The following is a 57,671-nucleotide window of genomic DNA, read 5'->3' as shown; positions in this document are numbered from 1 at the left end:
GACCGCTGCGGCGCGCGGGGTGTCGACCGCAACCGGTGCAGCAACCGGTGCAACGGCCGGCGCCTGCGGCTGCGCGCGCTCGATGGGGCCGCCCTGCTGGGCCGGCAGCCAGTGGCGCGTGCGCTCGAACGGATAGCCCGGCAACGGCAGCCGCTTGCGGCGCTCGCCCGCGTACGCGTCGCGGCGCGTCAGTCGCGCGCCCTTCGCCCACAGCCGGCCGTAGCCGGCGAGCAGGGTCGCCATCGTGCGCGGCGCGCGCTCCGTGAAGCTGGCCAGCACCGCGTCGGCCGGCGCGCAGCGATGCGCGCGCACCAGCGCCGCCAGCACGTCGCGCGGGCCGATCTCGACCCACAGCGCGTCGCCCAGCGCCGCCAGCGTCCGCACGCCCGCCGAAAAACGCACGGTGCCGAGCACGTGCGCGGCCCAGTACGCGGGATCGGTGGCGCGCTGCGCATCCAGCAGCGTGCCGTCGAGGTTGGAGATCATCGGGATGCGCGGCGCGCGCAGCGTCATCGTCGCGGCATGCGCGTGCACGCGCGCGGCCGCGTCGGACATCATCGGCGAATGGAACGCATGCGACGACGCGAGCGGCGCATGCGCGACCCCCGCGTCGTGCAGGTGCGCCGCGAACGCGTCAACCGCGTCCACCGGGCCGGACACCACGCACTGCAGCGGCCCGTTGACCGCCGCGATGGCGAGCGTCGGCGGCAGCTGCGCGGCCAGTTCGTCCTCCGCGATCGATACCGACAGCATCGCGCCGGCCGGCTGCGCCTGCATCGCCGCCGCGCGTGCCGCCACGAGGCCGACCGCGTCGTCGAGCGAGAACACGCCCGCGCAGCACGCGGCGACCAGTTCGCCGAGGCTGTGGCCGATCAGGTAGTCCGGCGTCACCCCCAGCGCAGCCCACGCCTGATACAGCGCGTACTCGTACGCGAACAGCAGCGGCTGGACCAGCGCCGTGTCGGTGGTGCTCGCGTCGCCCAGCAGGTACGGTTCGAGCGCCAGCCCGGCCGCCCCCGCGAACCGCCCGCACACTTCGTCGAGCGCGGCGCGGAACACCGGGTGCTCGCGATGCAGGTCGCGCGCCATCCCGGCGGCCTGCGCGCCCTGCCCGGTGAACAGGAAAATCACCGGGCGCGCGTGCGGTGCGTCGCCGGTGGCCGGCCACTCGCCCGCGGCCAGCGCGTCGAGCGCCGTGTCGCGCGACTCGGCAATCACGAACGCACGGCACGCGTGATCCTGTCGGGCGGCCTGCAGCGTATGCGCGACGTCGGCCAGCGCCCATTCCGGGTGGCGGCGCCACGCGGCGGCGAGGCGGTCCGCCGCGCGCCGCAGCCCGTCCGGCGTGGCGGCGGACAGCCGCAGGCAATGCGCGGCGGCGGCCGTCGGCGCATCCGCCTCGGGCGGCGCGGCTTCCAGGATCACGTGCGCATTGGTCCCGCCGATGCCGAACGAGCTGACGGCCGCGCGGCGCGGCGTGCCGCCGTCCGGCCAGTCGGCCGCTTCCGCCGTGAGGCGGAAGGCCGCGTCGTCGAGTTCGAGCAGCGGGTTGGGCGTGTCGAAGTGCAGCGTGCCCGGCACCGTGCCGCGTTCGAGCGCGAGCGCCGCCTTGATCACGCCCGCGAGCCCCGCCGCGCTGTCCAGGTGCCCGACGCTCGTCTTGACCGCGCCGAGCAGGCGCGGGGCGCGGGCCGGGTGCTGGCCGTAGGTCGCCTTCAGCGCGGCCATTTCGATCGGATCGCCGAGCAGCGTGCCGGTGCCGTGCGTCTCGACATAGCCGACCGACGCGGCGTCCACGCCCGCGTCCGCCAGCGCGGCGCGGATCACCCGTGCCTGGCCCGCGGGGCTCGGCGCGGTGTAGCCGGCCTTGTCGTGGCCGTCGTTGTTGATCGCGGAGCCCTTGACGATCGCATACACGTGATCGCCGTCGCGGCGCGCACGATCGAGCCGCTTCAGCACCACCGCACCCGCGCCGCTGCCCTCGACGGTGCCGCTCGCGGCCGCGTCGAACGCGCGGCAATAGCCGTCCGCGGAAAAGATCCCGCCGGTGCGGTGCAGGTAGCCCGGCACGCCGTCGACGCCGATCGACGCCGCGCCCGCGAGCGCGAGTTCGCAGTCGCCCTGCGCGACCGCGCGCGCGGCCATGTGCAGCGCGACCAGCGACGTCGAGCATGCGGTGTTCAGCGTGACCGCGGGGCCGGTGAGGTTCAGCCGGTAGGCGATCTGCGTCGCGGGCTGGTTCAGCACGTTGATCTGGTACAAGCCGAGCGCGTCGACCGCGTCGCGGTTGCCGAGCACGTGGTTCGCGAGGTACTGGCTCGCGCCCACGCCGACGTAGACGCCCACGTCGCGCGCGAGCCCGGGCCCGGCATAACCGGCGTCCTCGAGCGCGCGGTAGCTTTCCTCCATCAGCTTGCGCTGCTGCGGATCCATGATCTCGGCTTCGCGCGGCGTATAGCCGAAGAACGCGGCGTCGAAACAGTCCGGATCACGAATCAACCCGCGCGCGGCGACGAAGCGCGGATTGGCGAGCAGGTCGTCCGGCACGCCGAGCGCGCGCAGCCGCGCGTCGTCGAGCCGGGTGATGCCGTCCTCGCCCGCGAGCAGCACGCGCCAGAACTGCTCGACGTCGTCCGCGCCCGACACGGCCGCGCTCATCCCGATGATCGCGACGTCGCGGCTGTCGACGGGCGATGCGCTCGCGGCGGCGGCCGCGCCGTCGGCATCCGCATCGGCCGACGACGCGCCGGACGCGGACAGCCAGCCGGCCAGCGTGCGAATCGTCGTGTAGCGGAACAGGTGATCGATGTCGACATCGCGGCCGAATTCGCGACGCAGCCGCGCCTGGCACTGGATCAACGCGAGCGAGTGGCCGCCGGCGTCGAAGAAGTTGGTGTCCGGATCGATCTCGGCGAGGCCGAGCACGTCGCGCCAGATCGCCGCGACCGCGCCCTCGGCATCGCCGGGCGTGCGGGGTGCGGGGCCGGCGGAATCGGTGGCGCCCGCCGCGTCGAGCGGCCAGTTGGCCAGCCGGAGACGATCGATCTTGCCGCTGCCGGTCATCGGCATCGCGTCGAGCACGACGATCCGGTCGGGCACCATGTACGGCGGCAGCGCCTGTTGCGCATGCGCCTTCAGCGCGCCGTCCGGCAGCGCGCCCGCCGCCTGCACGAACGCGCAGAGCACGGCGCCCGCGCTCCCCGAACGCGCGAGCACCGCGACCTTGGCGACCCCCGGATGGCGGCCCAGTACCGATTCGACTTCGCCCGTCTCGATGCGGAAGCCGCGCACCTTGACCTGCTGATCGTCGCGGCCCACGAATTCGAGGTCGCCGTGCCGATCGAAGCGGGCCAGGTCGCCGGTGCGATACAGCACGCGATCCGCATCGCCGGTCGCGTACGGATTCGGCACGAAGCGCTCCGCGCTCAGCTCGGGCCGGTTCAGGTAGCCCGACGCCAGCGCGCGCCCGGACAGGTAAAGCTCGCCGGTCACGCCGATCGGCAGCCGTGCGAGATCGGGCGCGAGGATATGCGTGCCGACGTCGCCCACCGCGCGGCCGATCAACACGGGGCCGCTCGCGCAGCGCCATACGGTTGCGTAGATGCTGGCCTCGGTCGGGCCGTAGGCGTTGAACAGCGGCGCATGCGGCAGCACGCGCGCCGCCAGCTCGACGGTCGCCGGCAGCAGCGGCTCGCCGGCGGCGAACACCGCGCGCAGCGGGCTCGCCGCGCCGGCGTCGAGCGACTGCAGGAACAGGTGCAGCATCGACGGCACGAAATTGACCACCGTCACGCGATGCTGCTCGATCGCGCGCTGCAGGTAGCGCGGATCGTACTGGCCGTCCGGCCGCGCGATCACGATCGCCGCGCCCTTCATCAACGGCCACAGCATTTCGGTGAGCGAAACGTCGAACGATTGCGCGGTCTTCCACAGCACGCGGTCGCCCGCGGCCAGCGGATACGTGCGGGCGAGCGCGTCGAACAGCGCGAGGATGCCCTCCTGGCGGCACAGCACGCCCTTCGGCGTCCCGGTCGAGCCGGACGTATAAAGGATGTAGGCCGGGTCGCCGGGGCTGACGCGCGGCGCGGCGGCCAACGCGGCCGGGCCCGCTTCCGCCAGCGCCGCCTGCTCGACGAAGCGCACGCCGCACGCGCGCAGGCAGGCGGGCGCGGCGGCATCGCCGACGATCGCCACCGGACGCGCGTCATCCACCATGAAGCGATGGCGCGCTTCCGGCAACGCGGGATCGAGCGGCAGATACACGGCGCCGATCCGGAACAGCGCGAGCACGGTCCGCAGCGTCGCCGCCGTGCGGCCCGCGCACACCGCCACGACGTCGCCCTGCCGCACGCCCAGCGCGACGAGCGCGGCGGCGTGCCGGTCGCACTGTTCGAGCAGCGCCGCATAGGTCGTTTCGCCCGCGTCGTCGATCAGCGCGACGGCGTCCGGCGCGGCGGCCGCGCACGCGGCGAGGCGCTCGCCGACGCTCGCGCCGGCCGGCCGCCCCGGCTTCGGCGCCGCCCAGTCGTCGAGCCGCGCGAGCATGGCAGGCAGCAGCCACGCCGCCGCGGGTGCGCCGGCAAGCCGCCGCAGCGCTTCGTGCTGCGCGTGCGCGATGTCTTCCGCGTCGGCGCGCCGCAGGCTGTCGGCCCGGTAGCCGACGATGCAACGCAGCCGCTGGTCGCTCGCGGAGACGGAAAAATCGACCTGCACCGGAAAGCTGTTGACCGCATGGCCGTCGCGGCCCGCGAGCATCCGCACGTCCGCGTCGTCCAGCTCGCGCAGCACGTGGAAGCTCGTGAAATTGAACAGCACCTCACCCAGCTCGATCCCGCCGTTGTCCTGCCGGATCTGCTGCGACGGATAGAAGCGGTGCCGGAAAATGCCCGACTCGATCTCGAACACCTGCCGCACCTGCGCGACGGGCGATGCCGCGCCGTCGAGCGCCGCGCGCACCGGCACCGAATTCAGGAACAGCCCGACCGCACGCGCCGCATGCTCGGTCTCGGGCCGCACGTGCGTCACCATCGACGTCAGCACGTCGCGCCGCCCGCTCAACGCCTGCAGCGCGCGCAGGTGGGCAGCGAGCAGCACGCTCTTGAGCGGCACGTTCGCGTCGCGCGCGAGCGCGCGCAGCGCCGCCTCCAGCTCGGCGGAGACCCCGACCTCCAGGTAATCCACCCGTTCGTCCGCCGCGTCGCCTGGCAGCGGCGCGCGGCGCAGCGACAGCGCCTGCGCGCCGTCGAGCTGGCCGCGCCAGAAATCGCGCTGGGCCGGATCGGCGAGCGCGGCCTGTTCCAGTTCGATGAAATCCCGGTAACCGGCCTGCACCGGCTCGTCGTCCCGCGGGTTCCGCGCGCCCGTCAGGCCCGCCGTGTAGAGCCGGATGAATTCGGCGGTCAGCGCGGCCTCGCTCCAGCCGTCGAGCATCGCGTGATGGAAGCTCCACACCAGCTTGAAGCGCTGCGCCGCCAGCTTGAACACGAAGCAGCGAAACAGCGGCGCGGCGGCGATGTCGAACGCGGCGAACCGCTCGCCGTCCATGAACGCGGCGATCCGGGCGGCCTGCGCCGCCGCGTCGAGCGCGGTCAGGTCGGTGACCGTCAGCGGAATGCGCGCCGTGTCGAACACGAGCTGCAGCGGCACGCTGAACCCCTCCATCCGCAGCGCGGTGCGCAACGCCGGATGGCGGGCCGACAGCCGGTCGAGCGCATGGGTAAGGCACGCTTCGTCGTACGCATACGCGACCTCGTAGCCGATCACGTCGTGGTACACGCTCGAGCGCTCGTGGCGCAGGCCGTGATAGAGCATCCCCAGTTGCAGGCGGCTGAGCGGATACGCGTCGACGACGCCGGCCGGCAGCCGCGCGCGGTCCGCTTCGCTCGTCAGCGGCGCCCGGGCGACCGCGGCCTCGGCCGGCGCAACTGCAACGGCGCCTGCCCCCGCGCCGCGCTGCCGCTCGATGTGCTCGCCCAGCGTCCGCACGCTCTGGTGGACGAACAGGTCCTGGATCTCGAATTCGAGCCCGTGGCGCTGCGCCTGCGCCTTCAGCCGGATCGCCAGCAGCGAATCGCCGCCGAGATCGAAGAAGCCGTCGTCGAGGCCGAACCCGCTGCGGCCGAGCACGTCTTCCCACAGCGTGCGCAGCACGCGCTGCGTGTCCGTCAGCGTCTCGGGCGCCGCGTCGGCGGGCGCTTCGGCCGGCGTGAGCCGCGCGAGCGCGGCCCGGTCCACCTTGCCGTTCGCCGTCAGCGGAATGTGCGGCACCGCGTGGAAGCGCGCCGGCACCAGATGATCCGGCAGCGACGCCCGCAACTGCGCGCGCAGGCCGGCTTCGTCCGGCACGTCCGCGCCCGTGCCCGGGCTTGCGGTCCAGTACGCGACGAGCTGCTTGTCGCCCTGCGGCGTCGCATCGACCGTCACGACGGCGGCTTGCACGCCGCGGCACGCGGCCAGCGCCGCCTCGATTTCCGCCGGCTCGATCCGGTAGCCGCGCAGCTTCACCTGCCGGTCGCGCCGGCCGAGGTAATGCAGCGCGCCGTCATGCGCCCAGTAGCCGACGTCGCCGCTGCGGTACATGCGGGCGCCCGGCTCGCCGCCATGCGGATCGGGCACGAACGCGGCCGCGGTCAGGTCCGGCCGGTTCGCGTAGCCGTGCGCGACGCCGGGCCCCGCGATGTAGAGGTCACCCGCCGCGCCGGCCGGCAGCGGATTCAGGTCGTCGTCGAGCACGTACACCGACGTGCCCTGGATCGGCATGCCGATCGGCACCGTGCGCCCGGCCGCCAGCGCGCCGCGCACCGGGTACGCGGTGGCGAAGGTCGTGGTCTCGGTCGGCCCGTAGCCGTTGACCACCTGGCCGCGTTCCAGCAGCGCGCGGGCGCGCGCCACGTGCGGCAGCGACAACACGTCGCCGCCGCAGACGAGGTAGCGCAGCTGCCGCAGCGCGTCCGGCGCGTGATCGACCATCGCCGCGAACAGGCCGCTCGTCAGCCACAGAATCGTCACGCCCGCGTCGACCAGCAACGGCCCGAGCTGGTCGAGCGACGCGTCGCGCCCGACCGGCACGACGAGCGACGCGCCGTTCAGGAGCGCGGTCCAGATCTCGAACGTCGACGCGTCGAATGCCGTCGGCGCGAACTGGAGGAACACGTCGTCCGGCGTCACGTCGAGATAGGCCGGCCGGTAGGCGAGCCGCAGGATCGCCTGTTGCGGCACGATGACGCCCTTCGGACGATCGGTGGTGCCCGACGTGTACATCAGGTACGCCGGCATCTGCGCCGGCAGCCCGCTCGCGACGAACGCGCCGTCGCGCGCGGCGATCTCGTCGTCGTGGTCCTCGAGGACGATCAGGTTCAGATAGCCGTCGCGCAGTGCATCGGTGCGCGCCACCACGTTCTCGCGCGTGACGATCACGCTCGCCTGGCTGTCGTCGATCAGGAATCGCAGCCGGTCCGCCGGATAGCGGCTGTCGAGCGGCACATACGCGCAGCCCGCGTTGAGCACCGCCAGCATCGCGACGATCAGCTCCGCGCCCGGCTCGAGGCACAGGCCGACGGTCGAGCCCGGCGACACGCCGAGATCGCGCAAGTGATCCGCCAGCCGGTTCGCGCGGACGTTCAGTGCGTGGTAGTCGAGCATCGCGTCGCCGTGGCGGATCGCCGTGCGGCCCGGATGCTGCCGCGCGAGCGCGTCGATCACCGCGCCGATCGAGTCGGGCAGCGGCTGGCCGAGCGGCCGGCTCTGCCAGCCGCGCAGCGCGTCGAGCGTGGCCGCGTCGCCGCGCGCGAGCGTGCCGAACGGCGCGTCCGGCTGCGCGGTCAGTGCGTCGAGGTACTGCGCGTAGGTGCGCGACAGCCGCTCGATATCGGCGGCCTCGAACAGATCGGTGCGGAACACCGTGCAGCAGCGCACGCCGTCGGACGTCAGCTCGGCGAACAGCGTCAGGTCGAACTGCGCGTAGCGGTACAGGTCGTCGCGCACCGTCATCGCCGGCATCCCGGCCGGCGTCGCCGGCTCGGCGGCGCCGAGCACCGCGCCTTTCGTGTCCTGCAGCACGAAGTTGACCTGGAACAGCGGGCTGCGCGCGGCATCGCGCGCGACGCCGACCTGCTCGACCACCTGGTCGAACGACACCGCCTGATGCCGCAGCGCGTCGGCGACGGTGTCGCGCTCGCGCTCGACCAGCGCGGCGAACGTGCCGCAGCCTTGCCGCGCGGTGCGCAACGCGAGCAGGTTCGCGAAGAAGCCGACGATGCGCTCGCTGCCCGGATGCACGCGGTTCGACGCGGTCGTGCCGATGCAGAAGTCGTCCTGGCCGGCGTAGTCGCCGAGCAGGCACCGCCATGCGGCCAGCATCACGGTGAACAGCGTGCCGCCCTGCCGGCGCGCCAGCGCCTCGGCCCGCGCGCGCACGGCGGCGGGAATCGTGAAGAACACCAGTTCGCCGTCGTGCGCGCGCCGCGGCGGGCGCGGCAGCGCGAACGGCAATTCGAGCGTCGTCGCGCCGGCCAGCCGGCCCTGCCAGTAGGCGAGGCTCGGCGCGCTGTCCGCGGCGCCGCGCGCCTGCTGCCACAGCGCATAGTCCGCATAGTGCGGCTCGTCGTCGGCCGGCGGCTCGAGCTCGCGGCCCGCCAGCCGCGCCGCGTAGGCCCGCCACCAGTCGGCCAGCATCAGTTCCAGCGACCACCCGTCGACGATCAGGTGATGGGCGGTCAGCACGAGAATCTGCCGGGCGTCGCCGACACGATGCAGCGACACGCGCAGCAGCGGCCCGTGCGCCAGGTCGAACGGCTGCGCGATTTCGGCGGTGATCGCGCGGGCGATGTCCGCGTCGGTCGCGCCCGCCGCGTGACGATGGACGGGCAGCGCCGGATCGAGCTCGGGGTGCACACGCTGGTACAAGCCGCCGGCGCGCGCGTCGAACGTCGTGCGCAGCGCCTCGTGCCGCGCGACCACGTCGCACAGCGCCGCCCGCAACGCCGCTTCGTCGAGCGTGCCCGCGATCTCCAGCACGTGCGGCACGTGGAAATGGCCAGCGCCGCCGCTGATCGCCATCTGCACCCACATCCGCACCTGTTCCGCCGACGCGGGCAGGTCCGCCGGCCGCGCCTGGCGGGTAATCGCGTCGCGGCTGCCCGCGCCACGCTGCCTGCCGAACGCTTCGAGCAATTGGCGACGCTTGTTTTCGGTGGAATCGTTATGCGACATCAAACCAGCTCTCCCGACGATGAAAACAGTGTGAGTAGTTCGTCCATGTCGTCCGGCGCGAGGCGATCGAGCAGCGCGTCGAGGCGGTCCTCCCGCTGGGCCTTCTGGCCGAGCGCGACCAGCACCTGGGCGCTGAACCGGTCGAGCTGCGGTGCGCCGAACAGCAGCGGCGGCGACAGCAGCAGCCCGTAGCGCCCATTGAGACGCGCGATCAGCTGGATCGCCTGCACGGAGCTGCCGCCGAGCATGAAGAAGTGATCGTCCGGCCCGATGTCGGCGACGTCGAGCACGGCCGACCACTCGGCGGCGACCTCGGCCTGGAACGGTGTCTTCGCACGCACCTCGGCGCCGCGCGCGCGCGTCTCGAGCGCCGCGTCGGCGAGCTGGGCCAGGCGCTTGCGGTCGATCTTGCCGGCCGGCAGCAGCGCGATGCGCTCCACCACGTCGATGCGCGCCGGACGCATCGATTCGGGCAGCCGCGCGGCCAGCTCCGTGTGCAGCGCGTCCACCGGCCAGCTGTCCCACGCCGCGGCCGGCTCGACGAACGCATGCAGCAGCCGCACGCGCCCGTGCACCCGCACCGGCACCACCGCGCACTGCGCGATGCCCGGCAGCGCCAGCAGGCACGCCTCGATCTCGCGCAGTTCGATCCGGTTGCCGTTGAGCTTGACCTGCTCGTCGCGCCGGCCGAGGTAATGCAGTTCACCGTGCTCGCCGAACATCGCGATGTCGCCGGTGCGGTACATGCGCGCGCCCGCACGGCCCGCGTACGGATCGGGCACGAAGCTCGCCGCGGTGAGATCCGGGCGGCCGACATACCCTTGCGCGAGCCCCGCGCCGCCGATGTACAGCTCGCCCGCGCGGCCGGGCGCGCAGGGCTCGAGGCCCGCGTCCAGCACGTACAGCGACACGTTGTCGATCGGCCGGCCGATCGGCACGCCGGCGCGCGCGTGGGCCTCGCCCGGCGCGCAATGCCACACGCTCACGTCGATCGCCGCCTCGGTCGGCCCGTACAGGTTGGCGAGCCGCACGCCCGGCAACAGCCGGTGGAAGCGCTCGGCCTGCTCGGCGAGCAGCGCCTCGCCGCTGCAGACGACCAGCGCGAGATCCGGGAAGCGCTGCCCGGGCACCGCGTCCAGGAACGCGTTCAGCATCGAGGGCACGAAGTGCGCGACCGCGATGCGCGCGTGGCGCAGCAGCGCCGCCAGCCCGGCCGGGTCCTTGTGCAGCTCCGGCGGCGCGATCACCAGCGCATGCCCGCTCTGCAGCGTCCACAGGAATTCCCAGACCGACACGTCGAAAAAGTACGGCGTCTTCTGCAGCACGCGCACCGGCGCGGCGTCGGCGAGCAGCGAGCCGTGCCAGTCGAGCCGGTTGACCAGCGCGCGATGCGTGTTGGCGACGCCCTTCGGCGCGCCGGTGGAGCCGGACGTGTAGATCACGTAAGCGATCCCGTCCGGGTGCAGGCGCCGCGCCGGCAGCGGCTCGGCGGCGAGCCACGCCGCCCGGTCGTCCAGCGCCTGCCGCGCGGCCGGCCCGGCGGGCAGGCGCGCCAGCAGGTGCCGCTGCGTGAGCAGCAGCGCGAGCCCGGCATCGTCGACGATGCGCCGCAGCCGCTCCGGCGGCGCGGCGGGATCGAGCGGCACGTAGGCCGCGCCCGCGCGCAGCACCGCGACGATCGCCAGCACCATTTCCGTCGAGCGCTCGCAGCACAGCCCGACGAGGGCCCCCGGCGTCACGCCGCGCGCCGCGAGAAAACCCGCAAGCCGGGCCGACAGCGCATCCAGTTCGCGATAGGTCAGCTGCTCCGCGCCGAACTGGACGGCCGGCGCATCCGGCGTCGCGGCGCACTGCGCGGCGAAGCGGGCCGGCCAGTCCGTCGCGTCGAGCGGGCGCGCGGGCCCGTGCCAGTAGCGCGCGAGCCGCGCGCGCTGCTCCGGCGCCAGCAGGTCGACCGCGAGCGCGGGCTGCGCATCGTCGTCCAGGTACGCGCGCAGCAGCCGGCCGAAGGACGCGGCGAACTCGCCGATCCGCGCCGCCGGCACGCGGCCCGTGTCGTATTCGAGATTCACGTGCAGGCCGTCGGGCGTCAGCTGATACGCGAAGTTCAGGTCGAACGGCCGCTCGGCGGCGACCGCCGGCAGCAATTCCGCTTGCACGCCGTGGAAGGTGAGCGGGGCGTCCTGCACGAAGAACGCTTCCGTCACGCCGACGTTGAAGACGGGCGCATCGGCCAGCGAGCGCGTGCGCCGCAGCGCCGTGACGAGGTCGGTCAGCGACAGCTGCTGATGGCACTTGGCCTCCGCACGCTGGGCGGTGGTGCGCGCGACGATGTCGATGAACGTGTCGCCCTGCCGCAGCGAAAAGATCATCGGCAGGTTGTTCACGAAGCATCCGCTGGCATCGCGAAAACCCGGCGAGCGCATGTTGACGGGATAGGTCACGACCAGCTCGCGCACGTCCTGCCAGCGGGCCAGCGCGATCGCGAACAGGCTCGACAGCACGAGAAACGGTGTCGAGCGGCTCGCGCGGGCACGCGCGCGCAGCCGGCGCGTGATGTCCGCGTCGAAGCGCAGCCGGTGGATGCGCCCCTCGCCCGGAGCGGCCGATGCCGCTGCCGATGCCGCTGCCGCCGCCTCGAACTCGAACCCGAGCGGCGCGTGCGCCAGCGCACCGAGCCAATAGGCGAGGTCGTCGTCGTAGCGCGGCGACGCGCGGTACGCGGCTTCGAACGCGAGCTGCTCGCCGAAACCGCGCAACGTGCGGGCGGGCGCCGGGCCCACGCCGAGCGCGTGGTTGTACAGCGCCGTCAGCCGCTGGTTGATGTACACCGCCGAAAACGCATCGGAGATGATGTGCGGAAAGCTGAGCACGAGCCGGTGCACGTCGGCCTCCTCGCGCAACAGCGCGAAGCGAAACAGCGGCGCGTCGTCGAGCGCGAACACGTGCGCCGCGCGCGCGGCGATCCATGCGTCGGCCTCGGCGGCGTCCAGCGCCGGCGCCGCCCGCGCGTCGCGGTAGTCGAGCGCGACCGTCATGCGGTCGTGCACGTCCCGCACCACGCCGGCATCGCCCATCCGGAACGTGCTGCGGCATCCTTCGTCATGCTCGTGGACGAACGCATCCAGTGCACGCCGCAGCGCGTCGCGATCCAGCGGACCCGACAGGCGGTAGACGAGCGCGGTCGTGTAGGCCGACGAGTGCGGATTGAGCTGCCACTCGAGCCAGAAGCGGTACTGATAGGCTGAAAGCGAAGTGGTACGCATGGTAGCCCCTGTCTGGATGCATGAAGGACGTGAAGGACATGGAGGACGGCGCGGCGGGTCGCGCCCGGCGCGCCGCGCCTCAACGGACCGCGTGGTCCGCGACGTCCGGTGCCGCGAAGTGTTCGGCGATGCAGTGGCGCAGCCGCGGCCCGAACACGGCGGCGATGTCGTCGGCCGAGTACGGCTCGATGGCGTCGTCGATGCCGAGCGTGCGATCCACTTCCTGCTGGAGCCGCGTGAAGATCCGCTGCGCGGCGCGCTCGTCGTGCAGGTACGTATTGAGCGCATCCGCCGTCGCCCGCGCCGCCGCCGCGTCGAGCCCGTGCGCCGCGAACGCGTCGGCCGACCATGCGCCAGCGTCGCGCGGCGCATCGCGCATCGCGTCGATCTCCGCCAGCAGCGCCGGCCCGTGCGCGCCGAGCGTGGCCACGCACATCCGGTCCGCCGCGGCGACGAGCTGGTTCAGCCCGGCCGTCATCTGGCGCAGCACCGTCCCCGCCGGCCATTGCCGCGCACGCGCGATCTCGGCCTCGTCGCCCTGCAGCAGCATCGTCAGATCCTCGCGGGCGATTTCGTGCGCGAGCGGGCTCGTGTGTTCGGTGGACCAGTCCTCGAAGCGCGCCAGCGCGTCGCGGAACGCGTGCGTGCGCGCGTGCCCGGGCACCGCGTCGAGCGCGACGATCAGCGCGCGCAACTGCTGCGCCGCACGCACCGCGAACAGGTATTTTTCGGCTTCGAGCTTCAGGAACGCCGCCGCGTAGCGGTAGAAGCCGGGCTCGGCCGCGCTCGCTTCGGCGCCCGCCAGCGGCGCCGGCTCGATCATCGCGCGATAGGCCTGCTCGACCATCGTCTGCGGCCCCGCGCATACCGAGTTGCGGCCGACGAGCAGGCCCGCCGCCTCGGCGACCAGGTAATACGCGTCGCTGGCGAGGCACGGCGCGGCCGGATCGCCGCCCGACGCCATCCGCTTGATCAGCGAGATATGCACGATCCGGTGCATGCCGAGCGAGATCCGGTAGATGATCGACGGCACGACGGGAATGGCATCCGGGTCGGCCGGCTGCTCGCGCCGGCGGATCAGGTACGCGGGCAGCAGCTGGCACAGCTTGCTGATGAACCACAGGTCGAGCATCGACACCGCGCCGTCGTGGCCGCGCAGGCGGCAATACCCGTCGCGCAGCGTCGAGATGGTCGGCAGCACCAGATGCCAGTGGTTCGCGAACTGCCGCAGCGACGAGATGTTCATCGGCAGCGCGTGATGAAACCGGCTGCCCTCGTACTCGCAGCGCGCGGCTTCGATCTCGATGCCGTCGCGCGCGTCGGCCGGCGCGATCTCCTCGCCGAGCGGGCGAAAGAAGCTGTCGCGATACGCGACCATCGAGCCCAGCATCGAGCGCCAGTAGAACTCCGGTTTGTCGAGCGCGCGCGGCCCGTGATAGCCGGTCGCGTACAGCGCATCGATGACGGTGAAATCAAACTCGTTCTGCATCATGGCTTCCTGGAGAGACACGGCCGCCGGCGCGGCGGCCCGATAGAACGAACGGCGTGGCGCCGGCGCGTCAGCGCGGCATCGACATCGGCTTGCCGGCCGTGCCAGCCGCGCGGCCCCACCGGCGCGCGAGCGCCTGCCACAGGCTCGCGAGCTCGACCCGGCAGAAGGTCCGCACGGCGCGGGGCGACCACCACCAGTAATTCACGTTGATCGAATCGCTCAGCGATTCCACGTAGTGCCACCAGCCGGGCGGCAGGTACAGCACCTCGCCCGCCTCCAGCACGAAGTCGTGGCGCGGCGCCGACTGCACGCGCGGAAACCGCACCGGGTCCGGATCGCTCATGTCCACCGGGCTGAAGATCACCGGCAGGTCGCGGCGCTGCCGGTAATACACGTTGGCGGACTGCCCCGGCGCGAACAGCACCCAGCGCTTGCGGCCGTACACCTGCACGTTCAGGTTCTCGTGCCGGTCGAAATGCATCGGCGACGAGATCCCGGCGGGGCCGAGCCAGAAGCCCGGCCGCAACACCAGCCTGCGCCGCAGCCAGTGCGGCATCCAGCCGGGAAAGCCGTGCTGCTCGTGCAGCGGCGCGATGTCGTCCTTCAACGCCGGCGCCGTCGAATAGATCGCCGCGTAGGTGATGTACGCCGTGCGGGCGCTGCCCTGCGCCTGCATCGCCCGGATCGTTGCGCCGAGGCGTGCGGTCTCGTAGCGGCGCGCGCCCAGGTACAGGTCCGGCTGCGTCGGCGTCGGCGACAGCTGCGAGGTCTCCACCGTGATCTCGTGCTCGCCGTAGCGCTCGACGAAGAAATCCGGCGTCCAGCGCGTGCGCGCGGGCCAGGCTTCGATGAAGCCTTCCAGCACGGCCGGATGCTTCAGTCCGGCCAGAACGTCGCGCATGCTGCGGCTGCCGTCGTAGCGAATCCGCGGCATCGGCACAATCTTGCTGCCAGTCATCGTGGGGCTCCTGTCGACGGGAAGAAAATCAGGACACCTGCCAGTCGCCGTGGTGACGCAGCACGTCTCCGGGCAGCCAGCGAATCACGCGGGTGGCGCCGCCGAGTGCGCCGATGCGCGCGTCGATCTGGTCGAGCGTGTCGGCTTCCGCGGGCTCGCCGTTGATCCAGCCGATGTCGCCGATCTCGGTGGCGATGCCGCAGAACCCGTTCGCATACGGCGCGAACGCGCGCGCGCCGGCGCGTGCGCAGAGCTCGCCGATGCCGTCCGGGCCGAGCGTGATGGACGGGCCGTCGCCCGCCTCCGCGATGCGCGGCAGGCGTTGCAGCTCGGTCATCGGCAGCACCATCCAGAACGTGAACAGGCCCTGCCAGAACGGCGCCTTGCGCAGTTCGCGGCAGCAGCTCAGGACCAGGTCGGGCCGGCCGCGACGGGCGACCGACTGGTCGATCACGTCCATCACCGAGCCCTTCGCATCCTCGCCGCTGTCGACGAGCAGGATCACCGAGAACTGCGGCGTCGTGACCCGGTAGCAATTGCCCCAGTTGCGCACGTCGTGCGGCGGCACGGCCGCGCCGATGGTCGGCTGCTCGCCGTAGAACGGCAGGATGTCGATCTCGATGTCGCCGATCCGCACCGTCTCGCCCCAGCCGGGCGCGAGCACCGTCTGCCCGACGTCACGCAGCGACTGCTGCATGTCGTCCTGCGCCAGCAGCGATGCGACCGGGATGCGCGGCACGATGACGGGCACCGATCCGTCGCCGCCGTGCCGCAGGATCGTCGGGACATGCCAGTGGTCGAGATGGCCATGCGTGACGAGCATGCCGTCGATCCGCTGGCCCAGGTTGGACGGCGCGCGATCGAGATCGGGCAGGCCGACGTTGCCGCCGATCGCGAGGCTGATCGGGTCGGTCAACAGGCGGGTGGTGTCGGAGGCGATCAGCAGCGACGCGTGTTCGAGCCGCTGGATGCCCGGGCCGTCGAACGCCGGCCATGCCAGCGCCGCGTCGCCCGCGGGCCGTTCGCAGCCGAGCAGGCGGGGATCCGCGTACAGCGCGGACAGCGGCTGCCAGTGGTTGCGCTGCAGCGCGTCGCGCAGCGCGTTCGCGAGTTGCGGCACGTCGCCGGCGGCAGTGTCGAGCACGATCGGCTCGCCGTGCCGCGGCGCGAGCGCGAGCGTCCAGCGGTCGCGCTGCTGATGCAGATCGTAGAGCAGCGCGCGGCTCGCGATACAGCCGCCGGCCGCCACCGAATCCGGATCGAACAGCTCCTCCAGGAACGGATAGCGCGCAATCGCATCGCGCAACAGCGCGGCGCAGGCGGCCGGCTCGAATTTCGCTGCCATGAATTGCTGCATGAGCGCGTCCTGCTGCTCGATCAGTCGGCCCAGGTCATGCGCGCGCGAAGCCAGAATGCCTGTATTGAGGAAGACCCCCAGGCGATCATCGACAGACATGGTGTGTTTACCCTCGGATTCTCTCGGCGAAACGCTGCATGCGCCCGCGCGCCCCGTCATCGGGCCGCGAGAGGCCGCATCGTTCCTTTATCTTTTATTGCGCCGTGCGTGGCGCGACGCGTCGACCGTCAGGCCGACAGCGCGACCCGGACGCTCAATGGCCGCATGTCGGTCCAGTTGGCGTTGATCCATTCGAGACAGGCGTCCCGGGTTCCCGACGGGCCCGCCGCCCGCCAGCCGTCCGGCACGAGCTTGTCGTCCGGCCAGATCGCGTATTGTTCCTCGTGATTGACGACCACCTTGAAAATGGCGTCGTGGTTCGGCATTTCGGCTTCCATGTCTCTCTCGTTTCAATAATCGATCAAGCGTGTCACACGCATAACATGATTCGATATTTCCATAAAAACAGCACGCCCAGCCATGCCGGGTAACGATGCAAGCACTTTGAAATCGAAGCGAGCAGACTTTACCATAAGCCATCCAAAAACAATTACATTTCTATTGAATAAAAACAAAGTAAATCATAAGCGGCGCCGGCCAATAATCACGATCATTGTTTATAAATATGTGAATTGATGACAAACAACCTGTCCTTTCGATTAAATCGATAATCGGCTTAATTGTTTGAATATTTTGTATGGTTCGTTTTTAAAGCGGAGTCCCGACGCATGGCCTTGCTACCCAGTACCCTCACCATCCCGCGCGAGCGCCCGACGGCTCGGCACCGGCTGCTGGTGTTCCATCACGCGTGCGGCGCGGCGGCCAATTACTACCGGTGGGCGGCGTCCTTCCCGGACGATATCGAGGTCTGGCTGATCGAGCTGCCCGGTCGCGGCAAAAGCCTGGGCACGCGCGCGATCGATACGTTGTCCGAACTGATCGACTTCCTGCGGGCGCTCCGGCCGCTGCTGCCGCGCGACTACGCGGTGTTCGGCCACAGCATGGGGGCGCTGATCGCGTACTGTTTCGCGCGCGACATGGCGCAACTGGGGCATCCGCCCGTCTGGCTCGGTGCGTCCGGCACCGATGCGCCGTTCTACCCGCATCGCCACGCGCCGCTTGATGGCGCGCCGGTGCACCGGCGCAACGACGCGGACATCGTCGACTATGTCGTGTCGCTCGGCGGCACGCCGCGCGAAGTGGCCGAGCACGACGCGCTCCGGGCGATGCTGCTGAAGCTGGCCAAGGCGGATTTCCGCGTGATCGAGGCATGCTTCCCGCTGCCGTCCGCAACGGCGCTGCCCTGCCCCGTCACGGTCTTCTCGGGCCGCGACGACACGTTGCTGAGCCCCGCCGGGCAGCGCGACTGGTTGCGCGCATCACGGCACACGGTCACCTTCCGCGCGTTCGACGGCGGGCACTTCTATCTATTGGAAAACCCGGCCGCCGTTCAGCACGCGATCGGCGAGGCATTGGCCGATGCGGTGCGATGCGACACCGCCGAGGCGTCGGCCGGCCCGTGCCGCTGACGTCGACGCGCGCGGTGATGCCGGCAGTCGCGCGGGCGCCAGGGCGCCCGGGCGGCCAGCCGCCGCGACGCATGCGTCACGCGGCGCCGTCGCGCCCCTTCGGGAACACGCCATGGCTCATCGCGTCGAGCTGCCGACCGATCTCCGCGCGCAATTCGGCGGAGATCTCGAGGCTGTCGAGCAGTTTCGAAATCCACAGCCCGTCGGCGGCGAGCCGGCAGATCATCAGCGTCGCGGCCTGCTCGAGCGGCACGGGGTCCGGCCGCGTCCATTCCCGCATCGGCACCGACCAGCGCGCGCGCGTGTCCTGGTCGGTAATCATCGACGCGACCAGCACGCGCAGCACATCGGTGCTCGCGACCGAATGCGACTCGTCGAGCACCGCGTGCATGTAGGCCCGCGCCACCGCGCCGGCGCCTTCGGCATCCGCCGCCACCCGCGCGGCCATCTGCGCGGCGAACCGCTCGGTCGCCTGGCCGAACAGCGCATCCAGCAGCCCCTGCTTGTTCGCGAAGTGATACTGCAGCGCGCCTTTCGTCACGCCGGCACGCTCGGCCACCGCATCGAGCGTCAACGCGGCCACGCCGTGATGTGTCGCGATTTCCGATGCAGCCGCCAGCAGCTGCGCACGCACCTGATCCGGCGCTTTTTTACGACGCACGCCGGCGGTGGGGACGGCCGGCGCCGCTGCGGCTTCAGGCGCCCGCGCACCGGCCGTTCCAGCCGGTTCGACGGGCGCGGACGCATCGTGCGGCGCGGGTTCGAGGTGTTTTTTCATGGTGCGGATGGTAGCACCCGGCGTCTCGATATAAACATTCCGGCCGGATGGTATGATCCGCCGCATGACTACACCGACCTCCTCCCCCTGGTCCGCGCTCGACACCGCCATCGCCCGTGGACGCGACGCCCTGGTGCGTCTCCAGCAGCCTGACGGCAGCTGGTGTTTCGAACTCGAATCCGACGCGACGATCACCGCGGAATACATCCTGATGATGCATTTCATGGACAAGATCGACGACATCCGCCAGGAGAAGATGGCGCGCTACCTGCGCGCGAACCAGCGGCTCGACACGCATGGCGGCTGGGCGCTGTACGTCGACGGCGATCCGGACGTGTCGTGCAGCGTGAAGGCGTACTTCGCGCTGAAGGCGGCCGGCGACAGCGAACATGCGCCGCACATGGTCCGCGCGCGCGACGCGATCCTGAAGCTCGGCGGCGCGGCCCGCGCGAACGTGTTCACGCGCATCCTGCTCGCGACGTTCGGCCAGGTGCCGTGGCGCGCGACGCCGTTCATGCCGATCGAATTCGTGCTGTTCCCGAAGTGGGTGCCGATCTCGATGTACAAGGTCGCGTACTGGGCGCGCACGACGATGGTGCCGCTGCTGGTGCTGTGCTCGCTGAAGGCGCGCGCGCGCAATCCGCGCAACGTCTCGATCCGCGAGCTGTTCGTCACGCCGCCGGACGAGGAACGCCGGTACTTCCCGCCCGCGCGCGGCATGCGCCGGCTGTTCCTCGCGCTCGACCGCACGGTGCGCCATGTCGAACCGCTGATGCCGAAGGGCCTGCGGCAGCGCGCGATCCGCCACGCCGAGGCGTGGTGCGCGGAGCGCATGAACGGCGAGGACGGGCTCGGCGGCATTTTCCCGCCGATCGTGTATGCCAACCAGATGATGCAGGTGCTCGGCTACCCGGACGACCATCCGCTGCGGCGCGATTGCGACAACGCGCTGGAGAAGCTGCTGGTCACGCGGCCGGACGGCAGCATGTATTGCCAGCCGTGCCTGTCGCCGGTGTGGGATACCGCGTGGAGCACGATGGCGCTCGAGCAGGCACGCGGCGTGGCGGCGGCGGAAGACGGCGAGCCGGGCGACGCACGGCGCGCGCTCGACGAACGCATCGCACGCGCGTACGACTGGCTGGCCGAACGCCAGGTGAACGACCTGCGCGGCGACTGGATCGAGAACGCGCCGGCCGAGGTCCAGCCGGGCGGATGGGCGTTCCAGTACGCGAACCCGTACTACCCCGACATCGACGATACGGCGGTCGTCACCGCGATGCTCGACCGCCGCGGCCGCACGCATGCGAACGCGGACGGCACGAACCCGTATGCGCCGCGCGTCGCACGCGCGCTCGACTGGATGCGCGGGCTGCAGTCGCGCAACGGCGGCTTCGCGGCATTCGACGCCGACTGCGACCGCCTGTACCTGAACGCGATCCCGTTCGCCGACCACGGCGCGCTGCTCGATCCGCCGACCGAGGACGTGTCGGGCCGCGTGCTGCTGTGCTTCGGCGTGACGAAACGGGCGGACGAACGCGCGTCGGTCGCGCGCTGCATCGACTACGTGAAGCGCACGCAGCAGCCCGACGGCAGCTGGTGGGGCCGCTGGGGCACGAACTACATCTACGGGACGTGGAGCGTGCTGGCCGGCCTCGCGCTCGCCGGCGAGGACAAGTCGCAGCCGTATATCGCACGCGCGATCGAATGGCTGCGCTCGCGACAGCATGCGGACGGCGGCTGGGGCGAGACGAACGACAGCTACATCGACCCGAAGCTGGGCGGCACCAATGGCGGCGAGAGCACGTCGAACTTCACCGCGTGGGCGCTGCTCGCGCAGATGGCGTTCGGCGACTGCGAATCCGATTCGGTGAAGCGCGGCATCGCGTATCTGCTGTCGGTCCAGCAGGAAGACGGCTTCTGGTGGCACCGCTCGCACAACGCGCCGGGCTTTCCGCGCATCTTCTACCTGAAGTATCACGGCTATACCGCGTACTTCCCGCTGTGGGCGCTCGCGCGCTATCGGCGGCTGGCGGGCGCGGCGGCCGCGCGAGCGTCGGCCGCGCACGGTGCGACGGCCGTCAAGTCAGCGGTCACGGTTCTCGCCTGAGCGGTAACGTGACGGCGCAACGCCGTCACACGAAGCCCTCTTCGACCAGCGTGCAGCCATGCGCCGTGATCTCGTGCCGCTGGCCCGAGCCGCCGACCACGCGGCTCCAGCTTTCGGATACGAGCACGGCCGCGGCGCCGTCGGCGTGCAGCGCATAGCCGAAGCCGCCATACATGCCCGGCACCGCGAACCATACGCGTCCGGCTTGCGTGTCGAGTTCAAGCAGCGGTTCGAGTTCGGGCAGGCGCAGCGCATCGACGCGCAGGCGTGCGATGCGGCCGAGCATCATCTCGTGGAAGTGGCGCTGGATGTCGCGCAGCGTTTCGGCGGGCACGAAGCGTCGCGGCTGCGGCGTCAGCAGATCGAGCAGGTGCCGATGCCCGCGCTGCGCGGCGATATCGACCGGGCGCGCGCCGTCTGCATCGCGCAGCATGCGCCACGCGCCGAGCTGCAACAGTTCGACGACGACCGCTTGCGGCGCGCCGCCGTAGGCAGCCTGGTGCAGCGGCGTATAAAGCGACGTCCCGCCAAGCCGTGTCGCGTTGACAAGCTTGTGCTCCTTTGCAATGCAGTCGAGCATCGTCGCCCAGTCGCCGTTGCGCGCCGCATCGGCCAACGCGTGCCGGCTCGCGACCTGCGCGTCGTCGAGCACATCGGCGCCCGTGATTCCATCCCATGTGATGCCCAACCGTTTTCTCCTTTCGCCTCTCGCGCATCCAGCCGGCGCGTCGTCCGCTCATCATAAGCGTTCGCCACGGCCGTGCGCGCGCGACACGAGAGGCGGCGCCGGCAACCGCCCAACCCGCCCGCAAGTATGGAATCATGCGAACGCGCCGTCGGCGCGTTCATTTCACTTCGACTCAGGATGCCAGCCGTGCTCGACATTTCCACCATCACCGATGCCTTCGCCCCGAATGGCGAACCCGTGCAATACCGCGTGCCGCCCGAGAAGCTGCTGGCAGGCGACCCGCTGCAGACGCTCACGCCCGGCTTCACGAGCCCGTGCGGCCGCTTCTCGACCGGCATCTGGGAAAGCACGCCTGGCCGCTGGCGGGTCGCATACACCGAAGCGGAATACTGCGAGATCCTGGCAGGCACGTCGGTGATCACCGATGAGGACGGCAACGCGAAAACCCTGCGTGCCGGCCATCGCTTCGTCATTCCGCCGGGCTTTCGCGGCACGTGGGAAGTCGTCGAGCGCACGCGGAAAATCTTCGTCGCGTACGAAGCGCAGCCGACGGAATGAGCCGCACCGGCCCCGGCGTCGGAAACGTTACCGCCGGCCGTCGAGCGCGCCGAGGATCCCGTACGCGGCCTTCACGCGGTCCTCGTTCGGATAGCTGCGGTTCGCGAGCATCACGATCGCGATCCGCTTCGACGGGACGAACGCGACATAGGTGCTGAAGCCGTTGGTCGAGCCCGTCTTGTTGATCCACGTATCCGCGCTCGGCGCCAGCGGCGGCTTGATCGCGGCGGCCGGCAACCCGTCGCGCAACATCTTCATCGAGTTGCCTTCGAGCAGCGTCGGCAGCGCGACCGGATACGGGTACTGCTCCCAGATCAGGTCCTGCGTCAGCGGCCCCGCGCGGAAATAGCCGGTGTGCGTGCGTTCGAGCGCGCGCTGCAGGCGCGGCGCGGTTTCGATCAGCCCCATGTTCGCCTGCACGAAGCGCAGCAGGTCGGCCGCCGTGGTCCGCACGCCGTAGGCCGGCTGCCACAGCATGCCGCCCGTCATCCGGATCGGCTTGCCGTCCTGCGTATAGCCCTGCGCATAGTCGGCCTGGCGCGCTTCGGGCACGTTGATGTACGTGTGCGTCATGCCGAGCGCGGGAAAGAGCCGCTGCTCCATCAGCACCGCGAAATCCTTGTGCATCGCCTTCGCGGTGAGCCACCCGAGCATGCCGACCGACACGTTCGAATACGTACGGTACGTACCCGGCGCGTGCGCGGGCCGCCACGCGTCGAGATAGCGGATCAGGCCCGCGTCGTCGCGGATGCTGTCCGGCACCTGCACGGGCAGGCCGCCGGACGTGTGCGTGCCGAGATCGCGCAGCGTCACGACACCGAACGGCTTGCCCTGCAGCGCGGGCAGGTACTTGCCCACCGGGTCGGCCAGCGACAGTTCGCCGCCCTCCTGCGCGTCGGCCGCGAGTGTCGCGGTCAGCGTCTTGCTGACGGAGCCGATTTCGAACAGCGTATCGCCGGTGACGGGCTTGCCCGATTGCGTCGACATCACGCCGTAGTCGAACACGTAGGGCTTGCCGTCGGCGACGACGCCGATCGCCATGCCGGGAATCGCGTACTGCTTCATCAACGGCGCGATGTGGCGGGTGACGGTGTCGTGGAGCGCGTCCTGGGTGACGGCGGCCGCGCGGCCGGCCGTGGCGGTGGCGCACGCGGCGACGAGCAGGGTCGCGGCGAAGCGTGTCGCGTTGAATCGCATGGTTGCGGTTCCTTCGAGTTCTGATGGTTGCGTGGACAACGGACCCGGCCATGCCGTGCGGTAGTCGCAGTGGCCGGCCTGCCGAAGCAGGACTATCCGCTGTCGATCCGCCGCCAACAATCGACGATATGTTGCGCGAGCCGAAAGAAAAACTTATGAGATACGCGAAGGACTGCTTTGACCTGATGCCATTCCCGAACCGCTCGTCGTTTTGCCGGAAAAACCTGTCGGTTTTAACAGCATGCAATCCGGCGGCCGAATCGCATCGCATCGAAAATCGGTGAAAAAGAGATAAGTCTTGTCAGATCCCCATGCGCTGGCGCATCGCGCGATTGATTCGCCCGCGCGGATCGCAGTAGACTCGCGGAAGCAAAAAATAAGATCCATCCTGAGAGAAACAATGAATCGCCATTCGCTGATCGCCTGCTCCCGCGTCATGGGTTGTCGCCCGGTCGCGTGATTTTCACGCATCGACCGCTCCGCAGCGGGTACACGCCACGCCGCCGCGCGCCACTTGCGCGCCCGTTCGCCGCATCGCCCGCCAGCCTAAAGAACCGCCAGGGTCCCGCGCGCATGGCCCGCGCACGCCCTGCCTGACCGGAGAGCAACCCCGTGACCGAAACCGTGGCCGCGTCCGCCTATCGGCCGCGCGATGTCGTCAATGCGCCCGACATCAAGGCAGCCATCGCCCGCCGCAGCGCCGAGCGCGGCGATCCGGCCGACATCCGCGCGTGGCTCGGCAACCACTTCTTCCGCTGGGTCGTCGGCGCGTTCGAGCAGGCGCAGCCGCTCGATTCGATTGCCGACTACCGCGCGCTCGCCGGCGCCGACCGGCCGGCGCCCGACTGGCTCGTGCGCCGGTTCCGTCCGCAACCGGCGTCCGGCGCGGCGGCCGACTCGGCGCCGCTGCCGGCCGTCGAGCCCAAGCCGCTCTACTTCATCGATCCCGAGCACATGCTGCTGACCGACCGCGAGCGCGTGCTGGTCGAATTCCTGCGCTCGCGCGCCGGCACGCGGCTCGCGCAGAAGCTGCAGCGCATCACGTGCGCCATGGCGCTCGACATGTGGGAGCGCGAGCACCAGCGCATGCAGGCGCGTCGCGACAAGGGCTGGGTGCCGAGCAGCGGCCTCGCGCTGCGTGAGGTGCTGCGCACGCCGAACGGGATCGTGTTCGAATTCGCGGGCGATCATGCGGCGCTGCGCGAGGAACTCGCCTACGAGTCGTACTACATGCAGCACTGCCTGGGCCAGTTCGCGGATCGCCGCCGGCTGCGCGGCGGCTACGGCGAACAGTACGCGCAAGCCGCGCAGGAGGGCCGGCTGCGCCTGTTCACGCTGCGCGGCGCGGGCAACCAGCCGCACGTGACGATCAGCCTGCAGGTGACCGGCAACGGCCTGCGCATCGACCAGATCAAGGGCAAGCAGAATCGCCATCCGGTGCGCCGCTACGCCGACGACGTCCGCCAGTTCCTGCGCGCGCTCGCGCCGCGCGGCGAGCGGCATCCCGATTGCGAAGGCATGGGGCTCGTGTTCGAACCGGACACGCCGGGCGCGGGCACCGGCGAATGGACCTTCGTCACCGACGTGCGCTCGCCCGACCATCTGCTGAGCGTGATGAGCGAGAACTTCCACCTGATCGAGCACTTCCCGCAGCCGCCGGCCGTGCTGCAATGGCTGCTGCTGCGCAACGCGCCCCATGCGCTCGGCCAGCTTCGGCAAATCGACCCGGCCGTAGCAGCGGCCGCGCGCCACGCATTGCCGGCCGATGCGCTGCCGGCCGCGCGAGCGCCCGGCGGCGCACCGCCGGCAGCCACCGCGTTCGAGATCGAAGGCATCGCGATCGATCCCGCGCTGTGCGCGACGTTCGCGTTGCCTGCGCCGGCAGACGGGAGCGCGCCATGCTGAAATGGCTGATCGGCGCAGCCGTGCTGTGGGTCGTGTGGTACGTGTGGCGGTCGGTCCGGGTCGCCGCGCGGATGGTGCGCGAAGTCGATGCCGACCAGGTCGCGGGCGCCGACGCCGCGGTCACGGTCCGGCAGACCGCCGCCGTCAAGCTCGCCCAATCGCTGGCCGAGCAGGCGCCGCCGAACCGCCGCCGCTGGTCGCTTGCACTCGCCGACATCCTGCTGATCCGCAACGGGTTGCGCTGCGATTGCGACGCGCTCGTGTACGCACTGCCCGACGCGCAGCGCAACAAGCTCGCCGCCCAGCTGCGACGCGAACTCGACCTGCCGGCCGACCTGCCCGAGTGGCAGGTCGTGCAGCGCGTGCCGGCCATCCTCGCCGGCTGGATACGCGGCGTCGGCCGCTCGCACGAAGGCTTCTACGAACAGCTCGCGGCCGAAGGCCGCGTGCGCGATGCGCTGGCGTTCGATTGCGCGCGCACCGCGTTTCTCGTGCGCTGCATCGCATTGCTCGGCTGGGCGTCCGAACAGCATGCGTGGGTGGTATTGCTGCTCAATGCCCAGCGCGCGCAGGACAGCTTCGACAGCTGGGAAGACTTCGGGCTCGCATATGCACGCGCGCGCCAGCACTGGCTGCGCGGCAGCGGCCAGGACGGCCCCGCGTCGTCGCGTGCGACCCAGGAAGTGCGCGAGCACCTGCGCAATCCGTCCGGAAACTGGCTTTCACTGCCGTGGAAGCGCTACCGCATCTTCGATCCCCAACCCGTTTCGTCATGACCGCCGACACCGACATGTCCTCCGTTTCCGCCGACCTGATTCCGCCCGCGAAATCCCGCTGGTTCGTCTGCGACGTCGACGCGCTGCTGCGCGCAGGCGAGTTTGCCGCGCTCGACACGCAGCTCGAGGCCGCGCTCGCCGCCAGCTTCGGCGACCGCACCGCCGAAGCGCGGTACGTCGACGCACTGCCGGCCGACGTGCAACCCTGCATCGAAGCCGGCGCCGAAGGCCTCGCGCGCCTGCGCGCATGGCAGGCCGCGAATCCGCGCTCCGCGCATGCGTGGCTGTGCGAAGCGCACTACTGGCACCACTGGGCGTACGAGTATCGCGGCGGCGGCTGGGCCGAGACGGTGACCGAAGCCGGCTGGATCGGCGCGCATGCGTGCGCGGCGCTGACGATCGTCGCGGCGCTGCGCGCGCTGGTGCTCGCGCCGACGATGTGGAGCGCGCCGAAGGTGATCTTCACGAGCGTGTCGTCGTTCGGCGAGCCCGAGTGGCTCACGCAGCTCGTGCGCGAGCGCCGCTGGCCCGTCACCGAACTGCACCTGAACGTCGGCGCCGAAGACGAAGCCACGCGCGCCGAACTGCAGCGCATGCTCGCGCGCTCGGGATTGAATCCCGACCAGCCGGTCGCCTGCCCGGTGGAATTTCCCGACGCGCTGCCCGGCCCCGTCCAGGGCAAGAAGCTGCGCAAGGAAAAGTGGTACTGGATGGAGGCGACGCTGCATATCCACCCGACCCAGTACTTCTCGATGCGCACGTTCATCTGGTACATGCAGCCGCGCTGGGGCGGCTCGCACGACCACGTCCGCGCCTTCGTCGATTCCGACGCGTGCGCGCATCTCGACGCGGTCGAGAAGGACCGGCTGCGCCACGAGATCTGGCGCGACGAGTACTACGGCGAGACGCTGGATTCGGATGACGACGACGACACCGTACGCCGCGCGATGACCGCGACGCTCGCCCGCGCGAACGCCGCGCTGCATCCGTATCACCGCTGGGAGACACTGCACTGGCTCGCGCGCAGTCACTTCATGCGCAACGAAGACGAACAGGCATACGTGCGGCTCCAGGAAGCCGAGCGCCACGGACCGATCGACGACAACCGCGCGATGGCGATGGGTTTGCGGCTGATGCTCGCCCTCGATCCGCATGGCGACTGGCTGACCGGCGCGATCGAGCGTGCGTCGGACGCACGCGCCTGCACGGCGGCGATGATCCTGCGCGGCTACGCGCATCGCACCGGCACGTTCGGCTTCGCCCAGGACGACGCGCGCGGCGCTGCATGGCTGGAAGCCGCGCGCCTGAACGAACCCGGCTCGCTCGCGTGGAACCAGCTCGCCACCGCGATGGAGGATGAAAACCGGCGCCCGGCCGATGCCTTTGCAATCTGCCAGCTCGGCTACGAGGCGGGCGGCAATTCATGCGGCTACCTGCTCGGCTGCTTCTACAGGGACGGCACGCATGTCGAGGCCGACCCGTACCGCGCCGCCCACTTCTTCCGCGAGTCGATGGAGGCCGGCGGCAACGTGGCCGCTTATAAACTGGGATACACGTACCACCACATCGGCCAGACCAGCACGGATCGGGCCGAGCGCGCGCGCATGCAGGTCGAGGCCGTCGAGGCCGCGCGCAAGGCGCACGAGATGGGGCATACGGACGCGCTCGAGAGCATGCTGATGTTCATCAGCGACATCGAGGATCACGCGTCGCGCCATCGCTATCTCGACGAACTGCGCCAGCATGCCGAAGCCGGCCATCCCGCCGCGATGGCCACGCTGTCGTTCTGCCTCGCCGACATCGGCGACAAGTCGCTCTACGACTATCGCGAAGGCGTGCGCTGGATCATGGGCGCCCAGGCGATCGCACCGGACGACGAGTTCGTGCGCACCATCACGCGCATCAGCTACGAGGACGGCATGCTCTCGAGGCTGCGGTTCAAGATGCAGCGCAAGCAGATCAAGGCGCACGAGATTCCCGGCGCCGACAACGCGATGGTCTGAACCCCGGGCGGCAAATGCGCGCGCCCGGGGCCGGGCCGCGCGCGCCGTCCGAATCTCGACCGGACGGTCAGCCCGTGGTCGTCCCGCGCATTACCCCGGCAGCCGGTCGAGAAACGCCAGCATCGCCGCGTTGAACCGCTCGGGCCGCTGCAGCGGCGCGAAATGGCTCACGCCGGGCAGGGTCGTCAGCGTCGCGCCAGGAATCGTGCGCGCCAGGTACGCCGCGTGCTCGGGCCGGATGAATTCGTCGTGCTCGCCCAGCACGATCGTCACCGGCACGGCAATCGCCGCGAGATCCTGCGCGCGGTAATCCGGTTGCGTGCGCATCATTTCGCTGACCGCCGCGACGAACGCGTCGAACTGGTCCGGCGTCGCGGACAATGCTGCGTAGTCCTTGCGGTGCCGCGCGAAGCAGCGGTCGAGCAGCGGGCTCGGCACGATCTCCTTCGTCCCGCCCGGGTCCATGTTGCACGCGAAGAAGAACACGCCGGCCGCCCGTTCCGGCGCGCGGTCGGCCAGCACGAGCGCGATGCACGCGCCGTCGCTCCAGCCGACGAAGCGCGCGCGGTCGACGTGCAGCGCGTCGAGGACCGCCAGCACGTCCGAGGCCATGCGTTCGTAGGAATAGGGTTGCGCGTCGCGCGTGCTGCGGCCGTGGCCGCGGCTGTCGATCACGATCGCGCGGTAGCCGGCCGCGAGCAGCGCCGGCACCTGGTTGCCCCAGTTGCCGCCGTGGCCGAGGCCGCCGTGCAGCAGCACGACCGCCGGGCCATGGCCGAACGACGCGTGCCAGATGCGCGCGCCGTCGTGTTCCAGCCATCCTTGCTCATCGGCCGCCGGCAGCGGCGTGCCACCTTGCGATTCGAAGCGGGCGAGGTCGTCGTCGTTGAATTCCGCATGCATCGTTCAGCCGTCCTGTCGAGGGAGACGTGCTCGCGATTGTAATGCGTGCGGCCGACGCGGCCGCGACCGGTCAGGCCTGCGTCGACACCAGCCCGCCCGCCTGCGAGCCGCCCGATTTCTGGATCGCCGCCGCGAGTTGCGAGATCGCGGTCGAAAGCGCCCCCGAGATCGCGCTGGCTTGCGCGCTCAGCGACTGCTGTTCGATCGCCGCGGCCGGGTCGTCCTTCGCGCGCTGGCTCGCGCTCGCGATCTGCTGCTCCAGTGCCGCGAGCTGCTTCTGCAGCCGCTCGATCAGCGCCTTCAACTGGCTGACCGCCGGGTCCGACGACGCGCCCGATGCGCCGAGCGTCTGGCCGGTGGCGCCGGTCGAATCCTTCGTGCCGGCGGTGCCGGTCGCGTCGGCCGTGCCGGTGGTGCCGGTGGTGCTCGTGGCGTCGCCGGTGGACGACGTCGCGGCGGGCTTGGTTGCGCTCGCGCTGCTGTCGGCCAGCGGGGATCGCGTCGTCGTGGAGAAGTCGATCTGCATGGTGTCGGTCCGTGTGTTGGGAGGCGTCGTGACGGAGGAGGAAACGCCTTCCAGATTGTTTACGGCATTCGTCACACGAAACTTGAGTATCGGGGCCGGACTGATTTAGCCGAAGATCGACCGGTTTAGCCACGAAAGGGCCAGATTGACGGCCCGGCGGCGCTGGTAAAATCGCGGCTTCGCCAGCGGGATTCGTGCGCCAATCGCCTCCGGGCACCAGCGCGCAACGCCGCCGGCCTCGACTCCCGCCCTTCCGGGCGCGGCACGCGGCACGTGCCGGCGCCGCGGTCGCGGCTGCGCGGGTCGCCTTTTTCGTCCGCCGGTGCCCCGCTCGCCCTGTCGAGCGGCGAGCGCCATGCGGCGCGCACGCACTTCATCACGTATTCGAGGAACACACGATGGCCCGCATCGGCGCCTTCTGCATCACGACGTGGCTTGCCGCCGCGATTCTCTACTTCGGCCAGCACTCCGTCGCGATGATCGTATTGAGCGGTGTCGTCGTATTCGGCGGGTTCGATCTGCTGCGCCCGTAAGCGCGCGGGCTCGACACGTTTCCCGATCCGTCACGGCAAGCCTGCCTGAAGCGAACGCCGCGGGCTTTCAACCCGGCGCCTCACCGGCTCGCTCCCGCTTGGCGCGCCCTCACGCAGCCCACACCCCCGTCAGCAGGCCGCGAACGTCGGCACCGCCGGCGCGACCGCCAGCGCGCGCTCGTTGAACACGACCGGCACGCCGCCGAGCCCCAGCCGGCAGTTCGGGCGATCGAGCCGCCACCCGTCGACGCGCAGCGCGACGCGCGACACCGGCGCGCCGCCCGCATGCGGCAGGTCGATCGTGATCTGCCGCTTCCCGCCGGGTAGCAGGTTCAGGTAGTTGTCGCTGTAGAACGCCGGTAGCACACGCGCGCCGGTCGACGGATCGAATACCTGCAGGTGCGTCATCAGCGCGACGGCGGCGCCGAGGTTCGCGACGTCGACCGTGATGCGCGTCGTCGCATCGTCGGCCTCGGCCGACGATGCGTGGACGGACACGGCCGCACCCGGCATCGTGTCGAGCGACGTGTATGCGTCGTCGCCCCCGTCGCGCTGCCGCCAGTAGACGTTCTCGGCCAGCATAGTGCCGCCCGAATCGGTCAGCGCGAGCGCGACGATGCACACGTCCGACTTCGCGGCGGCCAGCGCCGACGCGAGGTTCGCCACCACGCGATACGACGCCTTCGCGACGCCGCCGACATCCGCGCTCGTCCGGCTGCTCAGCGTGCCATCGAGGTTGTACACGCGCATCTCGACGCGGCCGGTGACGGCCGCCGCCGTGTGATTCGCGATCGTCACGTCGGCCGTGCTCGCATCGAGAATCGCATTGACGCGACGGCACCCGTGCCGCACCGCGAAGAACGACGCGTGCGCGTCGAGATCGTGGCTGTACATCTGCCACACGAAGCTCGGCTGCGCGGGGTTCGTCATCCACATGATCACGCCGGTCGCCGGCGACGTGATCTTCCCGGCCACCGGGCCGATCATCACGGCCGCGTTCGCCTCGTAGATCGAGCGGATGCATTCGTAGTTCATCATCTGCGCCTTGCGCACGAAATCCGCGAGATTCCGGATCGCGCCGTAGCGCAGCGCCGTCATCGCGATGTAGCCGGCGCCGCCCTGCTTGCCGACCGCCGGGTAGTACGCGCCGTTGCCGTTCATGTCGCGATCGGCCCAGAAGTCGTCGGGACATTCGTACGAGGCGGGCGGCAGCATCGCTTCGACACATTCGAGCGTCGGGATCGAATGCGAACCGACTTCGTTGTGAAACGCGACCGACGTCGTGCCGTAGCCGCGGCTGAACGCGGCCTGCGGCGAGGCCCAGTTGTACGGCCCGCCTGACGAATAGCCGTTCACCGCGCCGGCGCCCGTATCGCCGGCCGAACTCGTGAGGCACAGGCGCTGCGGGTCCAGCTCGGCGACGAGCGCGTCGAGCCCCTTGACGAGTGCCGGCGGCGGCGCACCTTCGTTGCCGCCGCACCAGAGCAGGATCGACGGTCGATGACGGTGGCGTGCGATCAAGTCGCGGATATTGTCGAGATCGCGCGGCACGTTGGCCGGGCCCGACCCGTCTCCTTCGGTCGAGAAAAAGAAATCCTGCCAGACGAGGATCCCGTAGCGGTCGCATGCGTCGAAGAAATCGTCGCTCGTGCTCTGCCCGTTCCAGTTGCGAATCAGGTTGAGGTTCGCATCGCGATGGAGCCGAACCTGGTGGAACAGCCGCGCGCGCGGAATGCGTTTCAGCGCTTCGTCGAGCCCCCAGTTGCCGCCCATTACAAGGATCGGCAGGCCGTTGACCGTGATGCTCAACTGCTTGCCCATGCCGATGTCGCGCGCATAGTCGATGCGGCGCAGGCCGATGTTCAGCGTGCGCTCGTCCGACAGCAGGCGCCCGACCTTGACGCCGACCGTCACCGCATGAAGCGTCGGTTCGCCGTACCCGTTCGGCCACCACAGGCGCGGTTGCCTGATCGACAACGCCGCGATCTCCGACGACGTGAGCGACACCTTCGTCGTCGTGCCCGACGCGGGAATCGCGATGTCGTGGCTGAACGGCGCGCCGTTGCCGATCGTGCCGACGAGCGTCGCGACGAGATCGGCGCCCGAGCCATTGTCCAGTTCGAGATCGAGCCGCAGCTCGGCGCGCGACAGGTCGGCGGACAGCGTATGCGCGACGTGGATCGCCGCGATGCGCACCGCGCCGGTCGTGAACCAGGTCACCGGCTGCCAGATGCCGAGCTCGCGATCGGGGATCGTCGGCAGCCAGTCCCAGCCCGCCGAGCAGAAGAACGTCGGCCCGTTCTTCAGCGTGACGCCGGTCGGGCCGCCGTTGCGCCCGCCACGCGTGACGCCGCTCTGGTAGCTCGGCAGCAGCGGCCCTTCGGAGAACTCCAGCTTGACCACGCGCACCGCGAGATGGGCCGCGCCACCCGCCTGCGGCACGAGCCGCGAGACGTCGAACGCGCGCTGCGTGAACGCGCCTTCCAGCCGGCCGACGAGCGCGCCGTTCAGCCAGACCTCGGCGCAGTAGTTGACGCCGCCGAAGCGCAGCCACAGGCGCTGCCCCGGCTGCCGCGCCGGCGCCGCGAAGGTCGTCCGGTACCAGTAGTCGGTGTCTTTCAGCGTATCGGGAAGGGTGTCGGTGACGATGCGGCCGTAGAACGGATCGGGATACCTGCCGTTGACGATCATGCTGTTCAGCACGGTGCCGGGCACCGTTGCCGGCGCCATGCCCGTCACGCCGGCCGCGCCCGACAGTTGCGCCCCGCTCACGCCCGGCAGGCTGCTCGCCGATGCGAACGTCCAGTTCGTCGCGAGTTCCTGCGTGGCCAGCAGGCTGCGCGCCGGGTCGGTCGGCACGCCCGGCACGGTCGGTGTGACCGTCGCGGGACCGTCGGCGCCCGGCGTGCCGGCGGCGCCCGCTGCCGGATCGATTTCGCCGTTGCAACCGGCGAGCCAGCTCGTACCGGCGAGTGCTGCGCTGTAAGACAGGAATTTCCGGCGCGATTTCGATTGCATGGTGTCGTGCTCCCGGATGGCGTCGTCTCGACGGTCGCACAGGGTGGCCCCTGCGCGTCGTGCCCGCTTGGGTTTACCGCGCGCCGGCCTCGCGCATGCGCATCGCCGCTGCCGACCCGCCGGCCGTCATCTGCGTGTAGTCCGCGTTCGGCCCGGACGGCGGCGTCAGGTTATCGGCGGCCGCCCATTGCGTCGGCGTCGCGGACAGCGCGTAGCGCATCGTGCCGCCATTGGCGATCTTGCCCAGCGGCAGCCATGACCCCGCGTAGTCCGCGCCATTGACCTTCAGCGACTGGACATACGCAAACGACGGGCGCCCCGCGCTGTCCATCGTGACCTGCTTGTCGCTTTCGAGCCGCAGCGTCTTGCCGTTGCCGAACCACACCGTGATCCCGCTGAACTGCGGCGTGGACAGCGCGAGCCCCGCCTCCGACGGAATGACCGGGAACATGCCGAGCGCCGCCCACACGTACCAGCTCGACGTCGCGCCCATGTCGTCGTTGCCCGGCAGCCCGTCGCGGGCCGTCGTGAACGCCTTCGACATGATGATCGGGAGAACGTACTGTGCGCCGCTCGGCTGCCCGGCCCAGTTGTACCCCCACGGCGACTGGAACGACGGTTCGTTGCCGATGTACAGGGTGTTCGACGATTCGCCGCCGTTCAGGCTGCCGGAGGACGGCACGGTCGAGAACGGCGTCGTGATCGCGAACAGGTTGTTCAGCCGCGTGACGGCCGCCTGCTTGCCGCCGATCGCATCGATCAGCGCGCTCCAGTCCTGCGCGAAGGTCCAGAAGTAGTTCGGTTCCGTCGATTCGTGGAACGCGCCCTGCACCAGCGTGCCCAGCGTGCCGGGCGCCGAGCCGGCCGGCGGCGCGTTGCGCGCGGCGATCACCTTGTTCGTGTAGTCGAAGATGTTGCGCCACCACCCGGCCCGCGTGTACAGCGTGCCGATGGTGTCCGGCGTGACGCCGACCGACGGCGCGTTCAGCACGCTGGCGGGCAGCGCCTGCAGGAACGCGGCCGCGGAGCGGTCGCTCAGCACGCGCTCGATGGTCGCCGACGACGAGTGACCGTCATCGCTCTGCGACAGGTAGTGGGCCGTCAGGAAATTGGCCAGGCCCGCCGCGCTCGTGCGATCGTTGCACGCGCTGGACGGATCGAACACCGACTGCTTCGTCAGGCGTGCAGCCGATACCAGGTCGAAATCGGTCGCGCCGAACTTGTACGCGCCGGCAATCACGTTCAGCGCGTTGTCGCCCGCCATCGGCGTCGAGTCGTCGCTGCCGTCGACCCAGTGCGGGAACGCGCCGCACTGCAACCCGTCGACGACGAGCGACTGCATCATGTCGCTCGATTCCTTCGGGGCGAGCAGCGCCAGCAGCTGCGCCTGCGACCGGTACGTGTCCCACAGCGAAAAGCCCGTGTAGTGGTTGCCCGCACCGCCCTGCGATCCGTCGGCACGCCGGAATGCGTAGTCACTGACCTTCGCCGTCGCACGCGCCGGGATGGTGCCGGTCTGGTCGACCGACTTCGGATAGCTGCCATCCGCGTTCCTGGGCTGGCGCATGCTGCGGAATTCACCGTTCGTGTCGCTGTAGAGCGTCGGCGTGCCGAACACGCGATAGAGCGCGGTGTAGAACTTCATCAGGTTCGCCTTCTGCGTCGCATTCAGCGATGCGGGCGTCGCGGCCTGGTCGATCTGGATCGTGTTGAGCCGGTCGTTCCACAGGCCGGACGCGTTCTTGCGTGCGTCGTCGAACGCGACCTTCTCACCTTCCGCTTTCAGGTTCGCCTGCGCGTTCTGGACGCTGACGGACGAGACCCCGACTTTCACGGTGACGGTTCGGTCCGCGTCGGTCAGGTCGAACTGCAGCGTCGCCGCGCCGTTGCTGGCGGTATTCACCGCGGAGGTACCCGCCTGCTTGCGCAGCGGCTTGTCGAAGGTCGCGTAGAAATACACGGGCGCATTCCATACCGTGCCGTACGGCGTGCAGAACGCCGGGGCCACGGCCTGCCCGCTCATCGACTTGCCGTCGCTCGCGAGCGCCAGCGCGACGTGGTTCGCGGTGACCTTCGTGCTGCCCGCATCGCTGTTGCCGTTCAGCTTCGCGTCGATCGAGAAGAAGCCCTTGTCCTTGTTCGTGTACGTGAAGCGCGCGATGCCGGCGCGCGCGGTCGCGCTCAGCTCCGTCACGATGCCGTTCGCGAGACGCACCTTGTAGTACCCGGGTTCGGCCGTTTCATCCGCGTAGCGGTACCCGATGCCGATCGGCCGGCCGCCCGATGCCACGGCCGTCGCCGCGTCGGTCGGCAGCATCGCGACCGCGCCCTGCCCCGGACACCCGACGCCGCTCAGGTGCGTCACGCTGAAGAAGTCGATGGTGCCGCCCGCCCCGCCCGACGACAGGTAGCCGCCCGAGCCGTTGAAGTCGTAGCGCGGCGTGTTCGGCCCGAAATTCACCATCCCGAACGGCACCATCGCGCCCGGGCTCACGTTGCCCGCGTAGCCGGAATCCGCGTTGACCTGCGTGCCGATCAACGGATTGACGAACTGCGTCAACGCCATGTCGGTGCGCTTCGGCGGGGCCGGTTGATCCGGCCGGGAAGGTTGCGACGGCCCCGCCGTCGGCGGGACGGTCGACGGCGTGTCGCCTGCGCCGTTGCTGGCCGTCTGGACACTGTTCACGTCGTCGCCGCCGCACGCGGCCAATGCCGCGCAAGCCAGTGCGGCGACGAGCAAGAGTCGTGGATTTTTCATTGTTTCGTTTAGTACCGTTAATTAAAACGATTGATCCGGCGCCGATGATCATCCGGCACGCCGCCCGGCTTGCGGCCCGGCGCGGCACATCGATGCCGCGCGGCGTGGCGTCGGCTACCCCCCCAAACGACGTCACGCCGACTTTCAGATGCGAACACCCGGCGACGGTCGTTGCCGCCGCAACCGTCGCCTCCACCGCCCTGCCTTCTGGAACGTCACAGGCTTCCCAGGGGCTTACAGTGCCGCAACGACTGTTTATTCACTACAAGAAGTTTCCCGAATTTTCAGTTTGTTTAACTAAACAATCCGGCGTTAAGTGGCTTTGCGTACAAAGTTCCGCCGTTGTTGCGTTGCAACGGCGACGCACAGGAGGTGTGCTTTGACGGGCGCCCGGCGAATCCGGGCGCCGCATGAACCGGCGGAACGGAACGAATGAATGAACGCCGTGCGCGTCAGCGCGGCAACGTCCTCAACGAAGACGGCCCGCCCGTCAGCGCGATCCGCTTGCCCGTATCGTGCAGCTTGCCGCCTTCGACCGAATAGAGCGCCAGTTGCCGTTCGACGTTGAACTGCACGATCACGTGCCGGCTGTCGGCGGTGAACACGATGCCTTGCGCGGCTTCGCCGCCGGGCAACTCGCTCACCTTCACGGCCTGCCCGTCGCGGATCTCGAACAGCAGCACCTTGCCGATCTTGTGACGGCCCGGGTTGTCGGCCGTCAGGTTCGAGCCGTCCATCGCCTGCACGGCGATCCACTTGCCGTTCGGCGAGATCGCGACGCCTTCCGGCAACGACGGCACCGTCAGGTACTGGACCGTGCGGAACGGCACGCGCGACACGTCGATCAGCGCGACGGTATCGGCGTCGCCCGCCAGCGTGCCCGTATAGCCCGGCAGCCCCGCGAGCCCGACGTTGCTGACGACCGCCCAGCGGTTGTCGCTCGACACGTCGATCGTGTAAGGCGCGACGCCGGTGCTCAGGCGCGACCCGCTGTCGGTCACCTTGCCGTCGTCGACGTTCAGCACCGCGATGCCCTGCTCGTCGCGCAACGACACGAGCGCATGCTTGCCGTCATGAGTGAAGCTGATCCCGGCCAGCCGCTTCTTGCCGATCTTCAGGTTGCCGTCGAGCGCCACGTTCGTGCCGTCGATGCGCAGGATCGACACGCTGCCGTCGACGTTCGCGACCAGCGCGAGCTTGCCCGAGCGGTCGATCGCGATCCCTTGCGGATGCGTGCCGAGCTCGATGCGCGTGATCGACGGCGGCGCGGCGTCGAGATTCACGACCTGTAGGAACGTGTCGAACACGAGCTGCTTCGCGGCCGTGTCGTAGCGCGTCGGCGCGCCGACGAGCGCGAGCTTCGCGTCCGGCGCGATCGCGACGGCCTGCGGCGGCCCCTGGATGCCGTTCTCGACGTCGACCTGCAATGCGACCTTAGGCGGGAACGTGCTGGCGTCGAGCAGCGTCAGCGTGTCGGCGGGCGGCGAGGCCAGATAGGTGTCGCGGCCCTCGACGCGCTGGTACTTGCCGTCGTTGCCGGACACGATCCAGTCGGCGGCGTGGGCAGCAACGGCCGTCGTGGCGAGGGTCAGCGCGGCAAGCAGGCGCGCGCTGCGCGGACGAAAAGGATTCGAATGCATGTCGGTCGATTCTCCGGATCGGTTGCGGACACAATGGATGGCATCGACCCTGCTGCTCGACGGGTCGGTGCCATCGCATGATGCCCGAAAGCCGGCAAATCCGGCGTCTCGCGCCCGGTCCGTTTCCGTCACGCCATCCGTCGCGCGCCGGACGACGGCCATTCGCCCACCTCGTCGAGCGGATACACGGGCCGCGCCAGCCGCTCGTAACGGAACAGCCCGTAGTCCGAACCCGTCACGCCGCGGCTGTCGCACTCGACCAGCGCGGCCGCGATCGGCACGAACACCGGCCGGCAATACATCCGCGACTTCAGCAGCAGGAAGCGCGCGCGGCGCGGATCGACGCCGACGCTCTCGAACACGCCGAGATCCCACGGCTCCTGCGTGCGCTCGGTGATGACGAGCGTGGCCGCGCCGATGTCGAGCACGGCCGTGCGGCCCATGTATGCGCGCTGGCCCGTGTAAGTGGGCCCCGTGATCACGTATTCGCCGTCGGTGAGCGCGCGCACGACGCCGGTCGCGCGAAACGGCTCGCGCCGCACGCCGCCGTGTGACGGCAGGCGGTTGCCGATCGATACCGTGACAGTCGCGCCGACACCCGCGTCGATCAGCGCCGCGACAGCCTGCGGGTCGCACAACGGCCCGCTGACAATCCCGTCGAGCCCGCGCGCGAGCGCGGCCTCGAGCAGGTCCATCGTGTCGCACGGGCCGCCCGACATACAGTTGTCGCCGTGATCGAGCATCAGCACGGGGCGATCCGCGCCGCGCGCGAGCGCCGCGGCCTGCGCCACCGATTCGGCGAGCGGCGCGCTGCGATAGACGAAATCGTCGCGCGCGTCCCAGATCTGCCGTGCGATGCGCTCGGCCACGGCGTCGGCGGCGGCCCGGTCGCCATCGGCCACCACCACCACGCTGATGCACGGCGCGGGAATGTCCGCGAGCGAGAAGCCGGGCAGCACCGACACCGCGAGCATCCCGTCGGCCTCGGCGGCGCGCGCGGCCTCCACCGCGCGCCGCATCGCGCCTTCCGCGCTCGCGCTGCGCAGCGTCGACGTCATCAGCGGCGGCTGCCGCCACGCGAGTACCGGCCGCGCGCGGCCATGGAGCCGGTCGAGCAGCACGCGCGCCGCATGCTCGCCCGTCTCGACCATATCGACGTGCGGGTAAGTCTTGAAACTGACGATCACGTCCGCGTGATCGATCATCTTCTGCGTGACGTTCGCATGCAGGTCGAGCGCGACCGCGATCGGCGCGTTGGGCAGTGCCGCGCGCACGCGTTCGAGCAGGTCGCCCTCGCCGTCCGCGCTCTGCTCGGCGACCATCGCGCCGTGCAGGTCGAGCATCACCGCGTCGCAGCCGGGCGCGGCCGCGACGATCGCGTCGCAGATCGCCGCATACGCGTCGGCCGCGACCGGCCCGCTCGGGTTCGCGGCCGCCGATACGGGCGTCACGATCTCGGCGCCTTCGCGTTCGGCCGCGTCGAGGAACGCAGCCATCGCGGTACGCATCCCGCGATTCGCGCGATACGCGTCGTCGCCCCAGTCGGGGCCGTCGCGGCCGAACGCGGCGAGCGGCGTCGGCACCGGCGAGAACGTGTTGGTCTCGTGGTTCATCCGCGCGATCAGGATCTTCATCGTGCGCGGCCCTCCGCGATCCCGGCAGCGCCGAGCATCGCGTGCAGCAACACGTTGCAGCCGGCCTCCAGATGCGCGGGATCGGCCTCCTCGATCTCGTTGTGGCTGATCCCGTCCTTGCACGGCACGAAGATCATCGCGGTCGGCGCCACGCGCGCGAGATACACGGCGTCGTGGCCCGCCCCGCTGATCACGTTCATCGACGACAACCCGAGCGCGCGCGCGCCCGCACGCACCTGCTCGACCAGCGTCGCGTCGAACGGCTGCGGCGGGAAGTACACGACCTGCTCGACGTCGATTGGCATGCCGGCCGCTGCGCCCAGGTCGGCGCACGCCGCACGCAGCTCGGCATCCATCGTCGCAAGCGTCGCATCGTCGGCTGCGCGCAGGTCGACGGTCAGCGTCACGCGGCCCGGAATCACGTTGCGCGAATTCGGGTGCACGTCGACCCAGCCGACCGTGCCGCGCCCATGCGGCGGATGCGCGCACGCGATGTCGTTCACCTTGCGCACCAGATCGGACGCGACGAGCAGCGCGTCACGTCGCAGCGCCATCGGCGTCGGGCCCGCGTGCGCCTCCATGCCGTGCACGGTCACGTCGTACCAGCGCTGCCCGAGCGCGCCCTCGACCACGCCGATCGTCGTGTCGTGCGCCTCCAGCACCGGGCCCTGCTCGATATGCGCTTCGAAATACGCGCCGACCGGATGCGCGCCGCGCCCGTCGTTTGCATCGCCCGCATAGCCGATCGCGGCCAGCGCGTCGCGCACCGACACGCCGTCTCGGTCGCATTGAGCGAGCGCATGGTCGAGCGTGAACGCGCCCGCGAACACGCCGGAACCCATCATCACGGGCACGAAGCGCGAACCTTCCTCGTTGGTCCACACCGCGACCTCGAGCGGCGCCCGCGTGCGCACGCCCGCATCGTCAAGCGTGCGCAGCACTTCGAGGCCCGCGAGCACGCCGTAGTTGCCGTCGAACTTGCCGCCGGTCGGCTGCGTGTCGATGTGGCTGCCCGTCGTCACGGGCGGCAGGTCGTCGCGTTCGCCCGCGCGCCGCGCGAAGATGTTGCCGATCGCGTCGACGCGCACCGTGCAGCCGATTTCCTTCGTCCACGCGGTGAACAGGTCGCGCGCCTCGCGATCGAGTTCGGTGAGCGCGAGGCGGCACACGCCCCCTTTGTCGGTCGCGCCGATCCGCGCAAGACGCATCAGGCTGTCCCACAGCCGTGCGCCGTCGACGCGCAAGCCGGACGCCGCGACGCCCGGTGTCGAATCCTGAACTTGCATCGATGGAATTCCTCGCAATGAAAGGGCGCGGCGCTTACGCGACACCGACGCCCAGGTAACGGTCCTTCACCTCGTGATCGGCCGCGAACGCCGCGTTGCTGCCTTCGTAGACGATCACGCCCTGTTCGATCACGAAGTGGCGGTCGGCGAGCTGCGTGCACACTTCGAGGTTCTGTTCGACGAGCAGGATCGCCACGCCGGCCGCCTTGATCTGCTTCAGCTGCTCGACGATCTCCTCGACGATCACCGGCGCGAGCCCTTCCACCGGCTCGTCGAGCATCAGCAGCCGCGGGTGGTTCATCAGCGCGCGGCCGATCGCGAGCATCTGCTGCTCGCCGCCCGACAACTGCGCGCCGCCGTTGCGGCGGCGCTCCTTCAGGCGCGGGAAGATCCGGTAGATGTCGTCGAGCTGCCACGGTGAATCGCGGCGCGCACCGAGCCGCAGGTTCTCCTCGACCGACAGCAGGCGGAAAATCCCGCGATGCTCCGGCACGAAGCACAGGCCGCGCGCGGCGATCCGGTGCGCGGGCTGCCCGGACACCGGCCGGCCCGCGAACGTCACCGTGCCGCCGGTCGGCGCGACGACGCCCGCGACCGTCTTGAGCGTCGTCGACTTGCCCGCGCCGTTGCGGCCGAGCAGCGTCACCGTCTCGCCTTCGTTCACGTTCAGCGAAATGCCCTGCAGGATGTGGCTCTTGCCGTAGCAGGCATGAACGTCCTTCACGTCGAGCATCATGCGCGGCCTCCCGTGATCATGTTGCCGAGATACGCGCTGCGCACGCGCTCATCGCCGCGAATCGCGTCCGGCTTGCCTTCGACCAGCACGCGGCCCTGCTGCATCACCGTAATCGTGTCCGAGATGTCCATCACGATGCCCATGTTGTGTTCGATCAGCACGACCGTGTAGTCGTCTCGCAGGCCGCGGATCAGTGCCTTCATGTCGTCGAGGTCGTCGATCCCCATGCCCGACGTCGGCTCGTCGAGAAAGATCGCGCGCGGTCGCGCCGCCAGCGCCATCCCGACCTCAAGCCGGCGCTGCTGGCCGTGCGACAGCACGCCCGCCGCCGTATCGGCGAAGCGCTGCAGGCCGAGCCGCTCGAGCACGTCGTCGACGATGCCGTCGTGCGCGAGCGCACCGCGCGGCGCCGCCCACGGATTCAGCGCGCGCCGCGCTTCGACGCCCTGCGCGGCGACGCGCAGGTTCTCGCGCACGCTCAGGTTCGGAAACAGGCTCGTCACCTGGAACGAGCGCGCGATGCCGCGCCGCACGCGCTTGTGATCGGGTTCGCGCGACACGTCGTGACCGTCGAACAGGATCGAGCCCGACGTGATCGGCAGCGTGCCCGTCAACGTATGGAACAGTGTCGTCTTGCCGGCGCCGTTCGGCCCGATCACCGAATGCACGGTGCGCGGCATGATCCGCAGATCGACGCCGCCCAGCGCCGTGAACTTACCGTAGCGCTTGACGATGCCGCGCGCCTCGAGAATCGCTTCGCTCATTGCTGCTCCCCGGTCGTCGTCGCCGTCCGTGCACCGCGCCGCAGCGACACCGCGACGCGTTCACCCAGTCCCCACAACCCGCGCTGCATGAACAGGCTGACCGCGATCAGCACGAGGCCGAGCAGCAGCAGCCAGCGCGGCCACAGCGTCGACAGCCAGTCCGCGAACAGCACGTAGAACGCCGCGCCGAGCACCGACGCGAACAGGTTGCCCGTGCCGCCGATCACCGTCATCACGAGGATCATCTCGCTCGTGTGATAGTCGATGTTCGACAGCGGCGCGATGCCCGTCATCAACGCGTGCAGCGCACCGGCCAAACCCGTGACCGCACCCGACAGCACGAACGCCGCGAGCTTGAAGCGCTTCACGTCGTAGCCGGCCGCCGCCGCGCGCGCTTCGTTGTCGCGGATCGCGAGCAGCGTACGGCCGAACACGGAGCGCGACACGCGCAACAACAGCCAGAACACCGCGACGAACAGCACCGCGACGAAGCCGTAGTAGCGCCACGGTGAATCGAGCGAGACGAGCGGATGCCCGAACAGGGACAGCGCGGGGCGCGGGATGTCGAGCAGCCCGTTGTCGCCGCCCGTGAGGTCCGGCGTCGTATAGGCGAGAAAGTAGAACAGCTGCCCGAACGCGAGCGTCAGCATCACGAAATAAGTGCCGCGCTGCCGGATCGAGAACCAGCCGACGAGCGCGGCCGCGACGGCACCGAGCACGGTGGCTGCCACCAGCGCGGCAGTCACCGATGCGACGCCGTGCGTCAGCACCAGCCCCGCCGCGTAGCTGCCGAGCCCGAAGAAGATGCCCTGCCCGAACGACAGCAGCCCCGTGTAGCCGAGCAGCAGGTTGCAGCCGAGCGCGGCGAGCGCGAACACCAGCACCTCGGTCGCGAGCGAGCCCGAGCTCAACGCAACCGGCAGCGCGCACACGACGGCCACCGCGAGCCAGCCTTCCGGCCGCTGCCATGCGCCGCGCCACGGCCGCGGGCGTGACGAGGCCGCCGTCCCGGGCGGCAGCGGTTTCGACGATTCGATCATGCGGCCCTCCCCAGCAACCCGTTCGGACGCAACAGCAGCACGGCCGCCATCGCGACATAGATCATCAGCCGCGCCCCTTCCGGCCACAGCGTGCTCATCAGGCTCTGCACGATGCCGACCAGCAGCCCGCCGACCAGCGCCCCGAGAAAATTCCCCATCCCGCCGACGACGACCACGACGAACGCGACGCCGAGCGCCTCGATGCCCATGAACGGGTCGACGCCGCGGATCGGTGCGGCGAGCACGCCCGCGAGCGCGGCCGTCGCCGCGCCGAGCGCGAACACGAGGCTGAACACGCGCGTCACGTTGATGCCGAGCAGCGACACCATCTCCGTCGATTCGCTGCCCGCGCGCACCGTGCTGCCGAGCCGCGTGCCTTCGAGCACCCACCACAGGAGCGCGGCGAGCACGGCCGTGAACGCGATCACGAACAGCCGGTATTTCGGGTAGACGAAGCCGCCCCAGATCACGACGCCGTTCAGCGCGTCGGGCGGCGGCACGTTGTCGCCGAGCGGGCCCCACGCGAGGATCGCGCACTCCTGCAGCACGAGCGCGAGCCCGACCGTCGCGAGGATGTGGAATTCGTGCTGCTGCGCGTACACATGACGCAGCACGAGCTTTTCGACGCTCCACGCGAACGCGCCGACGACGAGCGGCACGACCGCGAGCGCGACCCAGAAATTCGCCGACCATTGCAGCGCCTGGTAGCAGAGATACGCACCGAGCAGGTAGAACGCACCGTGAGCGAAGTTCACGAAGCGCAGCAGGCCGAACACGATCGACAGGCCGACGGCGAGCAGGAAATACAGCATGCCCACGCCGATGCCGTTGACGATCTGCAGCAGATAGACGTTCATGGCTTCCGTGTCAGAAAGGAAGGTAACGGACGTCCGCGGCGCGCGACGGCCGCGGACGCATGCACTGCGTCACGCGAGCTTGCAGCTCGTCTTGTCGACCGGCAGGAACGACTGGCCCGAACTGACGATGTCGGCGTAGTCGTCCGCGTTCTTCATCCGGCTCTTCGGCTTGCCCTTCAGCAGGTAGTAGTTCTTCAGCACCTGGTGATCGCCCTTGCGGATTTCCTCCGGGCCCGTGAGGCCGTCGTACTTCATGCCCTCCATCGCCGCGACCACCTTCTTCGGATCGGCGCTGCCGGCCTTCACCATCGCATCGACCAGGATCTTCGAGCAGATGTAGGAACCCGCGAGGCTGTAGTTCGGGTTCGCCTTGAACGTGGCGTTCGCGCGCTTCACGAGGTCGCGATTCAGCGGCGAATCGATGCCGTGCCAGTACTGCGCGCCGAAATAAACGCCGTCGCAGATGTCGGGCCCGAGCGCCTCGAACTGCTCGAGGCCCGATGCCCACGCGAGCAGGATCGTGCAGTTGCGCTTCATCCCGAAGCTGACGGCCTGGCGCAGCGTGTCCGACGACTGCGAGCCGAAGTTCAGGATCAGCAGCACGTCCGGCTGCGCGGCCGCCGCGTTCGTCAGGTAGCCGCTGAACTCCTTCTCGGCGAGCGAGTGGTAGCTGTTGCCGACATGCTCGATGCCCTTTTCCTTGAAGATCGCCTTCGCGGCCGACAGCAGGCCCTCGCCGAACACGTATTGCGGCGTGATCGTGTACCAGCGCTTCGCCTTCGGCAGCATCTGGGTCAACGGGCGCACCGTCTGCTCGATCGCGCCGAAGGTCGGCACCGACCAGCGGAACGTCGCGGCGTTGCAATCCTTGCCGGTGATCTCGTCCGCGCCGGCCGTCGTGATGAACACGCCGCCCGCCTTCTGGACTTCCTTGCCCATCGCCAGCGACTCGGACGACAGGATGCCGCCCGCGAAGAAACGCACGCCCTTCTGCTGCGCGATCTCCTGCACGCGCCGCACGGCGGTCGCGGGCTTGCCCTCGGTGTCGAGCGCCGTGTAGGCGAGCGGCGCGCCAAGCACCTTGCCGTACTGCTGGACGACGAGCTGCATGCCGAGATCGGCGTACTTGCCGTTGGCCGCGAACGGCCCCGACATCGGCACCGGGCATGCGAGCTGGATGGACGAACCCTGCGCGAACGCGGCGCGGGACGACATGCTGCCGAGCGCACCCGGCACGGCCGACAGCGCGGCCAGTTTCAACAGTTCTCGGCGATTCAAGTTGACGCTCCTGATAAAGGGGGACACACGCGATGCGACCGACTGCCAAACCGTGCCCACGCCCTGCAGGATGCGCGCCGCCGGTTGATCCTATTTATCATGATAAATAGAATGAACCCGATGCTAGAGTTGATCAAAATTGGTGTCAATCAGGCAAAATTCCGTACCCGCGCCGGAACGGATCGTCGACGATGACGCGGCGCGGAGTCAGACAAAGGAGTCGTGAAGATGGTCATGGACCGAGCCAGGGCGGGCCTCGCGGTCGAAATCAAGCAGCCGAAGCGGGCCGACCTCGTCGCCGAGGAGATCAAGCGGCTGATTACCGAGAAGGACCTGAAGCCGGGCGATCGCCTGCCGCGCGAAGCCGAGCTGCAGCAGCTCTATGCCGTGAGCAAGAGCACGATCCGCGAGGCGCTGAAGTCGCTCGAGGTGCAAGGGCTGATCAAGGTCACCACGGGGCCGTCCGGCGGCGGGATGGTCGTCGAGGTGCCGCTCGACCGCACGCTGCAGCTGCTGCAGAACTACCTGTTCTTCAAGGACGTGACGATCGACGACATCTACACCGTGCGCAAGCTGCTCGAACCCGAGCTGGCGGCCGGTGCCGTGCCGCATCTGGGCGAGCGCGACTTCGCGGCGCTGGAGGCGAACATCGCGTGCTGCGACGGCGCGTCGGGCGTGCACGACCGCGGGCACATGCTGCGCCAGCGCCAGGAGGACACGACGTTCCACGACATCCTCGCGGCCGCGAACCCGAACCCGTTCCTGCGCTTCAGCTGCGAGCTGATCAACGAGATGATCCGGCAGCTGATCGAATTCCGGAACGATACGCCGCTCGTGGAGCACAAGCGCTTCGGCGAAGCGAACGTGTCGATCCACAAGGCGATCCTGCAGGCCGCGCGCGAGCGCGATGCCGAGCGCGTCCGGGCGCTGATGGTCGAGCACATGACCGAGGCGCCCAAGCATGTGAAGCGGATGAAGGGCAAGCTGCGCGGGCGGTTGATCCTCGATTCCGAGATCCGCCGGCGGGCCGCCGCGCCCGTTGCGGGATCCGATGCGGGCGCAACGGATCCCGACGAGGACTGATTGCCGGCAAGCGCGGCGTCGGCGCGACGCCGCGTGCTTTGCAGCGCACGGGAAGTTTCAGCCACGCGGTAACTGCCGAAACCGTGCGTGGCCGTGGCGGCCGGCCGCCGCGAGCGGCGCAGGCAATCGCGCACGCGCGCCGCGAATCACCCGGGCGGGCGCCGCATCGTACGGGTGCTCACGCGTACCCCGTCGTGCCCTTCGTCTCCAGATACTCGACGAGGCCGAACTCCGCATACTCGCGGCCGTTGCCGGAGCGCTTGTAGCCGCCGAACGGCGCGGCCGGATTCCATGCCGGGTAGTTGATGTGGACGTTGCCGACCCGCAACCGCGCCGCCACTCTGCGCGCACGCTCGATATCCTTCGACTGCACGTAGGCCGCGAGCCCGTAGACCGAATCGTTCGCGAGCGCGATGGCTTCTTCTTCGGTGCGGTAGGTCATGATCGCCAGCACCGGCCCGAAGATTTCCTCACGCGCGATCGTCATGTCCGGCGTGACGTTCGAGAAAACCGTCGGCCGCACGTAGAACCCGTCACCAAGCCCGTCCGGACGCCCCGGCCCGCCGGCGACGAGCGTCGCGCCCTCCTCGATCCCGAGCCGGATGAAGTGCTGGATACGGTCGAACTGCGTGCGGCTGACCACCGGCCCGATACCGGTTTCCGCCGAACGCGGATCGCCGACGACCGTACGCTCCGCCTCCCGCCGCGCGGCCTGCTCGGCCAGCGCCAGATGATCGGCATGCACGAGCATGCGCGTCGGCGCATTGCACGACTGGCCGCTGTTGCCGAAGCAGCTGCGCGCGCCGCCTGTGACCGCATCCTCGATATCGGCATCGGGCAGGATCAGGTTCGGGCTCTTGCTGCCGAGTTCCTGGTGCACGCGCTTCACGGTATCGGCGGCGGCCTTCGCGACCTCGACGCCCGCGCGCGTCGAACCCGTGAACGACACCATGTCGACATCCGGATGCCGCGACAGCGCGTCGCCCACTTCGTGCCCGTAGCCGTGCACGAGGTTGAACACGCCGGGCGGCACGCCGGCTTCGTGCAGGATCTCCGCGAACAGGATCGCGCTGAACGGCGCGATCTCGCTCGGCTTGAGCACCATCGTGCAGCCGGCCGCGAGCGCCGGCGCGACCTTGCACACGATCTGGTTGATCGGCCAGTTCCACGGCGTGATCAGCGCGCACACGCCGATCGGCTCGTGCGACACCAGCAGCGAATCGGTCTGCGTGCTGAAACGGAACGACTGCAGCGCGCGGATCGTCTGTTCGAGGTGCGCGGTGCCGACCGCGGCCTGCGCCGCGCGCGCGAAGGCGATCGGCGCACCCATCTCCTGGCTGATCGTCTGCGCCACCTCCTCGTAGCGGCGCTGGTAGATCTCGAGCACGCGCCGCAGCAGCGCGACGCGCTCGTCCACCGGCCAGCGCGAATACGTGTCGAAAGCCTGCTTCGCCGCGCCGACCGCGCGGTCGACGTCGGCCGCGCCGCCGATCCTGAGCTGCGCATATGGCCGTGCAGTGGCCGGGTCGATCACGTCGATCGATCGTGCGTCGGCCGGATCGAGCCACTGGCCGTCGATATAGGACTGTTGTGACGTTCTCATCGAGTGCTCCTGAAATGAAGGCCGCCCCGCTCAGCGCGTCGCCCGCGCAAAGCTGTCGACGAGGATATCGCGGATCTTCGCGACGAACCACACGATCTCGTCGCGCGACATCACGAGCGGCGGCGAGAACTGTACGATCGGCGTGCCTTCGTGATCGACGCCCGCGCGGCACAGCAGCCCCGCGTCGAAGATCGCGGGGGCGAGCAGCGTCGACACGAACGCCTGCGCGCCGATGCCGGCCGCCCAGCGGCGCGCGGCCTTGTCGGTCACGAGTTCGAGCGAATAGTGATAGCCGTCGCCGCGCACGTCGCCGACGCACGGCAGTTCGAGCAGGCCGTCGAGCGTCTGGCGGAACACCGCTTCGTTGCTGCGGACGTTCTCGAGCACGCCTTCGCGCGCCATGATCGCGAGGTTCGCGAGCGCGGCCGTGCACGCGACCGGGTGGCCGCCGTAGGTCGCGCCGTGCAGGAACATCTGCTGCGGGCCGTCGAGCACCGTGTCGACCACCGCATCGCTCGCGATCACGCCGCCGAGCGGCACGTAGCCCGACGCGATGCCTTTCGCGAACGTGATGATGTCCGGCTTCAGCCCGTAGCGCGCGGAGCCGAAATATTCGCCGAGCCGGCCGAACCCGCAGATCACTTCGTCGGCGACGAGCAGCACGCCGTGCCGGTCGCAGATGTCGCGCAGCCCGGCCGCATAGCCGGCCGGCGGCGTCAGGCTGCCGCCCGCGTTCTGCAGCGGCTCGACGACGATCGCGGCGACGGTATCCGGCCCTTCCTGCACGATCAGCGATTCGATCTCGTCGAGCAGGTGGCGCGTGAACTGCGCTTCCGTCTCGCCCGCCGGGCGGCCGTAGCGCTTCGTATTGCCCACGTGCCGCACGCCCGACATCAGCGGCTCGAAATGCTTGCGGAAGTTCGTCATTCCGTTCAGCGCGAGCGCGCCGAACGACGTGCCGTGATACGCGACACGGCGCGCGATGAACTTGCGCCGCTGCGGCTCGCCGCGCGACTGGTGATACTGGCGCACCAGCTTGATCGCCGATTCGTTCGACTCCGAGCCGCTCGACGTGAAGAACACGCGGTTCAGCCCGTCCGGCGCGAGCGCCGCGAGCTTGTGCGCAAGCTTGATCGCCGGCTCGTGGCCCACCCCCCAGTTGGTCGCGAACGGCAGCCGCACCATCTGCTCGCGGATCGCGTCGCCGATTTCCGCGCCGTGGCTGTAGCCGACCTGCACGCAGTACAGCCCGGCCAGCCCGTCGAAATAGCGCTTGCCGTTGCGGTCGACGAGCCAGCAGCCTTCGCCGCGGTCGAACACGGTCAGCGCGTGGTCGCGATACGCATCGGCGTGCGTGAAATGCATCAGCAGGTGGCGTTTGCCGATGGCCTGCAGGTCCGCATCGAGATTGACGTCAACAGCGTTCATGGATGATTCCTCCTTCAGGGTTTCAGAGCCGGCGGCCGGCAGTCGGCCACCGGTCATTCAATTCATCGACAGCGTCGGCGCCGGGCGCGTGAAGCCGCGCGTGAGCCACACGAGCTGGCAGAGTCCGAGCACGAGCCAGCCGGTGCCGACGTAGAACGTCTGGCGCGACAGGCCCGACCAGAGCCACACGTTCATCGCGAAACCGATCGCCGGCATCGCGCCGAACGTGATCCAGCCACCGAGGCGGCGATGCTCGGGCCGGCACAGATAGCTGCGCATCACGCACAGGTTCACCACCGCGAACGCGACGAGCGCACCGAAGCTGATCATCGTCGACGCGAGATCGAGCGTGATGAACAACGCGGACAGCGACACGATGCCGACCGCGAGCGTCGCGCGCACCGGCGTGCGCAACCGTGCATGCAGGTGGCCGAATACGCGTTCGGGCAGCACCCGGTCGCGGCCCATCGCGAACAGCACGCGCGTCACGCTCGCCTGGCCCGCCATCGCGCTCGCGAAGCAGCCGGCCACGTACACCGCGACGAAGAACGCCGACAGCGTGCCGCCGCCGATGTGCCGCATCAGTTCGAGGCTGGCCGAATCGAGATCCTTGAATGCATGCCAGTCGGGAAACACGACCTGCCCGACGTACGCGACCAGCATGAACAGCACGCCGCTCGCCAGCGTGCAGAGCAGGATCGCGCGCGGCACCGTGCGCTTCGGCTCGCGTGTCTCCTCCGACAGCGTGGTGACCGCATCGAAGCCGAGGAACGACAGGCACAGGATCGCGGAGCCGGCGAAGATCGCGCGCGCATCGCCCGACGACGGCAGCGCGACGGCCATCGACAACCCTTCGCCCGACGCGACCCGCGCGGAAGCGATGAAGAAGATCGCGATGAACACGAGCTGGCTCGCGATCAGGATCAGGTTCACGCGATTGACGAGCCGGATGCCGACGATGTTCAGCCCGGTGATCAGCACGATGCTGCCGACGATCCACACGCTGGCCGGCACGCCCGGGAAGATCTGCTTCATGTAGATGCCGATCGCGAGGTAGCTGATCATCGGGATGAACAGGTAGTCCATCAGCAACGCCCAGCCGACCATGAAGCCGGCCGACGTGCCGAAGTTGCGGCTCGCGAACGTATAGGCCGACCCGGCGCTCGGCATCAGCCGTGCCATGTGGCCGTAGCTGCGCGCGGTGAACAGCATCGCGACCAGCGTGACCGCATACGCGGCGGTCAGGTGCCCGTTCGTCTCGCTCGTGACGATCCCGTAGGTCGTGAACACCGTCATCGGCAGCATGTACGCGAGGCCGAAGATCACCAGCGTCGCGAGCCCGAGCAGGTGCGGCTTGCGGTGTGGGTCCGCGTCGCCTCGCATCGCGTGCGCGCCGACGTCATGCGTCGCGGCGGCTGATGCGTATCGACCTGGGCTGTCGTTGTCCATGCTGTCCTCACGTGGGTGGCGTTCACGGCTTCAACACTCGTTCGCCCGGCACGGCCGGCGGCGTACGGCTGGGAGAAAGTGTGGTGCGCCAAAAAATCGGCCACGAATGAGAAAAGCGGACGTAATCAGAGGATATTTCCGGACACGCCGCCGTGCGGCGCGCCCGCGAGCCATGCATGCTGCTGTGCGGCACTGGCGTTTTGCGGACATTCCGGCTATGTTCTACGCGACCCCGTCGCCTCTTCAGCACCATGAACAGCCGCCCCCATCCAGACCAGAGCCGGGCCGAGCGCAGCCTGCGCTCGTCGCTCGGCCTCGCACGCCCGGCCGGGCGCCAGGAGGACATTCCCGCCACCGTCCACGCGATCGCGGTCGCGCTGGACGAGTGCCGCGTGCGGCATATCGACGGCGCCGCGCTGCTCGACGGCACGGGGCTCGGCGCGGACGAAGTCGCGTCGCCGAACCTGCACGTGAATCGCGGCCAGGAGCAGCGCTGCTTCCACAACCTGCTGCAGTGCAGCGGCGTGCCGTCGATCGGGCTGTCGATCGGCGCGCGGCTGCACGTATCGACGCTCGGCCTCGCCGGCTACGCGATGCTGATCAGCGGCTCGGTGATGCAGGCATTCCGGTGCATGGGCCAGTTTCCGCTGTTCATGGGGCTGTATTTCGATGTGCGTATCGATACGCACGCGGACGGCATGAGCGTGACGATCGGCCGTTACAACGGCGAGCCCGATCTCGAGGTGTTCCAGGTCGACATGTGTCTGTCGAGCCTGCGGCTGATCGTGTCCGATCTCGTCGGCAAGCCGGTCTGGCCCGAGCAGGTGCAGCTCGCGCGCCGCACGCCGCGCAATGCGGCCGACTACACGCGCCACTTCGGCTGCAAGGTCGTGTTCAATGCGGGCGACAACCGGCTGGTGTTCACGTCGGTGAACGGCACCGAGATGCCACTGCTCGCGAACGAAGTCAGCTTCAATGCGCTGCATGGCCAGTGCGAGGCGCTCGAACGGCAGTGGGCCGCGTCGGTCGGCACGCGCTTCGCCGATCGCGCGAGGGAGCTGATGGCGCGCGACCTCGCGCGCTTCAAGTCGATGACGTCGCTCGCGAATGCACTGCACCTGACGGAGCGCACGCTGCGCCGGCGGCTCGACAAGGACGGCCTCACGTTCCAGTCGCTGCTCGACGACGTGCGCCGCGACGAAGCAGTGCGGATGCTCGACGATCCCGAGCTGACGGTCGCGGCCATCGCGGAACGGCTCGGCTACAGCGAGCCGCGCAGTTTCCGTCATGCGTATCGACGCTGGACCGGCAGGGCGCCGCGCGCCGATCAGGACGGCAGCGAATAGGCCGGGCGCGCGTGGAGACATGACGGTGCGTGACAGTCGGGCATGACGCGAAGCCGCTCGCAAAATCGGCTTCAAGACTACGTTCCAACGATCGATTCGGAATTCGAATCATTTTCCGTACGCGTGATCCTTCCCCGCTTCATCGCCACCGCGCGATCGTCGGCACGCAATCCCGATCGCTCCCCAAGGTAGACGCGATCATTCGATTACTCTATACTCGGCCCAACTTCATCACAAAATGCATGATCTCGTGTGCAACGTGATGTCATTTCGCAATTCGTTGCGCATGCATCCGTTTCGCCACGTCAAGGGGGCCTCCGGCTCCAGCGGCAGGTGTCACGCCCGCCGCATCCATGCCGTCCTCACGGGGCGGTGCCCTGCTCGAACGCGCCTCGCCATGACGGCGCCGCCGGGCTGAACATGACAATCAGACGAACGCGGCATTGCGTTCACTCGACCGCCAGTCGCACCTCGTTGCGGCCGGCATGACTGTTTCCGTCAGTTCAAATCGCGGCCATGCCGGGATCACGAACTTCCATCGCGGCGCCATCCGGCGTCCACGCGGCATGCGCCCGTGCGTGTGCCGCACCGAGATTGAGGGGGTGTATCTTCATGACTCGACGCACTGTCCAGCTGGTGGGCAGCCTGATCGCCATCGTCGCCATCGCCTGGGCGCTCGCCCGCGGCATCGGCGCCGACACATTCAGCCAGCGCGCGGACGATCTCGCGTACTACGCGGGCCAGCACATGCTGCTGGTCGTCTATTCGATGGCGCTCGCGATCGCCGTGGGCGTGCCGGCCGGCGTGCTGCTGAGCCGGCCGCGCTTCCAGCATCAGGCCGAGCGCTTCATGCAGGTCTTCAACATCGGCAACACGATCCCGTCGCTCGCCGTGCTCGCCATCGCGCTCGGCATCTTCGGCATCGGCAACGTGCCCGCGATCGTCGCGCTGTTCCTCGCATCGCTGCTGCCCATCACGCGCAATGCCTACGAAGGCATGAAGAACGTACCGGCCGCGCTGCGCGAAGCCGCCAAGGGCATCGGTATGACGGGCTGGCAATCGCTCGTGCGCGTGGAGTTGCCCAATGCGCTGCCGATCATCGTCGGCGGCGTGCGCACCGCGCTGGCGATCAATGTCGGCACGGCCCCGCTCGCCTACCTGATCGGCGCGGACAGTCTCGGCTCGCTGATTTTCCCCGGCATCTATCTCGACAACCAGCCGCTGCTGCTGCTCGGCGCGTCGCTCACCGCGATCCTCGCGCTCGTGCTGGACGGCCTCGTCGCGGCCGGCAGCCGCCATTGGCTCGCCCGCCACGGAGGTGCCGCATGACGCTCCACCGCACCATTCGATCGCTCGCGCGCCTGTGCGCCGTCGCCGCGTTGTGCGTGGCGGCGAGCGCACCGGCCTGCGCGGCGAAGCTCGTGCTGGGCGCGAAGAACTTCACCGAGCAATACGTGCTGGCGGAACTCACCGCGCAATACCTGCGCGCGCGCGGCTACGACGTGGAAGTCCGCTCGGGCCTCGGCAGCACGCTCGTGCGCAGCGCGCTGGAGAACGGCCAGTTCGATCTCATGTGGGATTACACGGGCACCGCCGCGCTCGTCTACAACAAGATCGACGACAAGCTGTCGCCCGACGAAATGTACCGGCGCGTCAAGGCGCTCGACGTGCCGCGCGGGCTCGTCTGGCTCGACGCGTCGCCGCTCAACGACACCTACGCGATCGGCCTGCCCAGCCCGCTCGCGCAGGCCACCGGCATCCGGACCGTCTCGCAGCTCGCCGAGCACCTGAAGACCGACCCCGACGCGAAGCACTACGTGTTCGGGATGGACGCCGAATTCGCGAATCGCCCCGACGGGCTGAAGCCGCTGCTCGCCGCCTACGGCATGCAGTTCAGCCGCGCGCAGCTCAAGCAGATGGACCCGGGGCTCGTCTACACGGCGCTGCACAACAACCAGCTGAAGATCGGCCTCGTCTACACGACCGACGGGCGCGTGAAGGGCTTCGGCATCGTGCCGCTCGAGGACGACAAGCACTTCTTCCCGCCGTACAACGCGACGCCCGTGGTGCGCAAGGGCACGCTCGATCGCAATCCGAAACTTGCGACGCAGCTCAACGCGCTGTCGGCCGCGCTCGACAACGACGTGATGCAGGCGATGGCCAAGGAGGTCGACCTCGACGGCAAGTCGCCGCGCGACGTCGCCGACGCGTTCCTGCGCACGCACAAGCTGCCCTGACGGAGAACCGATGAACGTATTCGACTATCTCGCATCGAGCTGGCCCGAACTGCTGCAGCTCACGTTGCAGCACATCTGGCTGGTCGGTATCGCCGTAGGCTGCGCGATCGTGTCCGGCGTACCGCTCGGCATCCTGATCAATCGCCACGACTGGCTTGCCGGGCCGCTGCTCGGCGTCGCGACCGTCGTGCTCACGCTGCCGTCCATCGCGCTGTTCGGCCTGATGATCCCGCTCTTCTCGCGCTTCGGCCAGGGGATCGGCGCCGCCCCCGCGATCACCGCCGTGTTCCTGTACTCGCTGCTGCCGATCATGCGCAACACGTACCTCGCGCTGCACAACGTCGATGCGGGCATCAAGGAAGCCGGCACCGGCATCGGCATGACGTCGTGGCAGCGCCTGCGGCTCGTCGACCTGCCGCTCGCGGTGCCCGTGATTCTCGCGGGCGTGCGCACCGCCGTCGTGATGAACATCGGCGTGATGACGATCGCCGCCGTGGTCGGCGCGGGCGGGCTCGGCACGCTGATCCTGCGCGCCATCGGCCAGAGCAGCATGATGAAACTGCTGGTGGGCGCGGTGCTCGTGAGCCTGCTCGCGATCGTCGCCGACCGGCTCCTGCAGAGGCTGCAGCGAGCATTGACACCGAAGGGAGTCCAGAAGACATGATCGAACTCGACAAACTGACCAAGACCTTCACGCGCAAGGACGGCCAGGCCGTGCGCGCCGTCGACGCCGTGAGCCTCTCGGTGGCCGAGGGGGAAATCTGCGTGTTCCTCGGCCCGTCGGGCTGCGGCAAGACCACCACGCTCAAGATGATCAACCGGCTCATCGCCCCCACATCCGGCCGCGTGCTGATCAACGGCGAGGATACGGCGCAGCTGAACGAGGTCGACCTGCGGCGCCACATCGGCTACGTGATCCAGCAGATCGGGTTGTTCCCGAACATGACGATCGAGGAAAACATCACCGTCGTGCCGCGCCTGCTGGGCTGGGACAAGAAGCGCTGCGCCGAGCGCGCGCGCGACCTGATGGCGATGGTCGCGCTCGATCCGAAGCTGTACCTGAAACGCTATCCGCGCGAGCTGTCGGGCGGGCAGCAGCAGCGGATCGGCGTGATTCGCGCGCTGGCCGCCGATCCGCCCGTGCTGCTGATGGACGAACCGTTCGGCGCGGTCGATCCGATCAATCGCGAATCGATCCAGAACGAGTTTTTCCAGATGCAGCGGCAACTGAACAAGACCGTGATCATGGTGAGCCACGATATCGACGAAGCGATCAAGCTGGGCGATCGCATCGCCGTGTTCCGGCGCGGCCAGCTCGTGCAATACGATCACCCCGACACGCTGCTTGCCCGCCCGCGCGACGAATTCGTCGCGCAGTTCGTGGGCCAGGACAGCACGCTCAAGCGCCTGCTGCTCGTGAAGGCCGGCGACGCCGCCACGCAGCCCGAAACGGCCCGGGTCGATACGCCGCTCGCACACGCGCTCGCCGTGATGGACGAAACCGACTGCCGCTACCTGACCGTGCTCGACGACGCGGGCCGCGCGCTCGGCTACGTGACGCGGCGCGCGGCGCGCACCGGCGGCGGCGTGTGCGGCGAGCGCGTGACGCCCTTCCCGGCCGGTGTCGCGGCGGACGACAACCTGCGCATCGTGCTGTCGAAGATGTACCAGTACAGCGCGTCGTGGATGCCGGTGCTCGACCCCGACGGCGCGTGGCTCGGCGAGATCACGCAGGACTCGATCGCCGCGTACCTCAGCTCGGGCCGCTCGCGCCGGCAGACGGGCCAGCCGCCCGGCAGCCCGGCCGATGCGGTCGCGGCAAGCGCCACGCACTGATTCGTCTCCGTGCCGGTGCGGCGTCGCATCGGCACGGGCCAGCGAATCGATACCGTGCGCGAGGGAAAAAAGCGTGCGGTCAGGCCCGGCGATCAAACGCCGCCTGACCCGCCTTCAACTGAAAACCGTCAAACCGGCACCGGCGAGCGGACGCCATTTCCATCATCCGTGTTTCCCGCAGACGTAATCCATGACCAGCGTCTGAATGGAGTCGCGCTCGACATACCGGTAATCATCCGAATTTTCGCGAGATATGTAGACCTCGCCCGGCTGCACTCCGGCCATGCTGGTCTTGCCCATCGCCCAGGTCTTGTTCTCGCAGTCGAACGACCAATCGGATACGACGCGCTTCACCGGAAACGGCGCCGAGTAACGGCGCGGCGCGGCATAAACGATCTTGACCGTCACCCACGAATTGAGCGGATGACGCTCGACGGAAGCGGGATCCACATAGAGCGCGATAGCCGGGCCGGGGCCAAGCGTGATCCAGCTCTCGGCCCATGCCCCGCTTGCGACGAGCGCAAGGGATGCACCCGCAATCCAGCGTCTTTTCATTTTCATTCCTCGAATCCGGCTCGGTGAATTCCGGCGGCCTGATTCTACTTTCTCCGGTTGCGTGACGTGCGCGATTCGAACCGGATCATTCACCGACTTCAAATCATTTCGCCCAATCGACATCCGGTCACGCCTATCGAGCGCGTATAGAAAAATCCGAGCGCCGAATACATCGCGAATTGCATGAATTCGACTCGCGTAGAATGCCCGCAATAATCGAACATCAAGCCGAGCGGGCCGCCCTTCCATTCCACTCGCACCGGCGCAACGCGAACAAGACAACACGGACACGACCCGTGGCATCCGTAAACGGCGCCGCCCCGACCGCGCGCCCTTGCGACGATCGCCCGCCGACGAAGCCTCCATGAGCAAACCGATCCTGTACCTCCTCGCCGGTAACGGCAGCGCGGCCGACTGGTGGGACGATGCGCTGCCCCACTTCCGGCATTACCAGCCTGTGCCGCTGGAACTGCCGGGCTTCGGCGACAACCCCGCGCCGCCCTGCGAGGATCTCGCCGCCTATGCGCAAGCGCTGCTCGACATGACCGAGCCGGGCCACGCGATCATGGCTGTCGGCGTGAACGCGCTGCTGGTGCTGCACGCGTTGCAGCGACGCCCCGGCCACTTCAGCCGCAGCGTGCTGCTCGCGCCCGTTGGCGCATTTCTGTGGGAACGGCGCCTGCCGAAACTGATGGCGCCGAAGCCGCTGCGCAAGACCATCCACTGGTTGCTCGCGCACTACCCGACGCTGTTCGCCCGCAAGTTCTCGAACCTGACGTGGACACGCGCACAGTACCGCCGCATGGGCGCCGGCTATGCGCGCTGCCGTGCGTTCCTGCCGCACTGGGATCTCGTGCGTGCCGATACCGCGCTGCCGCTGCTCGAGTGGGTCGCCGATCGCATCGAACTCGTGTGGGGCGACCAGGACAACGTGCTCGGCGTGCGCCAGGCCGCCGCATGGTCGGCGATCCTCGCGCGCGCCGACCTCACCGTCACGCTGCAGGCCAGCTGGGGACACTATCCGTGGATCGACGCGCCGGCGGCATTCGTGCACTGGCTCGAAGCGGGCGATGCCGGCTTCGTCGCGCATACCAAGGGCGGGCGCCTGGCGCTGGCCACGATGGCTGGCCTGCCCGTGCCGCCCGCGCTGTCGCTGACCCGCGCCGACGATCCGCGCCTGCCCGGCTTTCTCGCGAGCCAGCCCGATGCCGAGTGGGCGGTCCGCTCGTCGAGCCACGGTGAAGACCAGGCCGATGCGGCCAACGCCGGCCTGCATACGACGTTCCTGCGCGTACCGG

41 protein-coding genes (2 of these 41 running past the window's edge) are annotated in these 57,671 nt (G+C 69.4%); 15 read left to right on the top strand and 26 right to left on the bottom strand.

The window, feature by feature from the left end; genetic code table 11:
- The 6 genes from LGM89_RS25550 to LGM89_RS25525 all read right to left on the bottom strand — a co-directional run.
- On the bottom strand, positions 1 to 9,210 hold the 5' portion of the coding sequence (locus LGM89_RS25550; protein WP_226274329.1) for a non-ribosomal peptide synthetase/type I polyketide synthase. Its footprint begins 4,803 nt before the window's first position; only the first 9,210 of its 14,013 coding nucleotides appear in the window; it begins with the start codon at positions 9,208 to 9,210; the stop codon falls past the left edge of the window.
- A complete protein-coding gene (locus tag LGM89_RS25545) occupies positions 9,210 to 12,476 on the bottom strand; it encodes a non-ribosomal peptide synthetase (RefSeq protein ID WP_226274328.1) in 3,267 nt (1,088 codons plus the stop codon). Before LGM89_RS25545 ends, LGM89_RS25550 begins: the two co-directional genes overlap by 1 nt.
- Positions 12,477 to 12,555: 79 nt before the next feature.
- Complete coding sequence (locus LGM89_RS25540) at positions 12,556 to 13,965, bottom strand: hypothetical protein (protein ID WP_226274327.1); 1,410 nt, start codon at positions 13,963 to 13,965, stop codon at positions 12,556 to 12,558.
- A gap of 70 nt (positions 13,966 to 14,035) precedes the next feature.
- On the bottom strand, positions 14,036 to 14,926 hold the full coding sequence (locus LGM89_RS25535) for a cupin-like domain-containing protein (protein WP_089476359.1): 891 nt from the start codon (positions 14,924 to 14,926) through the stop codon (positions 14,036 to 14,038).
- A 28-nt stretch (positions 14,927 to 14,954) separates the two neighbouring features.
- Positions 14,955 to 16,382 (bottom strand): MBL fold metallo-hydrolase, encoded by a 1,428-nt coding sequence (locus tag LGM89_RS25530; protein WP_206148672.1) that lies wholly within the window; start codon positions 16,380 to 16,382, stop codon positions 14,955 to 14,957.
- A gap of 128 nt (positions 16,383 to 16,510) precedes the next feature.
- A complete protein-coding gene (locus LGM89_RS25525) occupies positions 16,511 to 16,720 on the bottom strand; it encodes an MbtH family protein (protein ID WP_226274326.1) in 210 nt (69 codons plus the stop codon).
- A 330-nt stretch (positions 16,721 to 17,050) separates the two neighbouring features.
- Here LGM89_RS25525 and LGM89_RS25520 point away from each other — a divergent pair, with 330 nt between their 5' ends.
- On the top strand, positions 17,051 to 17,851 hold the full coding sequence (locus LGM89_RS25520; RefSeq protein ID WP_089429909.1) for a thioesterase II family protein: 801 nt from the start codon (positions 17,051 to 17,053) through the stop codon (positions 17,849 to 17,851).
- A gap of 76 nt (positions 17,852 to 17,927) precedes the next feature.
- On the opposite strand, the gene LGM89_RS25515 is transcribed toward LGM89_RS25520, so the two are convergent.
- Positions 17,928 to 18,629: a TetR/AcrR family transcriptional regulator gene (locus LGM89_RS25515; RefSeq protein WP_226274325.1), complete on the bottom strand. Its 702-nt coding sequence runs from the start codon at positions 18,627 to 18,629 to the stop codon at positions 17,928 to 17,930.
- 52 nt (positions 18,630 to 18,681) lie between these two features.
- Here LGM89_RS25515 and shc point away from each other — a divergent pair, with 52 nt between their 5' ends.
- Positions 18,682 to 20,736 (top strand): squalene--hopene cyclase, encoded by a 2,055-nt coding sequence (shc, locus tag LGM89_RS25510; RefSeq protein WP_226274324.1) that lies wholly within the window; start codon positions 18,682 to 18,684, stop codon positions 20,734 to 20,736.
- A 25-nt stretch (positions 20,737 to 20,761) separates the two neighbouring features.
- On the opposite strand, the gene LGM89_RS25505 is transcribed toward shc, so the two are convergent.
- Positions 20,762 to 21,424: an ankyrin repeat domain-containing protein gene (locus tag LGM89_RS25505; protein WP_226274323.1), complete on the bottom strand. Its 663-nt coding sequence runs from the start codon at positions 21,422 to 21,424 to the stop codon at positions 20,762 to 20,764.
- A gap of 177 nt (positions 21,425 to 21,601) precedes the next feature.
- On the opposite strand from LGM89_RS25505, the gene LGM89_RS25500 reads away from it, so the two are divergent.
- Positions 21,602 to 21,982 carry a cupin domain-containing protein gene (locus LGM89_RS25500; protein WP_226205131.1) on the top strand — a complete coding sequence of 127 codons (381 nt, stop codon included), beginning with the start codon at positions 21,602 to 21,604 and terminating at the stop codon, positions 21,980 to 21,982.
- Positions 21,983 to 22,009: 27 nt separating this feature from the next.
- Here LGM89_RS25500 and ampC read toward each other — a convergent pair whose 3' ends face one another.
- Both ampC and LGM89_RS25490 read right to left on the bottom strand, forming a co-directional pair.
- Positions 22,010 to 23,179 carry a class C beta-lactamase gene (gene ampC, locus LGM89_RS25495; RefSeq protein ID WP_226274322.1) on the bottom strand — a complete coding sequence of 390 codons (1,170 nt, stop codon included), beginning with the start codon at positions 23,177 to 23,179 and terminating at the stop codon, positions 22,010 to 22,012.
- Between the two features lie 153 nt (positions 23,180 to 23,332).
- Positions 23,333 to 23,650 carry a hypothetical protein gene (locus LGM89_RS25490; protein ID WP_226274321.1) on the bottom strand — a complete coding sequence of 106 codons (318 nt, stop codon included), beginning with the start codon at positions 23,648 to 23,650 and terminating at the stop codon, positions 23,333 to 23,335.
- Positions 23,651 to 23,791: 141 nt separating this feature from the next.
- Between LGM89_RS25490 and LGM89_RS25485 the strand changes: the two genes are divergently transcribed.
- Genes LGM89_RS25485 through LGM89_RS25475 form a run of 3 tightly spaced genes read left to right on the top strand, consistent with a single transcriptional unit; the run spans position 23,792 to position 27,863 of the window.
- Entirely contained in the window at positions 23,792 to 25,084 is a 1,293-nt protein-coding gene (locus tag LGM89_RS25485; RefSeq protein WP_089498911.1) for a hypothetical protein, read from the top strand.
- Positions 25,078 to 25,860 carry a DUF1266 domain-containing protein gene (locus LGM89_RS25480; protein WP_089498912.1) on the top strand — a complete coding sequence of 261 codons (783 nt, stop codon included), beginning with the start codon at positions 25,078 to 25,080 and terminating at the stop codon, positions 25,858 to 25,860. The genes LGM89_RS25485 and LGM89_RS25480 overlap by 7 nt, the downstream gene beginning before the upstream one ends.
- A 14-nt stretch (positions 25,861 to 25,874) precedes the next feature.
- Positions 25,875 to 27,863, top strand: coding sequence for a DUF4034 domain-containing protein (locus tag LGM89_RS25475; RefSeq protein ID WP_226274320.1), 1,989 nt, complete (start codon positions 25,875 to 25,877; stop codon positions 27,861 to 27,863).
- 90 nt (positions 27,864 to 27,953) lie between these two features.
- Here the strand turns inward: LGM89_RS25475 and LGM89_RS25470 are convergent, their stop codons facing one another.
- Positions 27,954 to 28,766, bottom strand: coding sequence for an alpha/beta fold hydrolase (locus LGM89_RS25470; RefSeq protein ID WP_089498914.1), 813 nt, complete (start codon positions 28,764 to 28,766; stop codon positions 27,954 to 27,956).
- 70 nt (positions 28,767 to 28,836) lie between these two features.
- Positions 28,837 to 29,292: a hypothetical protein gene (locus tag LGM89_RS25465; RefSeq protein WP_089498915.1), complete on the bottom strand. Its 456-nt coding sequence runs from the start codon at positions 29,290 to 29,292 to the stop codon at positions 28,837 to 28,839.
- A 398-nt stretch (positions 29,293 to 29,690) separates the two neighbouring features.
- Here LGM89_RS25465 and LGM89_RS37220 point away from each other — a divergent pair, with 398 nt between their 5' ends.
- Entirely contained in the window at positions 29,691 to 29,825 is a 135-nt protein-coding gene (locus tag LGM89_RS37220; protein WP_006767081.1) for a hypothetical protein, read from the top strand.
- Positions 29,826 to 29,954: 129 nt separating this feature from the next.
- Here the strand turns inward: LGM89_RS37220 and LGM89_RS25460 are convergent, their stop codons facing one another.
- Both LGM89_RS25460 and LGM89_RS25455 read right to left on the bottom strand, forming a co-directional pair.
- On the bottom strand, positions 29,955 to 32,843 hold the full coding sequence (locus LGM89_RS25460; protein ID WP_226274319.1) for a glycoside hydrolase family 2 protein: 2,889 nt from the start codon (positions 32,841 to 32,843) through the stop codon (positions 29,955 to 29,957).
- A gap of 73 nt (positions 32,844 to 32,916) precedes the next feature.
- A complete protein-coding gene (locus LGM89_RS25455) occupies positions 32,917 to 35,601 on the bottom strand; it encodes a glycoside hydrolase domain-containing protein (protein WP_226274318.1) in 2,685 nt (894 codons plus the stop codon).
- Here LGM89_RS25455 and LGM89_RS25450 point away from each other — a divergent pair.
- Positions 35,589 to 35,984 carry a hypothetical protein gene (locus LGM89_RS25450; RefSeq protein ID WP_226274317.1) on the top strand — a complete coding sequence of 132 codons (396 nt, stop codon included), beginning with the start codon at positions 35,589 to 35,591 and terminating at the stop codon, positions 35,982 to 35,984. The genes LGM89_RS25455 and LGM89_RS25450 overlap by 13 nt on opposite strands.
- A 69-nt stretch (positions 35,985 to 36,053) precedes the next feature.
- Here the strand turns inward: LGM89_RS25450 and LGM89_RS25445 are convergent, their stop codons facing one another.
- From LGM89_RS25445 to LGM89_RS25410, 8 genes are all read right to left on the bottom strand, one after another.
- A complete protein-coding gene (locus LGM89_RS25445; protein WP_226274316.1) occupies positions 36,054 to 37,241 on the bottom strand; it encodes a beta-propeller fold lactonase family protein in 1,188 nt (395 codons plus the stop codon).
- 128 nt (positions 37,242 to 37,369) lie between these two features.
- Positions 37,370 to 38,875, bottom strand: a complete 1,506-nt coding sequence (locus LGM89_RS25440) for a M81 family metallopeptidase (RefSeq protein WP_226274315.1) — start codon at positions 38,873 to 38,875, stop codon at positions 37,370 to 37,372.
- The gene (locus tag LGM89_RS25435) at positions 38,872 to 40,161 is read right to left on the bottom strand and encodes a Zn-dependent hydrolase (RefSeq protein ID WP_089498920.1); all 1,290 of its coding nucleotides are present in this window, start codon (positions 40,159 to 40,161) and stop codon (positions 38,872 to 38,874) included. Before LGM89_RS25435 ends, LGM89_RS25440 begins: the two co-directional genes overlap by 4 nt.
- Positions 40,162 to 40,195: 34 nt before the next feature.
- Positions 40,196 to 40,897 (bottom strand): ABC transporter ATP-binding protein, encoded by a 702-nt coding sequence (locus LGM89_RS25430; RefSeq protein ID WP_089498921.1) that lies wholly within the window; start codon positions 40,895 to 40,897, stop codon positions 40,196 to 40,198.
- Positions 40,894 to 41,661, bottom strand: coding sequence for an ABC transporter ATP-binding protein (locus tag LGM89_RS25425; RefSeq protein ID WP_089429921.1), 768 nt, complete (start codon positions 41,659 to 41,661; stop codon positions 40,894 to 40,896). Before LGM89_RS25425 ends, LGM89_RS25430 begins: the two co-directional genes overlap by 4 nt.
- Positions 41,658 to 42,701 (bottom strand): branched-chain amino acid ABC transporter permease, encoded by a 1,044-nt coding sequence (locus LGM89_RS25420; RefSeq protein WP_226274314.1) that lies wholly within the window; start codon positions 42,699 to 42,701, stop codon positions 41,658 to 41,660. Before LGM89_RS25420 ends, LGM89_RS25425 begins: the two co-directional genes overlap by 4 nt.
- Positions 42,698 to 43,558 carry a branched-chain amino acid ABC transporter permease gene (locus LGM89_RS25415; RefSeq protein WP_089459596.1) on the bottom strand — a complete coding sequence of 287 codons (861 nt, stop codon included), beginning with the start codon at positions 43,556 to 43,558 and terminating at the stop codon, positions 42,698 to 42,700. The genes LGM89_RS25420 and LGM89_RS25415 overlap by 4 nt, the downstream gene beginning before the upstream one ends.
- A gap of 69 nt (positions 43,559 to 43,627) precedes the next feature.
- A complete protein-coding gene (locus tag LGM89_RS25410) occupies positions 43,628 to 44,836 on the bottom strand; it encodes an ABC transporter substrate-binding protein (RefSeq protein WP_089498924.1) in 1,209 nt (402 codons plus the stop codon).
- Positions 44,837 to 45,064: 228 nt separating this feature from the next.
- Here LGM89_RS25410 and LGM89_RS25405 point away from each other — a divergent pair, with 228 nt between their 5' ends.
- Positions 45,065 to 45,919: a FadR/GntR family transcriptional regulator gene (locus LGM89_RS25405; RefSeq protein WP_089430150.1), complete on the top strand. Its 855-nt coding sequence runs from the start codon at positions 45,065 to 45,067 to the stop codon at positions 45,917 to 45,919.
- Between the two features lie 178 nt (positions 45,920 to 46,097).
- Here LGM89_RS25405 and LGM89_RS25400 read toward each other — a convergent pair whose 3' ends face one another.
- The 3 genes from LGM89_RS25400 to LGM89_RS25390 are packed head-to-tail and all read right to left on the bottom strand — an operon-like array spanning position 46,098 to position 50,399.
- On the bottom strand, positions 46,098 to 47,522 hold the full coding sequence (locus LGM89_RS25400) for an aldehyde dehydrogenase family protein (protein ID WP_226274313.1): 1,425 nt from the start codon (positions 47,520 to 47,522) through the stop codon (positions 46,098 to 46,100).
- A 30-nt stretch (positions 47,523 to 47,552) separates the two neighbouring features.
- Positions 47,553 to 48,950 carry an aspartate aminotransferase family protein gene (locus LGM89_RS25395; protein ID WP_226274312.1) on the bottom strand — a complete coding sequence of 466 codons (1,398 nt, stop codon included), beginning with the start codon at positions 48,948 to 48,950 and terminating at the stop codon, positions 47,553 to 47,555.
- A 57-nt stretch (positions 48,951 to 49,007) separates the two neighbouring features.
- Positions 49,008 to 50,399 carry an APC family permease gene (locus LGM89_RS25390; protein ID WP_226274311.1) on the bottom strand — a complete coding sequence of 464 codons (1,392 nt, stop codon included), beginning with the start codon at positions 50,397 to 50,399 and terminating at the stop codon, positions 49,008 to 49,010.
- Positions 50,400 to 50,650: 251 nt separating this feature from the next.
- Between LGM89_RS25390 and LGM89_RS25385 the strand changes: the two genes are divergently transcribed.
- The 5 genes from LGM89_RS25385 to LGM89_RS25365 all read left to right on the top strand — a co-directional run bounded on the left by LGM89_RS25385 (position 50,651) and on the right by LGM89_RS25365 (position 55,818).
- Positions 50,651 to 51,745 carry an AraC family transcriptional regulator gene (locus LGM89_RS25385; protein ID WP_089498928.1) on the top strand — a complete coding sequence of 365 codons (1,095 nt, stop codon included), beginning with the start codon at positions 50,651 to 50,653 and terminating at the stop codon, positions 51,743 to 51,745.
- A 612-nt stretch (positions 51,746 to 52,357) separates the two neighbouring features.
- Complete coding sequence (locus LGM89_RS25380; protein ID WP_089498929.1) at positions 52,358 to 53,074, top strand: ABC transporter permease; 717 nt, start codon at positions 52,358 to 52,360, stop codon at positions 53,072 to 53,074.
- Entirely contained in the window at positions 53,071 to 53,982 is a 912-nt protein-coding gene (locus LGM89_RS25375) for a glycine betaine ABC transporter substrate-binding protein (RefSeq protein ID WP_226274310.1), read from the top strand. Before LGM89_RS25380 ends, LGM89_RS25375 begins: the two co-directional genes overlap by 4 nt.
- Positions 53,983 to 53,992: 10 nt before the next feature.
- Complete coding sequence (locus tag LGM89_RS25370) at positions 53,993 to 54,646, top strand: ABC transporter permease (RefSeq protein WP_226274309.1); 654 nt, start codon at positions 53,993 to 53,995, stop codon at positions 54,644 to 54,646.
- Positions 54,643 to 55,818: an ABC transporter ATP-binding protein gene (locus LGM89_RS25365; RefSeq protein WP_089429931.1), complete on the top strand. Its 1,176-nt coding sequence runs from the start codon at positions 54,643 to 54,645 to the stop codon at positions 55,816 to 55,818. The genes LGM89_RS25370 and LGM89_RS25365 overlap by 4 nt, the downstream gene beginning before the upstream one ends.
- A 162-nt stretch (positions 55,819 to 55,980) precedes the next feature.
- On the opposite strand, the gene LGM89_RS25360 is transcribed toward LGM89_RS25365, so the two are convergent.
- Complete coding sequence (locus LGM89_RS25360) at positions 55,981 to 56,379, bottom strand: surface-adhesin E family protein (protein WP_226274308.1); 399 nt, start codon at positions 56,377 to 56,379, stop codon at positions 55,981 to 55,983.
- Positions 56,380 to 56,737: 358 nt separating this feature from the next.
- Here LGM89_RS25360 and LGM89_RS25355 point away from each other — a divergent pair, with 358 nt between their 5' ends.
- Positions 56,738 to 57,671, top strand: partial view of a PEP-utilizing enzyme gene (locus tag LGM89_RS25355; RefSeq protein WP_226274307.1) — the 5' portion only. Its footprint extends 1,502 nt past the window's final position; 934 of the gene's 2,436 nt are visible here — the first part of the coding sequence; its start codon is at positions 56,738 to 56,740; its stop codon lies off the right edge, out of view.

The organism is Burkholderia sp. AU31624, from assembly GCF_020420065.1.
Classification (GTDB): Bacteria; Pseudomonadota; Gammaproteobacteria; order Burkholderiales; family Burkholderiaceae; genus Burkholderia.
The sequence above is the reverse complement of the archived record's forward strand: the minus strand, read 5'-3'. Positions and strand labels throughout refer to the sequence as shown.

Excerpts from the sequence above, each read along its gene's own strand:
- LGM89_RS25545 (WP_226274328.1), bottom strand. The coding sequence starts at position 12,476 with ATGCGTACCACTTCGCTTTCAGCCTATCAGTACCGCTTCTGGCTCGAG.
- LGM89_RS25540 (WP_226274327.1), bottom strand. The coding sequence starts at position 13,965 with ATGCAGAACGAGTTTGATTTCACCGTCATCGATGCGCTGTACGCGACC.
- LGM89_RS25535 (WP_089476359.1), bottom strand. The coding sequence starts at position 14,926 with ATGACTGGCAGCAAGATTGTGCCGATGCCGCGGATTCGCTACGACGGC.
- LGM89_RS25530 (WP_206148672.1), bottom strand. The coding sequence starts at position 16,382 with ATGTCTGTCGATGATCGCCTGGGGGTCTTCCTCAATACAGGCATTCTG.
- LGM89_RS25525 (WP_226274326.1), bottom strand. The coding sequence starts at position 16,720 with ATGGAAGCCGAAATGCCGAACCACGACGCCATTTTCAAGGTGGTCGTC.
- LGM89_RS25520 (WP_089429909.1), top strand. The coding sequence starts at position 17,051 with ATGGCCTTGCTACCCAGTACCCTCACCATCCCGCGCGAGCGCCCGACG.
- LGM89_RS25515 (WP_226274325.1), bottom strand. The coding sequence starts at position 18,629 with ATGAAAAAACACCTCGAACCCGCGCCGCACGATGCGTCCGCGCCCGTC.
- shc (WP_226274324.1), top strand. The coding sequence starts at position 18,682 with ATGATCCGCCGCATGACTACACCGACCTCCTCCCCCTGGTCCGCGCTC.
- LGM89_RS25500 (WP_226205131.1), top strand. The coding sequence starts at position 21,602 with ATGCCAGCCGTGCTCGACATTTCCACCATCACCGATGCCTTCGCCCCG.
- ampC (WP_226274322.1), bottom strand. The coding sequence starts at position 23,179 with ATGCGATTCAACGCGACACGCTTCGCCGCGACCCTGCTCGTCGCCGCG.
- LGM89_RS25490 (WP_226274321.1), bottom strand. The coding sequence starts at position 23,650 with ATGCGTGAAAATCACGCGACCGGGCGACAACCCATGACGCGGGAGCAG.
- LGM89_RS25480 (WP_089498912.1), top strand. The coding sequence starts at position 25,078 with ATGCTGAAATGGCTGATCGGCGCAGCCGTGCTGTGGGTCGTGTGGTAC.
- LGM89_RS25475 (WP_226274320.1), top strand. The coding sequence starts at position 25,875 with ATGTCCTCCGTTTCCGCCGACCTGATTCCGCCCGCGAAATCCCGCTGG.
- LGM89_RS25470 (WP_089498914.1), bottom strand. The coding sequence starts at position 28,766 with ATGCATGCGGAATTCAACGACGACGACCTCGCCCGCTTCGAATCGCAA.
- LGM89_RS25465 (WP_089498915.1), bottom strand. The coding sequence starts at position 29,292 with ATGCAGATCGACTTCTCCACGACGACGCGATCCCCGCTGGCCGACAGC.
- LGM89_RS37220 (WP_006767081.1), top strand. The coding sequence starts at position 29,691 with ATGGCCCGCATCGGCGCCTTCTGCATCACGACGTGGCTTGCCGCCGCG.
- LGM89_RS25460 (WP_226274319.1), bottom strand. The coding sequence starts at position 32,843 with ATGCAATCGAAATCGCGCCGGAAATTCCTGTCTTACAGCGCAGCACTC.
- LGM89_RS25455 (WP_226274318.1), bottom strand. The coding sequence starts at position 35,601 with ATGAAAAATCCACGACTCTTGCTCGTCGCCGCACTGGCTTGCGCGGCA.
- LGM89_RS25445 (WP_226274316.1), bottom strand. The coding sequence starts at position 37,241 with ATGCATTCGAATCCTTTTCGTCCGCGCAGCGCGCGCCTGCTTGCCGCG.
- LGM89_RS25440 (WP_226274315.1), bottom strand. The coding sequence starts at position 38,875 with ATGAAGATCCTGATCGCGCGGATGAACCACGAGACCAACACGTTCTCG.
- LGM89_RS25435 (WP_089498920.1), bottom strand. The coding sequence starts at position 40,161 with ATGCAAGTTCAGGATTCGACACCGGGCGTCGCGGCGTCCGGCTTGCGC.
- LGM89_RS25430 (WP_089498921.1), bottom strand. The coding sequence starts at position 40,897 with ATGATGCTCGACGTGAAGGACGTTCATGCCTGCTACGGCAAGAGCCAC.
- LGM89_RS25425 (WP_089429921.1), bottom strand. The coding sequence starts at position 41,661 with ATGAGCGAAGCGATTCTCGAGGCGCGCGGCATCGTCAAGCGCTACGGT.
- LGM89_RS25420 (WP_226274314.1), bottom strand. The coding sequence starts at position 42,701 with ATGATCGAATCGTCGAAACCGCTGCCGCCCGGGACGGCGGCCTCGTCA.
- LGM89_RS25415 (WP_089459596.1), bottom strand. The coding sequence starts at position 43,558 with ATGAACGTCTATCTGCTGCAGATCGTCAACGGCATCGGCGTGGGCATG.
- LGM89_RS25405 (WP_089430150.1), top strand. The coding sequence starts at position 45,065 with ATGGTCATGGACCGAGCCAGGGCGGGCCTCGCGGTCGAAATCAAGCAG.
- LGM89_RS25400 (WP_226274313.1), bottom strand. The coding sequence starts at position 47,522 with ATGAGAACGTCACAACAGTCCTATATCGACGGCCAGTGGCTCGATCCG.
- LGM89_RS25395 (WP_226274312.1), bottom strand. The coding sequence starts at position 48,950 with ATGAACGCTGTTGACGTCAATCTCGATGCGGACCTGCAGGCCATCGGC.
- LGM89_RS25390 (WP_226274311.1), bottom strand. The coding sequence starts at position 50,399 with ATGGACAACGACAGCCCAGGTCGATACGCATCAGCCGCCGCGACGCAT.
- LGM89_RS25385 (WP_089498928.1), top strand. The coding sequence starts at position 50,651 with ATGAACAGCCGCCCCCATCCAGACCAGAGCCGGGCCGAGCGCAGCCTG.
- LGM89_RS25380 (WP_089498929.1), top strand. The coding sequence starts at position 52,358 with ATGACTCGACGCACTGTCCAGCTGGTGGGCAGCCTGATCGCCATCGTC.
- LGM89_RS25375 (WP_226274310.1), top strand. The coding sequence starts at position 53,071 with ATGACGCTCCACCGCACCATTCGATCGCTCGCGCGCCTGTGCGCCGTC.
- LGM89_RS25370 (WP_226274309.1), top strand. The coding sequence starts at position 53,993 with ATGAACGTATTCGACTATCTCGCATCGAGCTGGCCCGAACTGCTGCAG.
- LGM89_RS25365 (WP_089429931.1), top strand. The coding sequence starts at position 54,643 with ATGATCGAACTCGACAAACTGACCAAGACCTTCACGCGCAAGGACGGC.
- LGM89_RS25360 (WP_226274308.1), bottom strand. The coding sequence starts at position 56,379 with ATGAAAATGAAAAGACGCTGGATTGCGGGTGCATCCCTTGCGCTCGTC.